Genomic DNA, 57,671 nt, shown 5'->3' with positions numbered 1-57,671 from the left:
GTCCAACCGCTGTTGTGCATCCTCCCGGTTCTTATCAATCTGCTCCTTGGCGTCATCATAGGCTTTGACGAAGGCTTCCTTCTTGCCTGTAATCTTACCCAACATGAATTTCAGGCCCGGATAGCTATGATCGGAAATCGCCTTTTGCATGCGCAGGAGTGGCAGATTTGCGATGCGGTGAGCCTTGTCGAAGTCAGCCGTATCAACGCCCCATTGCGTTAGCTCATCGCGGTACTTGTAAGTGTCTTCAACGGTGTTTTGGTAGGCCTCAACAGCAGGCATCTCCTTGGCAATCATCGCATCCGCGTGTTTGCATCCCTGCTGCAGAACCTTCTTTCCTTCACCGATATGATACTGAACTTTATCCAGCAATGTTTTGAGTAGGCTGATGGTTCCGGCATCTGGGCGCTGCTGGCCGGAAAAGTTCTTATTGAACTGCTTGAAAGTGTTGCTGATCTTCTCAACTTGCACCTTGAAGGCTTCAATATGCTCTTTTGTCACGAGCTGTTTACGAGCCTGCGCATCCAACTTCTGGGCGTTCGTGGCCAGTGTTTGATACCTGTTGGAGAGCTGAGTGATCTCGGCCTTTAACTGTTCTGCCGCTTGCGCTGCCTGCTGCTGATGTGCAGCCGGGCTGTCTTTGGAAACCAGCACGCGCGATCGCCGGGCTGCTGGCCGTCCTGGATTCACTTCATTGGGACGATTGCTGTGTTCGGTAGTATCCGACTGCATCTCGTCCAGTTGCACCTCATCCACATTCTTTAAATTCAAGTGCTTAAGGACCTTCTCAGTCCATTTTTCCTGCTCGGGGGTGAGGTCTGACTTCGGCATCGAGATGCTCCAATCGAATGCACATATTTTTGGTTCTTGCTTACCTATAAGACCAAAATACTGAGCAATCTTAAGGGAGATGACCTGAAATGCGTCGTTGAGTTAATCGAAGATTGAAAGAGGCAAAATATTTTATAGCAATTTGCAGGGAAGAGAGGTGAGGGGCGCGCTGAGCTTCGGAGTGCCTGAAAATGTGATGGTCGTCACAGAACTGTGGCTCGCGCACATAATTTACAGCTTGCGTCTGGTATGTACACTCACTGGTTCCTAGTTTAAGCAGCGAGAAATGGGCAAGGCGAGCAGGCTAGGTTCTTCAAACTCGCAACTAAGAGATTGCAAAAAAGAATGATTAAGAAGATCGCGGGTGGCGTGCTGGGTGTTGTGGTGATCGGAGTTGGTGCGATTTACGCCAGCGCCTATACGAACATGGGGCAAAAGCCAAATGATGAGCACAAAGCGCAACTGACGCAATCCAACCAATGGGGCGAGGATAGTTTTGTAAACGAGCTGCCGATGGTGCGCGGCCCGCTAAGTGAGATTTTCCGTCAGTTTGTTCTGGAGCCGACCGACCACAACAGGCCGCAGCAAGACATTCCTGTCGAGACGATTGGTGACCGCCTCAACAAACTACCGGAATCTGGAGCTCGCGTCACATGGTTCGGACATTCCACGCTTTTGGTTGAGATGGATGAAACGCGCATCCTGATTGATCCGGTCTGGAGTAAACGCGCTTCGCCTTTGCCATGGGCAGGCGTTGAGCGCTTCTATGATCCCGTAATTGCATTGGAAGAACTCCCTGAGCTTGATGCCGTTGTGATCTCTCATGACCATTATGACCACCTGGATATGGAAACGGTTCAACGACTGGCTCAACAGCAGGTTCAATGGATCGTTCCACTCGGAATTGGGTCTCATCTGGAATATTGGGGTGTTTCCAAGTCCAGCATTACTGAACTCGATTGGTGGCAATCAACGCAAGTTGAGGAAACGACGGTTACGGCCACCCCATCACGGCATAGGTCAGGCCGCTCCGTCACCTTTAGTGATGTGAATGCAACTCTTTGGGCTGGTTGGGCCTTTAACGGCCCAGAGCATTCAGTATACTACTCCGGTGACACTGGAATGCATGATCGTTTTGAGGAGATTGGCGACCGCCTTGGTCCGTTTGATCTGACAGTGATTGAAACGGGGGCTTACAATCCGCTTTGGAAAGACACTCATCTGGGACCAGAGCAGGCCGTTTTGGTGCACAAACTGGTGAAGGGCAAAACAATGCTTCCGGTCCATTGGGGTCTGTTTGATCTATCCTCTCACAACTGGACCGAGCCTGTGGAACGCGTCAAGGTTGCTGCAGAAAAGTACGGCGTCGATGTCGCCATACCGCTGCCGGGTGGTTCTGTTGAACCGGGACAGGTTATCTCTACAAAAGCCTGGTGGCCCAAAGTGCCTTGGAAAAACGCCGAGGAACGCCCGATCTGGGCAACGCAGGTGGAAGATGCGGTAAAGCGCGCGAAGGAGATGAAGGGTAATCCCCCTCATGGCGTTGCAACACCTTCCAGCTAACGAGTGGACGACAGGGAAAGCCGTTGAACTCAGCTCTCCTTCCCATCTTTAATAAACTGCAAGGACACGCCCTGGTCCCCCGGTCCCGCCTTTGAACTTTGGGGCTCCTGCGATGATTGTTGCCCCTGCCAATGGCACCTGATCCAGATTGGTCAGGTTCTCGATGCCATAGCGCCCAGACCCCAGCCACAGATAGTGCACGGGAAAGTCTTTTGTTGGCCCGTAATCGATGGAGAGCGTGTCCACACCAAGTCCGTAAACACTGCGCTCGTTGATTAAGAACTTCGCCGTATCCTCATGGAAACCGGGGAAGTGGAGAACGCCCTTGCTGTCTTCCCCGCGGTATTTATCGGTGCCCACATATTGCGGCCAGCCAGAAAGCATCGCGATGCAGGCTCTGTCCGGAATACGCCCATGCTGGTGTTCGTACTTCAGAATATCTTCTGGCATGACACGGTAATCGAGATTATCCGCCGCTTGATCACGCACATCAATCACAGCTAATGGACAGACGAACTTCTCGACTGGAATTTCATCAATTGACTGCCCGTCTTTGCTGAAATGGATCGGTGCATCGAAATGAGTTCCCACATGTTCGTGATAGTGGAGAGTCTTCAGGTTCAACCCATCCTTGGCAAAGGTATATTCGTAGCTCTCTTCAAATGCAGGACCACCCTCAAACGTCGGGAAATCCGGTGTCAGTGTCTGGGTGAGGTCAATCACGTTTGAAAACGAAACAGTCTCCGGTAGAACATTTGCCGTCGCCGCCAAAGCAGATGCACTCAGCACAGCACCACCCGCAACCGAGGCAACTGCCCCACACATAAACCCTCTCCGGGACAACCGCTCCCTCACCATCCGCACAACACACGCATCACACATATCCGTTCCTCTGTGGTTCAACTCTAAAGCGTATGTGAGAAGGGTTAAGGAGAGCAATACGCTAGGGGATGTACCCGGAAGGACGTGGAGCGAAAGGGCCAAATGTTGCTGTTCATTAGTTTATGAATGAAGAAAGTGAAACTTGCAGAAACCGCAAATTCTATGGCGAAAAAATGGTGTGAAATGTAACAATAAGAGTAGCTGGTGCTGATGAAGGAAGTTGAGTTACGTGGAGAGCAGCAAGTGCAATCCGTTGCTATCATTGAACAAAGTGCAAGATTTCTGAACCGAGTTATGGAAGGTTTGACTTACATTTTTACTCAGGCCACACCAAGACGTTTTCGGATTCTGGCTTCGAGTTGGGTCAGGGCGTCGTAGATCAGGACGGCGAACAGGCCGACTATGAGGCCGCCTTGTAAGACGTAGGAGGTGTTGTTGGTCAGCAGGCCTGCGATGATGACTTCGCCAAGCGTGTGGGCGGCGACGGTGGAGCCGATTGTTGCTGTGCCGATGGCAATGACGACAGAGAGCCGAACACCTGTCAAGATCAAAGGAAGCGCCAGTGGAAGCTCGACTTGAAGCAAACGTTGCCGGCGGCTGAGCCCTATTCCCCGGGCTGCTTCCATGGTTGCCGGTGGCAAGGTTGAAAGACCGGTCATCGTGTTTTCGAAGATTGGCAAGATGCCGTACAAAAACAGCGCAACAAGCGTTGGTCCGGCTCCAAAACCCAGCATCGGAACTGCCAAAGCCAGAACGGCCACAGGTGGAAACGTCTGTCCCATATTCGCAATGGTGCGAGACAGCGGCAAAAATGCCTTCCCTTGTGGGCGAGTGACGAGGATCGCCAGTAACACCGCAACAACGATTGCGGCGACTGAGGCTAAGGCAACGATACCCAGATGGCTCAGAGAAAGCGACAACAACGAGGTACGATCGTAGATCACGGCGGCACCGGGCGGTGTGAAGGGCGCAAATAGGGGTGCAAACCACTCAGGCCGAAGGACAAGAGCGAGCAGCAGCGAAACAACGATAACCCTCAGGAAATTAGCCCGGCTCATGTGTCCCCTCGGCTCTGGAGCGGATCGCTTCCAGTGTTACACGGCCAATAGGGTTACCGTCGCGTTCTACAGGCACAGCATTTCGCCCGCTCCAAAGGCAAACAGAAAGAGCCTCTCGCAGGCTGGCTTCCTCGTCGATTGACTCCCCTTCTGCAGCTCCCTCTTCAAGTATCTGGGAGACGGAAAGCAGCGATAACAGGCGAAGCGGCCGATCGACACCGCCAACCATTTCTGCAACAAACTCTGTGGCAGGGTTGGTGATGATCTCTGCTGGCGTGCCGTGCTGAACCAACTGTCCCTGATCCATCACCGCTACTTGATCACCAAGCTGTATGGCTTCCTCCATATCATGCGTGACGAGAAGAATTGTGGAGCCGAGTGTTCGTTGAATCCGGTGCAAGTCTGTCTGCGCGCGCGTTCGAATGATGGGGTCCAGTGCCCCGAAGGGCTCATCCATGAGCAACAGGTCGGGCCGTGATGCCAAAGCTCGTGCCACGCCTACCCGTTGTTGCTGACCGCCTGAGAGCTCAGCAGGATAGCGATCGCGAAACTCATCTGGCGGCATGGAGAATAAGTCCAACAGCTCATTCACGCGCGTATGGATCTTGTCCTTGTCCCAACCGAGTAGCCGCGGCACAGCGCCGATGTTTCTGGCAACTGTGTGATGCGGGAAAAGGCCATGGCCCTGAATTGCATATCCAATGCGGCGGCGCAGGGCGTTCTTCGGCAATCCTGCAGTTGGTTCACCATTGATCCGAACTTGACCAGACGTGGGCTCGACAAGCCGGTTGACCATACGCAGTAATGTACTTTTTCCAGAGCCGGATGTGCCGACAATTGCGGTGATTGTTGCGCTCTCAATCGTCATAGATACGGACTCGACAGCAGGCCGCCCGTCGTAAACCTTGGTTATGTTGTCGATCTCAATCATCCGTGCCTCGTCTGATTGGGGCGGGCCAGTTCGACCAGAATATCCATTGCAATTGCCGAGATAAGAGCAAGAATGACTGTTGGCAGGGCTCCAAGCAGGATCAAATCTGTTGCAGTCTGATTGAGCCCCTGAAAGACAAAGGTTCCAAAACCACCACCGCCAATCAATCCGGCGATTACCGCAAGGCCAATATTCTGCACCAGAACAATCCGCAGCCCAGCCAGCATAACCGGAAGCCCCAGTGGCAATTGAATCTGTATGAGGCGTTGATGGCGGGTCATTCCCATACCGCGTGCTGCATCCAGTGTCACGATTGGAGTGGCTTCCAGACCGGCCACAGTGTTTGCCACCACCGGCAACAGGGAATAGATAACCAGTGCCAGAAATGCGGGCAAAAAGCCGATACCGACGACGCCCAGTTCCTTGGCACCGGGGATAGTGCTGCTGACCCAGGCAAGAAGTGGGATCATGATGCCGAACATGGCAAGTGAGGGGATTGTTTGCAGAAAGCTGAGCACAGGCAGGACAGCGCTACGCAACCCTTCGTTCCGGTGGCAATACACGCCAAGAGGGAAACCTATAGCTGCGGCCACAACAAGCGAGCCAAAAGCAAGGCCGAGGTGCCGCCACGCTGCGTTGAAGAAGGCATCCTGTCTGCTGGCGTATTCTCTGAAGATTGACAGATCGGTCAAGGCTCCTGACCACAAGACCAACGCCGACACCACAATCGCTAGTACCAACAAGGCGCCGCGCATTTTGGGGCCAGGAGAAAGAGAGGACAGAGCATCCGCCGCCAGCAGTAACAGGATTGCGAGCAAACACCAGAAACCACTGCCCAGGGATACTCTGGCATAAGTTCCAGCTCCTTCAAGAAGTGAGGTGCTGCCTTCCATCAGCAGCCAAATCAACGCTGCTATTCCAATCATTGCACCCGTCAAACGCAAAACTTGCCAAGCCGCTGGCAAACCAAGGACAAGTCCAGCCAGCAAGCCAGCAAAGCCGGGAATGACGGCTTCTGGTCCGGCCACGTCCCACACAGGGATACCCTCACCCGCGACAATACGATTGGCGGCAAGCGTCATAAAAGGGGCGTATAAGGCAACCAGACCCAGGCTTACAAACAAAAGACCGGGTCCGGAGACGACTGATTTAATCCTGCCAGGCATAACGCGCGCAGTTAGTCCAAAACACCGATCTTGGTCAGATAGTCTTTTGCAACCGCAGCTGCTGGTTCGCCGCCAACCTGAATGCGACCGTTGAGCTCCTGTAGTGTCGCCAAATCCAGACCTGCAAAGATCGGGTTCAAGACTGATGCAACTTCTGGATACTGTTTTAACACAGCAGCTCGGATAACCGGAGCTGGCTCGTAGACTGGCTGTACGCCCTTATCATCCGTCATAACAACAAGGCCTGTTGCAGCTACTCCGCCATCTGTGCCGTATGCCATAGCTGCGTTGACGCCAGATGTGCCACGAGCTGCGGCCTGAATTGTCGCGGCTGTGTCTCCGCCAGAAAGCACGACGGTCTGATCTGGAGACAGCTTAAAGCCATAGGTTTCCTGCATTGCAGGAAGAACGGCGGGAGAAGAAACAAACTCCGTAGAGGCCGCCAGCTTGACATCGCCTCCGTTTGCAACCCAGGCGCCGAAGTCAGACATAGTGGCAAGTTTGTTCTGGGAGGCCAATGCGCCTGTTACAGCGATGGCCCAGGTGTTGTTGGCTGGCGCAGGCTGAAGCCATACCAGCCCGTTCTTCTCACCATCCAGCTCAGCTGCGCGGGCGTATCCGGCTTTGGCGTCTTTCCAGACTTCGCTGTCCGCCTCATTGTGGAAGTAGGCTGCATTTCCCGTATATTCAGGATAGATGTCGATTTGCTCTGCAAGCTGTGCTTCGCGAACCACCTGAGTGCCGCCAAGCTGCAGACGGCGTTCTACTGGCAAACCAGCATCTTCCAACGCAAGTGCAATAACGTTTCCGAGGAGACCACCTTCAGTATCAATTTTGGAAGAAACAACAATTTCAGCATGAGCTGCAACTGTTAAGGCTCCGGTCATGCCGATCGCAGCAAGAATTCGATTAAATGTCATGCGAAGTATGCTCCTCAAAGCTCTCTATTTTTCAGCACTGCATTGTGAAATTTCTATTATGGGAAGAATGTGGCATCCCTAAAAGGGCTATTGTCCTAAACTTGGGCGTTTAGCACGGAATCGATTTCGCCAAATCTGTCGAATATCATCTGAGATTTTCCCTCACTCGACTTCCCCTTCAGCCTCGAACACTCTTGTAAAAACCATAAGTAATCCAGAGTTGTACCAAAGGCACCGCTCATATAGGTCGCCGCCTGTTTCTTCGCAACCCGCCTCTGGTCTCCAAACGGAACTTTATCCAGCGTTCATTCCGTCCCCTAATTCCCAAGAATATGCTCAGAGAAGTTCTGGCTGCAAGGTTTTGTTGAAATACGGTGTCTCGAGACGATGTGGGATTGGCATATGCTTCAAAAAGAAAGTTAATGTCCTAGCAAAAGATAATTTGATTGAATAAAAGCCCGCGACTAAGTCTTTTTGATGAGTATTGATAAAATTAATAATAAGTTTAGTTGTTTGAGTGTAAGTGTTTTATGTTATATATATCGTGTGAAGTTAGTGTGTTTATAGTCATAAATTTTAAATTTGCATTTAGTGTAGCGTTGTTGGGTGGAGAGTTACTTAACTGTGAGCTAAGATATGCTTTTGGATGTTTGTGTTAACGAGAGTGAGGCCAGAGATTCACGATTGGATCAACGTTTGAACGCCATTATGGTGTTCTCAACTCGTTACATAACAGGAAAAGCATCAGTGAGTTCGTGTTTGCATGTTCATGAGTTAATTGCAGCGATATTAGACAATACTAAGTTGTACGCTCAGTATTGTCCATATGCACGCAAGCTAAACTAGGTGTTGTAAGGTCTACGAAAGCGAAAACCTTACTTGCTAGTGGCTGAGAGATTGCGCCACGACAGGAAGTCCAATTGAGGTTATTTTCTAATGGTATGCCAATGCAACGACATTCAGTTCTTAGAGCGAGTCGAGTGCAGCTTGCGTGATTGAGAGCAACAACTCAAACCATTTATCCAAATGCGGTCACTTCTGCTTCCTGGGCTTGAGACCAATCCATTTTTTGTGTGACCCTAGTCAGTATGTGCTGACAGAAGCAAAAGTTGCGTCATTTTCTGCGCCATTCCCTAAATGACGCAGAGAATGAAATTACTGTATTTTACATCATTGGTGGTGAGAAACGTAGTGATAGGCATGACATGCCGCCGTCTAGTTTTGCTGCTTCGGAGTTGCCAATCTTGCGGATGTTGTAGCCTTCTTTTACCAGAAGTTCTTCGGTTTTCGGGAAGCCATCCGGCATCAGCACAAGATCGTTAAATCTGATGGAGTTAGCGCAGGCTTCTTCACCTTCTGCGGTGTGCAGGACACGATAACCTTCAAAACAACCAGATGCATCCAAACGCTTCGTGGAAAGGATGGTTTCTTCATCAAGTAAGGAACAATCGGTTTTGAAGTGGAGAACACCATCTGGAGTTTGTAACTCACGAACCTTGTAGTTCCACGGGGCAACCATTTTGCGCAGTTCTTCGATCCCTGCCGTGTCGGTTCGTGCAGATGTGCCGATGAGAATTTCACGTTCGGTAGTGAGGATGTCCCCGCCATCGATAAACCCTTCGCCTTGAATAGTGAGCACTGTATCATACAGTTTTTCAAGGCTTGGGATCATAGCTGCAGCTTCTCCTAGACGGCTTGAAGCACCGGGGCGCATTGCGATAGCAACCTCTGGCAGGCAAAGCGCAGCATCTTCAACGAAGACAGAATCAGGAAATTCTTCCATTGCATCAAGCGTGATGATTGTCGCTCCGGTGGTTTTTAATGCGGCCACATAATCATCGTGATGCTTGAGGAAAACTTCGTGATCGGGTGCGCCAACATCCACCGCACGAAGGCCCCGTGTGATGGACTGACCCGGTGTGCGAGTGATCGCGTGGGTGAATGTATAAGAACGCTTAGTCAAGATTTTCTCCCTGTTTTGCGCCAATTTTAGACTGAATCAATATTAGTATTGACACCTAGTTTATGCGGATGCATAAATTTATTCAATCGTATAAATTGGGAGAGGCGCATTGCCGGGCCGCGATAAACAACCATCACCAGTCATTGAATTGAATGATCTGCATAAATCCTTTGGGCAGCTCGAAGTCCTGCGGGGAATTGATCTCATCGCCCGGCCAGGTGAAGTGATTTCGCTGATTGGGGGGAGTGGCTCAGGTAAATCGACTACTCTTCGTTGCCTCAACCTGCTTGAGACACCAAGCAGTGCTGGTTTACTCAAGTTGCTTGGCGAAGAAGTCCACTTAAAATTTGACAAGCAAGGAAACCCAGAAGTTTCCGATAGACGCCAGCTGCGCCGGTTACGCAGTCGCTTAGGGATGGTGTTTCAGAGCTTTAATCTGTGGCCGCATATGACACTTGAGCAAAATGTAATGGAAGCTCAGGTGCAGGTGCTGGGACGGCCCAAAAATGAAGCACGCGAAATTGCACATCACTTACTTGAGCGTGTTGGCCTCACTGAACGCCGTGAGATGTATCCCGCGTATCTGTCAGGTGGCCAGCAACAACGCGGCGCTATTGCACGTGCGTTGGCCGTCGATCCGGAGGTCATGCTCTTTGATGAACCAACATCCGCCCTTGATCCTGAGCTGGTGGGTGAAGTTTTGACTGTAATGCAAGGCCTCGCTGAGGAAGGCCGAACCATGATCATCGTCACGCACGAAATGAAGTTTGCTGCAGAAGTTGCCGATAAAGTGATTTTCCTCAATCAGGGGCAAATTGAAGAACAGGGAACACCTGAAGAGATCTTTCAGGCCCCAAAGTCCGAGCGTTTAAAGCAGTTTATTCAATCTATCAATTAATACTGGGAGGAAAAATGAAGATCAAATCTACTCTATTCGCGCTTGCTGTTGCTGGGTATGCAACAGCGGCAGCTGCAGAGCCTGTTCGCGTTGGCATCGCAACAGAGGCTTACCCGCCATTCTCCACGCCGGATGCAACCGGGAACTACACCGGTTGGGAGATTGATATCATCAATGCAGTTTGTGAAGAGGCCAAACTGGATTGTAAAATCGTTGCATCCGCGTGGGATAGTATCATTCCATCTTTAACTGCTGAATCTATTGATATTATTGGCGCATCTTTGAGCATCAATGAAGAACGCCTTAAGGTCATTGATTTCTCCAATAAGTATTATCAGACCGGCGCATCTATCGCGATTGGTAAAGGCAGTGGTGTTACCCCAACTCCTGAGGGGGTTTCAGGCAAAATCATCGGTGTACAGTCTGGGTCTATCCACCAAGCATACGCTTTAAAACATTTCCCAGATGCCAAGATCCGTGAATATCAAACTCAAGACGAAGCTAATCAAGACCTTTTTGCAGGTCGGATTGATGGCACCTTGGCCGATGTTTTAGTTCTCGACGAATTCCTGAAATCTTCTGAAGGTGAGATCTGCTGTAACGACGCTGGCTTGGTTGCAGCAGACGTTTCCATTCATGGCCAGGGAGTTGGTTTTGGTCTTCGCAAAGGCAATGACGAGCTGAGATCGCAGCTCAATGATGCCATTGATGCAATCCGCGCAAATGGCACCTACGATAAAATCACTGCCAACTACTTCAACTTCAATATCTTCGGCGAATAAGTATCGGATTGCCAGTAGAGGGGCCTCCCTCTGCTGGCTTGGGAGAACTGTATGGCAACTAACTATCGGGAAATGAGTGCTGCCGAACTGCTCTCTTTGGAACCTCCGGGTTGGGGGGGAGCTTTGTTGGATGGACTCGTCGTATCTTTGCAAGTTGCCTTGCTTGGGTATGCGATTGGTATCGTGATCGGTCTTGGGGGTGCAACACTGAAGCGGTCCGGTGGTCCAGTCGCTCGGGATCTCATGTCGGTTTACACTACCTTTGTTCGTGCCATCCCTGAGCTGGTCTTAATCTTGTTGGCCTACTTCGCACTACCTGAGTTGCTCAACAATGTGCTCTCAGTCGCTGGGTTTGGCAGGATCGAAATCAACGGTTTTGCTGCAGGTGTGCTTGTTATAGGGTTTGTTCAAGGCGCTTATGCAACCGAGGTTTTTCGTGGTGCCATAGCCTCTGTACCGGTTGGGCACATCGAAGCTGCGCACAGCTTTGGTATGCATCCGCTACGCATATTCCACCGAATTACAATTCCTGAAATGCTCCCTGCTGCTATTCCGGGCCTCTCAAATTTATGGCTGATCGCAACCAAAGATACTGCATTGCTAGCGGTTGTTGGTTTTACAGAATTGACCTTGGCAGCGCGTCAGGCATCCGGTGCAACAAAGCATTACTTCCTGTTCCTGCTCGCTGCTGGAGGGTTGTACCTGATGGTGACATTGGTCTCCACACAGCTTTTTAAATGGTTGGAAAATCGAGTGAGCCGGGGAACGCGTTATGCCTGAGCAAACTCTTATGAAGCCCCATCGCTTGATTATGGTTCTCCTCGCTGCAGTGCTTGTGTTGACCTTCGCATTTATGATGGATTGGGCTTGGCTGCCTAAATACAGTTCTGAGATTCTAGATGCACTTTGGATCACCATTGCGTTGCTGGTGAGCTCGATCTTTGCTGGCTTTTTGCTTGCTGTGCCGATTGGGCTTGTGCAAGTCACTGGACCTCGCCCGCTGGCTTGGCTCGCGATGAGCTTTTGCACGCTGATCCGCGGAACGCCAATCTTGTTGCAGATGTGGGTTCTCTATTACGGTCTGGGATCTTTATTCCCCTACTTGCCCGGATTACGACAAAGCTGGCTTTGGCCTTACTTGATTGAGGCGTGGCCTTATGCGTTTGTCGCTCTTACATTGTCGTTTGCAGGCTACGAAGGTGAAGTAATGCGAGGTGCTTTTAAGGGCGTTCCTCGCGGAGAGCTAGAAGCAGCGCATGCCATCGGAATGCATCCGTTTACAATTCTACGTCGCATCTGGTTGCCAAGGGCAGTTCAACGTGTACTACCAACCTTGGGTGGGGAACTTATCTTGCAACTCAAAGCGACGCCGTTGGTTGCAACCATTGCTGTTGTTGACGTTTATGCGATCTTTGGGCGTATTCGCCAAGAGACGTTCATCATCTATGAACCGCTGCTGATGCTCGCGCTGATCTACCTCATACTTGCCGGCGGTATTGCATTCGCATTCCGGCTTCTAGAAAACAAGCTTCCTGCAAGAGGGTGATAATGGAAAATGTGCTCAAACATGGATGACCACAACTAAATTCACCAAAGAAAAGTTGAAATCTAAGGATTTGGTGCCACGCCTCTTTACTAGGATAAGTTGAAAACAAGAGATCATTTTGATATCTTTGAACTTATTGCGGTTTCATATGAGCCAAGTTTTCATCAAGGCTTAGTCAGTCATGATAGATGCGTCTGATGGGTGCACGGCCTGGTAATAAATTTAACTTCACGGCCACTTGTCTGTTTCGCATGAATACAAGTTGCTGGTTTTTGCTCTTGGGTATGCTTACAGAAATGCAGGATAAATCTGGAAAAATCCGCCAGGAAAATACAGATACGAGGCGAGCTGATCTTATCGCCGCGACTTTGCGCGTTATTGCCCGTGGAGGTGTTCAGTCGGCCACCGTGCGAGAAATAGCAGCAGAGGCAAACGTCACTCAAGGGCTTATCAGGTACTACTTTGCAAAGAAAGACGAGCTCATTGCAGCTGCCTATGAAGCCTACATGGGCAATCTGGTCCACATTGCAGATGAAGCATCTCGTGGTGAAGAGACTGCCGCCGAGCGCATGTCCAACTTTATCAAGGTCTCTCTGGAAGCGCCAGTTACAAGCCATGACTCCATTGCTATATGGGCTGGCTTCTTCGAAACCTTACTTCACAACGAGGATATGACAGAAAGCCACGAACGAAGCTACAACCTGCTTCGCTTACACCTGAAAAAATTGATTTCTGATGTTTTGCTTGAAGCCGGCAGGATAGTGAGTGAACAAGAACTCAGACGCCTTAGCATAGCTGGAAATGCGATCCTGGACGGTTTATGGTTGGAAGGCGGTGCCTTACCTCACGTTTTTGAACAGGGCGAACTGGTGCAAGTCGGCCTGAAGTGCTTCAGTTCTTTGTTGCGGATCGATCTTCTGATGTCCTGAGATTGGATGCTTTTAGGATAATGCGTGTCTTAAAAGAAAATATATCGTTTGCTGTGGATGTGAAAAATCACATAAGTAATCGGCCAGTATTGCATTGGTTAGACCTTAAAATGCTATTGAGTTAGCCTCATAAGGAGCTGACAGGAGCGTGTTGTGATGTTCGCACTCAATCCTTCTTCGACCTTTAAACGATTAACAAAGCAGGGCGCCTGGCTGGTGACGGAAACAAGGAATATTACTTATTAAGGTTCCAGTCATTAAAATTTTCTCACGCTTTGTGCCATGACGTAAATATTCAGGCGCTATCCTACGTTACTCTAACGCTGAAGACGCCTTGTAGAGGGTATTTTTAGTACTTTCTATGTGGTTCCACATGGCGTTGTAGGCGCGTTTGGGGGCATGGGCTTCTATCGCATCTAGGATGAGTTGGTGCTCTTGATGCCAGCTGTTTAGGTCTTTAATGTCAATATGTGTGTGGAGATTCTGCCAGAGAGGGTTGGCAGTGCGATCATGCCACAGGATTTCTTCCAGCATCGCTAAAACAGAATTGGATGCGGATCTTGCCAAGGCAAGGTGGAACTCCTTGTCCCATTTAGAATCGCGGTATCGATCTTCGGCCAACGCATGTTGTTGGATTTTCTTGAGCTCTTCCATGTCTTGCTCTGTTGCATTGATGGCGGCAAGTTCGGCAATCATACACTCGTAGTTTTGGCGTGCTTCAAGGAGTTCAAAAGGACCGGTACTTTTAAGGTCGGATGAGATGCGTGAGAGAATACTGTCGAGCGGTTCCGGCTCACGCTCCATTGCCTTAGGCTGATCGCTTAGAATATGAATTCCTGAACCTTTTCGGACAGAGACAATTCCCTCAATTTCCAACATGATGATTGCTTCGCGGACAACAGTTCGACTGACACCCAACTCTTGGCAAATTGTTCGCTCAGGTGGCAGTTTGCCCCCGATTGCATATTCTTTATTGCTGATTCTATCTTTGAGTTGCTCGCCTATCATACGATACAGACGGTTATTTGCTTCAGTCATCAAAACTCCAGATCTGCAGCCATGTTAAGACATAATGCGATGGCTTTTGCATGTCTGACGTGGCGCAGAGATCTATCTCCATATACTCAATAGTCTGTGCTGTCTTATCAAAAGATAGCCTTCATCAACTTCAGCTTTCAATGTTTGGCGTGCTTTTCGGATCGAGCTTGCCGCAGTCAAATCGGCTGTGGGAGTTTAAGGCAGAACGCTCAAATGTTCAATTGGTATAATAAAAATCATTTTTATTCTGATTTCAAAGAAAGTCACTGAATTGGAAATTGAGCGGGAATGATGAACCTCTGCGACAAAACTCACTATATAATTATTTAACTATTTGATTTATATACATATTATATATCATACCAAAATGCAAAAATGATTATTTTAACTCATTATCGTAGATTTTTATTTGTTGATATCGACTTATTGGTATAACAAATTAATCGGCGTCAAGCTCTATTGATGGAGTAGACGTATCGGGAGTTCAAATCAGTTAACTCGCATTGGAGGTTTTGGTAGGACCAATTATCACCGCAGATTTACTTTGCCTCGACCTATTACAGATCAATATTGCTAAGTATTTTTGGGAGAAAGTGGCTCTACTGAAGATTGGGATCATATGATTAATAAATATTCAAAACTCGCACTTGGCTTTGTTGTTGCGCTGCCTGCGGCACTTTCTTCTGTCTCAGCGCATGCCCTGGAGGCGGTGACACTGCGTCTGGCACATAACTTGGATCCGAGCCACGTTGTCGCCCAGACACTAGAAAAAATGGGCGAAGATATGAAAGAGCTGTCCGGTGGCAAGATGAAACTTCGCATTTATCCAGGAGGACAGATGGGGGGGCCACGTGAGACGCTTGAAATGCTTCAGCAAGGTGCGCTGGACATGACTAAGGGCTCTGCGAGTGAGATGGAATCTTTCGAGAGCGCCTTTTCTGTATTCAGCATGCCTTATCTCTTCCGTTCCAAAGAACATTTCAACCAAGTCCTTTTTGGAGATGTTGGACGTGAAATGATGCGGTTGCCAAAGGAAAAAGGTTTTCTTCCGATTGCCGGTTATGTGGCAGGTGAACGTAGTTTTTACGCAGGAAAGCCTATCCAGTCTCCTGAAGATATGAAGGGTATGAAAATCCGCGTAGTTTCAACTCCAACCACCAACAAAATGATTGAACTTCTGGGAGGCTCTCCTGCACCGATCTCTTTTGGTGAAGTGTACACTGCACTACAGCAGGGTGTGATCGATGGGGCAGAAAACAACGAACCGTCTTATTATCAAACCCGCCATGTGGAAGTTGCAAAACATTATTCTGAAGACCGGCACACCTCCGTTCCCGATTATCTTGTAATCGCGACGCAAACTTGGGATGCTCTTTCTGAAGAGCAGCGTGAAATCCTAATGAAGGTCGCTGAGATCTCTGAAAAATACGAGCAAGTCCTTTGGGACAAGGAAGTTCAGAACTCTCGTCAAAAAGCCGCAGAAGCAGGGGCAACCTTCTACAAAGTCGATAAAGCACCATTCCGAGCAGCTTTGCAGCCGCTTTACGACGACGCGAAGAAAGATCCTAAGAAGTATTCTTGGATCGAGCGTATTGAAGCAGTAGGCAAATAATTCCAAGCCTGATCGGAGGGATGCGGGGCACCCCTCCTTTCTCGGTAGCAGCACTTAAGTTGCTCTCTCTTTGTATCCGTTTTGGAGAGGCGTCATGCTTCCAAACAAACTCAAAAAGCTCATTGACCTGTTAATTGCCGCTTTTAGCGTATCGGTTATGGCGCTGTTAGTCGTTTGCGTCACCTGGCAAGTCGTGAGCCGCTATATACTTGGCCAACCAAGTACATTCACCGACGAAATAGCTCGGTTTGCTATGATTTGGGTTGGTTTGCTAGGTGGGGCATATTGTGTCGGTGCTCAACGCCATCTTGCAATTGATCTGTTCACTGGACATTTAACTGGTCGTAAGAAACTGCTTTTCACAGCCTACTCTAACTTTCTGGTAGGTGGTTTTGCCGCAGCCACTATGATTTTTGGCGGTTTGCGCCTCCTCTTAAAAGTGCAGGCAACTGGACAGCTTTCTCCAGCAATGTTGCTGCCGATGGAATACATCTATCTCGTACTACCACTCAGCGGAGGTGTGATAGTGATCTACTCTTTGCACTTTACGATTGAGGCTCTCCGGGGTCTGCTTGGTCTGGATAAGGTTAAGTCCTCTGTCAAACCGTCCTTTAAACTTGAACAGGATGGAGCTGCGTGATGGAGTGGTATGTCGCATTCGCCCTTTTGGGGTCTTTTTTCTTCCTAGTCTTCACTGGCGTTCCAATTGCTTTTTCTCTCGGCATATCAGCAATCATCGCAGGTGCAATGATGATGCCGATCGAGGTTATTCTGGCTGTCATCAGTCAGCGGATGGTCGCTGGTTTGGACAGCTTTGCGCTGCTTGCAATTCCGTTCTTCATCCTTGCTGGTGTTTTGATGAACAGCGGTGGTATCGCCATTCGCCTGATTAACTTCTCACAGATCCTTGTTGGTCGCATGCCAGGTTCTCTTGCCCATGTAAATGTGATGGCAAACATGCTTTTTGGATCGATTTCAGGCTCAGCAACGGCAGCCGCCGCCGCAGTGGGCGGCACTATGGCACCTTTGCAGAAGGAAGTTGGATATCATCCAGCTTACTCTGCAGCAGTGAATGTCACCTCCTGTATTACTGGTCTGCTCATCCCACCGTCGAACGTTCTCATCATCTACGCGCTCACAGCTGGTGGTGTATCTGTTGCAACCTTGTTCATGGCCGGTTATCTGCCTGGAGTTCTCATGGGCTTGAGCCTCATGATTGTTGGTAGCTTCATTGCAAAACGTCGGGGCTACCCAATAGCTGAGCGCCCGTCTCTTAAGCAGGTTCTCAAAGTCACATGGGACGCCATTCCAAGCTTGTTACTTGTCATCATTGTGATGGGCGGTATTCTGGGTGGAGTGTTTACAGCAACGGAAGCCTCCGCAATTGCGGTTGTCTATGCGTTTTTTCTCTCTGTGATCGTATATCGAGAAATCAAGCTACATCAGCTACCAAAACTGATGTTGGATGCCGTGGTCACCACCTCCATCGTAATGGTACTTATTGCAATCTCCATCGGCATGTCCTGGGTGATGACGCGTGCTGACATTCCTTACATGATCACCGACGCACTGCTCACAATCTCTGACAACCCTGTTGTTATCCTGCTCATTATCAACGTGGTTTTGCTAGTTGTCGGGGTGTTCATGGACATGACACCAGCGGTTTTGATCTTTACACCAATCTTCCTACCTATCGCGAAGAGCCTTGGAATGGATCCTGTGCATTTCGGAATCATGTTGGTAGCAAACCTTTGTATCGGTTTATGCACTCCCCCAGTTGGTGCAGCGCTGTTCGTTGGCTGCTCTGTTTCAGACGTCAAGTTGCATGACATGATCCGGCCAATGCTGCCTTTCTTTGGAGCACTGCTGATAGCATTACTGGCAATCATCTACATCCCAGAGCTCTCGCTCTTCTTACCGAGCTTGTTTGGAATGCACTAATCAGCATGAAGGGTGGGCCATCACCCTTCACCTTCAATCCTCTAAGCAACAATAATACCCGTGCACACAGCACGGATAGACATGGTCTGGAGTCGCCGTGAGATCCCACATGCAAATTCATCGTGATGATACTGTTCTCGTTGCTTTAAAACCATTCAAGAAAAATGAAATTGTCGAGGGAATTAGTCTCCTTCAAGACATACCAGCCGGGCACAAAATTGCGCGTATCGATATCGCTGAAGGCGAACATGTTATCAAATATGGCGCTTCTATTGGGCGAGCTCGATCAGCGATTAAATGCGGAGAGCACATCCATTCTCACAATCTGAAGACCGGGCTTAGAACTGACGAGATCTACACCTATTCAGGTGCGCCGGAGCAATCGGTCGAAGAGCTCGAAATTCCACAAATTATGGCTTTTGAGCGTGTCAACGGAAATATTGGCATACGGAATGATCTCTGGATTGTACCTCTTGTTGGCTGCGTAAATGGTGTGGCTCAAGCTGTTGCACGTCAGTTCGAAGGTAGCAAAGATCTACCAGATGGCACACAGGTTACTGTATTAGCGCATCCGTTTGGATGTTCGCAACTTGGCAACGACCACATCAACACCCGAACTATCCTGCAAAATCTGGTAATGCACCCAAATGCAGGTGGTGTGTTGGTGATGGGTCTTGGCTGTGAAAACAACACGCTTGCAGAGTTTCTCGAAGGCTTGGAGATACCAGATCCATCGCGCCTGCGGTGCATGGTTGCTCAAGATACAGAAAATGAGATTGAGACGGCTTATTGCCACCTTCAGGATCTCGCAGGGAATCTACTATCGGATCGGCGAGTGCCTGTCGGAGCAGATCGCTTGCGGATTGGTCTAAAGTGTGGGGGCTCCGATGGTTTTTCCGGTATAACGGCCAATCCATTGCTGGGTGCTTTATCTGATTGGTTGTGTAGTAGAGGCGGGACCACGGTTCTCACAGAAGTTCCAGAAATGTTTGGCGCTGAGCGCATCTTGATGAGGCGGGCAGAGAACCAGTCTGTGTTTGCAGGCATCGTCTCATTGATCAATGATTTCAAGCAATACTACATTGATCATGACCAGCCTATCTATGAGAACCCCTCACCAGGCAACAAAGATGGTGGCATCACTACGTTGGAAGAGAAGTCCTTGGGCTGTACCCAGAAGGCGGGCACTTCAATCGTAACGGATGTATTGCGTTATCAGAACCGACTGAGTAAAGCCGGGTTAAACCTTCTAGAAGCACCAGGAAATGATGGAACGGCAATCACATCCCTTGCCGCAGCCGGTTGCCATATGGTGCTGTTCACGACAGGTCGTGGGAACCCCCTCGGGACTGTAATTCCTACCGTTAAAGTTGCCTCCAACTCTGAGATAGCTGATCGGAAAAGGCACTGGATCGACTTCTCAGCAGGTACACTGGTTCACGACGATACGGATATGGACGATGTGTGCTCCGGCTTTGCAGACTACTTAATGCAAGTCGCCGGCGGCAAACAGACACTCAATGAAATCAACCGCATGCAAGAGATCGTCATCTTCAAGACGGGCGTCACTCTATAATTGGAAACACCACAAGGAGATAGATTTATGAAACGTATCTCAGAGAAAAATCTGGCAGGACGTCCTCGCCCAACACCACGGGTGATCCAGTTCGGAGAAGGGAACTTCCTGCGCGCTTTCATGGATTGGAAAATCGATCGTATGAACGAAAATGCAGGCACTGACTTTGGTGTCGTTGTGGTACGGCCAATTGATGGAGGCATTCCATTTTCGCTTAACGATTCAGATGGTGTTTACTCAGCAATTACCCGTGGCGTTGACCAAAATGGGGAGCCTGTCTGCGATGTTCATCAGGTCGCATGTATTAGGCAGGAGTTATCTGCAGTCCGAGATTGGCAAGATGTTCTGGCTCTTGCACGTAATACTGACTTTCAAACCGTCATCTCTAACACCACTGAAGCAGGCATTACTTATGTACCAAACTGCAGGCTTCAAGATGAACCTCCAGCATCCTTTCCTGCCAAAATAACAAGACTACTGCTGGAACGCTTTAACAGCAATGGTCGCACAAACGCACCTGGCTTTCAGTTCCTGCCATGCGAATTGATTGATAAGAACGGCGACAATCTTGAAGAAATTGTCATGATGCATGCTCGCGATTGGGGCCTTCTAAAGGAGTTTACCGATTGGATCAACTCACAGTCTGCTTTCTACAATACTCTCGTTGATCGCATTGTTCCGGGCTATCCGCGTGATGAAGCAAAGGTGTTGGAAGCAAAGCTTGGCTATGAAGATCCATTGATGGTCGCTGCAGAACTCTTCCATTTTCTTGTTATCGAGAAACGTGAAGATCAACCAGAATTGCTCTTGCCACTCGAAAAATATGATGACGGAACTCTGATTACCTCCAACGCAGATGGCTATAAAGAGCGCAAGGTTGCAATCCTCAACGGTGCGCATACTGGTTTTTGTCCCCTCGCATTACTTTCTCAAACGGAGACTGTGCAATCAGCCATAGACCATCCTGTTGGTAGGGCGTTCCTTAAAGACATGCTGCAAGAGGAAATCATCCCATTCCTTTCATTGCCGACAGAGGAGCTTAGTGCGTTTAGTGATGAAGTTCTGCGTCGCTTTGCAAATCCATACATCAAGCATCGTTGGTACGACATATCAATGAATGGCATTGCGAAGTTTCAGACCCGCAATCTCCCACGCTTTGAAAGTTACACGACCACTAAAGGCAAGCCTCCCCGACATATGGCGCTCTCGCTTGCGGCTTGGCTCATTTTCTACAGTGGTGCATTCAATCATGCTGTTAACCTTCCAGCCCGCGATGCGAGTGATGTTCTTGAGCGGTTCGAAGCTCTTAAGTCCATCCAAGAGGCAAAAGGCACTGATACGATGATCCGTGCCTTTTTGAGTGAAGAAGCATTCTGGCATAAATCTATCGCGAGTGATGCCCTTGTTGCTCTGGTTCTTGAGGCCCTTGCCTTCTTGCAAGCTAAGCCTTTCACACTCGACCGTCTGAGCGAATGGACCGGTACTGCTACAGCCTAGCAATCTCAACAGACAAGAATTATCAAAGTGAAAGCAACACCATGACTACGTTTTTAACTGAAGACTTTCTTCTCCAGTCTGATATCGCACGCGAACTTTATCATGACTTCGCCAAGGATATGCCGATCATCGATTATCACTGCCATTTACCGCCTGAACAGGTTGCTGAAGACTATCAGTTTGCAAACATTGGGGCGATCTGGCTAAAAGGAGACCATTACAAATGGCGTGCTATGCGTGCCAATGGAGTGGAAGAAAAGTATTGTACGGGCAAGAACGTTTCTGATCGCGAGAAGTTCCAGAAATGGGCTGAAACAGTGCCGGCAACCATAGGCAACCCGCTCTATCATTGGACACACTTGGAACTCCGGCGTCCATTCGGAATTAATGACACTACGCTCAATGGAGATACCGCAGAGAGCATCTGGAACAGAGCCAATGAGATGCTGGCCTCTCCGGAGTTTTCAGCACGTTCCATCATGAGAAAGATGAACGTGCGTATGGTAGGCACAACGGATGATCCAATTGATGATTTAGGCGCCCATAAAAAGGCTTTTGAAGATGATGATTTCTCCATCATGATGAAACCGTCCTGGCGCCCCGATAAGTCGTTTCTGATCAATGCACCTGGCTATGTCGATTACGTCACTAAACTTTCAGAGATTACAGGTATCGAAATCCAAAGCTTTGGAGATCTATGTGCCGCGCTATCTAAGCGGCTCGACTATTTTGCAGCACACGGCTGCACAATCTCAGACCATGCATTGGATAGAGTTGTTTACGAAGAGGCCTCAGAAGCTGAGCTCAATGACATCCTTACGCGGCGCCTTTCAGGTTCCTACGCGAGCGAGCAAGAAGCTGCGGCTGTGAAGACTGCTATATTGATCTTTCTTGGCAAGGAATATGCTCAGCGCAACTGGGCAATGCAGTATCATATTGGCGCACTCCGCAATAACAGCTCCCGCATGTTGAACTTGCTCGGCTCTGATACAGGCTTTGATAGCATAAATGATGGAGCGATTGCTCAGCCACTCAGCAAGTTGCTCAACAAGCTGGACGAAGACGATGCATTGCCGAAAACAATCCTTTATGCACTAAATCCTAGGGACAACGAAGTACTGGCAACCATGTGCGGTAACTTCCAGGGAGGGGGCATTGCTGGCAAGATCCAATTTGGTTCTGGCTGGTGGTTCAACGACCAAAAAGACGGCATGTTGCGGCAGATGGAACAGCTATCACAGCTTGGCTTGCTATCACGTTTCATCGGAATGCTGACAGATAGTCGATCCTTCCTCTCATACACTCGCCATGAATACTTTCGCCGGATCTTGTGCAACATGATCGGAACTTGGGTGGTTGATGGTGAAGCTCCTAAAGACCTAAAACTTCTTGGTAAGATGGTTCAGGACATCAGCTTCAACAACGCAAATCGTTATTTTGAGCTGAACATAACGCTCTAACCGGGAAACGGCCAACGAGGTCTCGAACTTCGTTGGCTGTTCAATAATAACCTATCTTTTTTTGAAGTTACTTAAAGGCCTGCCAATGACACATTCAAACACAAAATCAATCGCTTGTATTGGTGAATGTATGCTGGAACTCGCCCCAGCAGGTAACGATTTATTCAGGCAATCATTTGCTGGAGATACCTTTAACACAGCAGTTTATCTGAAACGGCAGTTTGGCGAGGAGCTGGATGTCTCTTACATCACAGGTGTAGGGTACGACGTATATAGCCAAAAGATGATCGCCTCATTTGAGACGGAGAACATTCGCACAGATGCTATCCAATACATTGAGGAGTCCACACTCGGGCTTTACATGATCGAAAATGACGTTTCCGGCGAACGTTTCTTCCAGTACTGGCGCTCTACATCTGCAGCTCGCCATATGTTTGAAGGTTGGGCTTCTGCTGAGATTGCGAAACTTCTGAGCACATATGATTGTCTTTACCTTTCAGGCATTTCACTAGAAAAAACAACGGCAAAACCTGATCGAAGCACTACACATCGTAAAACCGCATTGCCTTATCACTTACGACCCGAACTACCGTGCAAACCTGTGGCCTGACAGTGACATTTGCCGTCAAACCAACAAGCAACTCGCCCAACTAGTAGATATCGCACTTGTCTCAAAAGAGGATCACATCACTCTCTGGGGCCACACACCCACCAACTCAATTGCATCCACTTGGTCCTCCTGGGGTACACCCGAAATCATCGTCAAAGACGGTGGTAATGAATGCGTGATTTTGAAGGGAGATCAAGAAACTTGTGTATCTGCTCACAGTAACATCACTCCTGTCGATACTACAGGAGCTGGGGACTCCTTCGCTGCAGGGTGTATCGGATCGCGATTACTCTCGCTATCCGCACATGAGGCTGCAACAAAAGCTCATTCCATCGCAGCTCAAGTAGTGCAGCGTCAAGGTGCAATTTCAAATTAAGCTAATCTTGGAAAAAGCAGTTGGAAAGGCCTTGTAGCAAGAGGCTCTGCGATAGAACTGTGTGGGATTTGATTTTAACTAGTCTTAACTATTGCGTCTGTAGGTAACAAAACTTGCGCGAAGTCAGGCACCTGTCCGTCATCAAAAGAAATTGGACAAGATTGGCTTTCAAATAGTGGAATGCTTGGCCCCTCTGTGTGTGGAAGCTACGCGGCTTGTGCATGGTAGCGGAAGTGGTGGTTTGCAGTGCTTGAGGTTTAATCAACTGCCAATTCCGTCGGCAAAAAGCATCGGCTAACGTCACGCTTCCCAAGCTCATGTGATAGAGATGGCTGTTATAGTAGTCCACGAACAGGTCGATTTGCGCCTCCAAGTCCTCTGACATGAAATAAGTCTCCAGAAGGATGCAGTTCCGCATCGTTTGACATCAGCGTTCAATCTTACCTCGCGTTTGCGAATGATGTTGAGCCCTGAGTATGCTTCATGTCTTCTTACTTCAGCCAATATTCTAAATCTGAGGAAAAGTAGAATGAGCTATTATCGAAAAGCTAGCGCGTTCAGTGCAGTACCTTTGGCTGCTCACAGACGGAGGTATCCAGTGCTCGCTTAAGGTGAGCGCAACATCTTTCGCTTTCATATTGGTACATAATTTCTAGGCGATGATGTCGCAGGGATATCTGTCCAGCATAGTGGACAGATAGAAGCATCCTTAGCTGATACTTTTGAAGTATATGAAAACAATCTGCCCTTGCTGGTTAGACTCTGTCATCGTGATCATGAGCCAAAGCACTCCCTTACTCAAATAGCCGTTCTGTGTGTTGACAAACAGACCTCAATCTTCTTGGAAGGGGAGATTAGATTTTTATGATCGTTATCCAAGGATCTGATGGTGTTACTCTCCTTCCGTCTGAAAGTTCAAGTTGAATGGATTTATTGATCTTACTCGTGACAAACGAGGTGCGTTTTCATTTGGCCTCAAGTGCTTATATTGCACCTTTAACGGACGCTTAATGCCTTAGGCTGCGAGTAGGCATAGGTGCTGCGACGATTGTTACAAAAATCATCAATATCACAAAAGCGTTGGAAATATGATGCCAACTGAAACCAACTTTCAGATGAAGATGGTAGCTTTCGAAACTTTAGAGGACAATTAAGCGTAAGGCATTCCAAAAATGCTGCTGGTGCTATCTCGTATAAGCCGCCGAACATTAGTGTATAGCGGGGCTAAACATTCCGCTGCTCAAGGGTGTATTTGTCACGTTTACTTGATGAGTAACAAGTGACTATCGTGGATATTCTTATGCTCTTCATGCATCCTCCCTACTTGTCCTCAACGTTTTGGTAAGAGATTCTCATGCGGGTGAAGCTCATGGAGATGTGGGCTTTTTGGATGAGGGAGACGGCTTTCAGGTCTCCCAGCTTTAACGCAGTCAGGATGTCATCCATTTCCCGGTTGAAGATGATAACTTCGTCTGTCAAATCGATGACGGATGCAAATAGAGACTTGAGCCAGATGCGGGTTGTCTGCATGTAGAGCCTCTCCGAAACCTCGCGCAAAGGACCGTTATCTGTGAGCTTGAGGATGGTGAGGAAGAAGTCCATGATCAGGATCGAGAACTCGCGGGCATTTGGGTTTGTCTGCAGTTCTTTGGCGCGGGCAGTCAAAGCTTCAAACTCAGACAGTATCTCCTCTGTGGGAGGTGCTGGCGACAATTTTCCGCTGAGTTCCGCCAGTTCCATGCGCAGCAGATAGGTTTGTTCCAGCTCCTTGATGTCCACGTCCGTTACAAAGGTACCGACACCATGAACTGAGCGCAGTAGGCCTTCGCTTTCCAGGCGAACCAGCACCCGGCGCAATGGTGTCCGGCTCACACCGAATTCTTCCGCCAGTTCTGTTTCAGAAAGTCGTTTTCCGGGCGCGTAATCCAACAGGCAGATACGATCCCTAATTTCATCATACATCCGGTCAAACCGGTCGCGTGCGCTATAGTCGATATTCGCCAGATCCAAGATGTTCACCGATCACTCTTTTCTCGTGTTCTCGTTGTATATACTCATAGTGCCAAGGGCAAAGCTATTGATCCCTTGGCACACTAGTTGTTTGGCCTGACGTGTTTATAAATCAGTCTTTTATGAAGAGTTTGCGCTCAACATTGCAAAGAGCTTGGGCCGGGCCTGCCTCAGTGATGAGGATTGTCTCTGTGGTCTCCAGCCCCCAGTCATCCAGCCAAAGGCCTGGCATGAAATGAAAGGTAGTTCCGGGTAATAAAACTGTTTCATCCGTAGGTCGAAGCGAGAGAGTGCGCTCGCCCCAATCAGGTGGATAGCTCAGACCAATCGGGTAACCGCAACGTCCTCCACGATCAATGCCGACTTTGGCGAGTGCATTGTTGAGTGCATTGGCTATATCACAGGCACGGTTTCCTGCTCTGGCCGCCTCCAGGCCAGCTTCCAATCCTTCTGTCAGGGCCATCGAGGCGTCGACCATCGATTGTGGAGGTTTGCCAAGAAAGACTGAGCGGCACAATGGGGCGTGATAACGCCGGTAGCAACCGGAGAGTTCAAAGAAAGTAATCTCTCCAGTTCGCATTTGGTTACCGTTCCAGGTCAGATGAGGTGCTGTCGCGTCCCTTCCTGATGGTGTCAGAGGCACAATGGCAGGATAGTCTCCCCAGTCATCTCCAACACCAGTAATCCCGGCGTGGCTTATATCCGCAACCAGCTCATTCTTCCTCATCCCAGGTTCAGCTTTATCAAGTGCAATCCTGATAATTTTGTCCGAGATGACTGCTGCTTTTCGAATGAAAACAAGTTCTTCTTCTGATTTAACACCGCGCTGCCAGTTAACCAGCGCCGTTGCATCAACAGGCACTGCATTGGGGAGCTCTGAAAACAAAACCGCATGTGCTTTGGCGGAGTAATAATAGTTTTCCATTTCCACGCCGATACGGGATGTGGAGTAGCCTCTTGCTTCAAGGTGTGATGCCAGATCCTCCATAGGATGGCAGGTTGTTGACTGGATGTAGCGATCTGCATAGCCAAGCACATGGTCGTCATCCATCCAAACAGTTCGCAGCGCCCCATTTGCATCCTGAATCCGGCCCCACCACAACGGATCTCCCTCCAGTGGCAGGATTACGCCTTGATGCACGTAAAATGACCAGCCGTCATAGCCCGTCAACCAAGCCTGGTTCGATGGATCAGTCACAAACAAGACCTCAATCCCGGCCTGCATCATGGCACTGCGGGTCTGAGCAATGCGCCGATCGTATTCTGTTTTGCTGAATGGAGCATTTTCTAGGCCCATGTCGCCCTCCCTTGTCAAAAATATAATTGTACACAACAGCAACTAACGCCAATAAGATCAATCAAAAAAAACAAATTTACCAGCATTAAAATTAGCAAAATATAGCTATTTGGGTAATTTAATTATTGACTATGCCGAAATATCGATCATGTTGTGTACATCAAGTATTTGCACGTAGGTTTGCGGTTGCATAGCAAACCTGCCGACGTGGCAGTTCCTATGAGCAGTCACAGGCATTCACTGGAAACGGCGCGCAAGATGCCGAGTAAAACAGATATTCATCATGATGATTTTGGGGGAGGAATTAATGACAGGTATCTTTAAACGGGCGTTACAATCTTGCGCAGCGGTGGGATTGGTTCTCGCTGCAACCGGAGCGGTGCAGGCTGATACATGGCGATATGCTTTTGAAGAAGCCATGACCGATGTTCAGGGCGTGTATGCTCAAAAGTTCAAAGCAGAAATTGAAGCAAACTCTGATCATGAAATGCAGCTGTTCCCTTATGGAACGCTTGGCGAGTCTGCTGATATCATGGAACAGACGCAAGATGGCATCTTGCAGTTTGTTGATCAGTCTCCAGGCTTCACCGGCGCTTTGATACCGGAAGCACAAGTGTTCTTTGTGCCTTATCTCCTTCCTACAGATCAAAAGCATCTCGCTCGCTTCTACCGGGAAAGCAAGGCGATCAATGACATGTTCAAGCCGCTCTATGCTGAAAAAGGCCTTGAACTGCTGAACATGTTCCCTGAGGGCGAGGTGGCGATGACCACCAAGAAGCCAGTGAAAACATGTGCTGATCTGAATGAAGTCAAGTTTCGCGTAATGACCAACCCACTGCTGGTTGAGAGCTATCGTGCGTTTGGTGCGAGCCCGACACCACTGCCATGGGGCGAGGTTTATGGTGGGTTGCAAACCAACCTTATTCAGGGGCAGGAGAACCCGACTTTCTTCCTCTATTCGACCAAGATCTATGAGGTCACCGATTACATCACGTATGCGGGGCACAACAATTTCACCACCGCGGTGATGGCAAACAAAGATTTCTTTGATGGCTTAAGCGCAGAAGATAAGGACCTGGTGGAAAAGGCAGCAGCTGCTGCGTACGACCATACTGTCGTCTATCAGCAACAAGCCGCTGAAACTGAGCTTGCTAAGATCATGGAAGCCAAGCCTGAGATGAAAGTCACTGTTCTGACCGAAGATGAGCGTGGATGTTTCAAGGCAGCCGCGGCTGAGGTTGAAAAGACCTTCATTGAGATGACAGGTGATAGCGGTGCTGCAATCATTGCACAAATGAAAGCCGATCTGGCCGCGACTGCAGACTAACAGTCAGTTGTTATCGCGCAAGATATGTAGGGCGAGCACTCCTCGCCTTACATGCCTCATGTAATGCAGGACGGTGGAATGAGTGATCAGACACAATCAAACTTGCCAGGCTTTTTGGGTGTTATCGACCAAGCGATCAGTCGGATTGAATCCGCCTTGCTTGCAGTCGGCGTTCTTTTGATGGCAGCAAACACGATCGCCAATGTAATCGGGCGTTTTGTGCTTGGAAATTCCATCTTCTTTTCCGAGGAACTGAATCGTATCTTGATTATTCTGATCACGTTCGCTGGTATCAGTTATGCAGCACGGCATGGGCGCCACATCCGCATGAGCGCTATTTATGACGGCTTGTCTCCTGGCTACCGTAAAATTCTGATGGTCCTGATCTCGCTGGTGACCGCAATTTTTCTGTTCCTGCTTTGTTATTACTCAATCAACTACATTGAGACACAGGCCTCTCGTGGCCGGGTGTTACCTGCACTGCAAATTCCTGTTTGGGTGATATTGGTTTGGGTGCCCGTCGGTTTTTTCATGACGGGAACACAGTACCTGCTCACTGCCATCAAGAACTTGACTGCTCCCGATATCTATCTCTCGACCCACATGCTTGAGGGTTATGAAGAAGATGAAATCGAGGTCTGAAAGATAGTATTATGGCAGCAACAATATTCCTTTCGATGATTACTCTTCTTCTTCTTGGGTTTCCTATGATGATCCCTTTGATCGTCGGGAGCTTCATTGGTTTTTTGATGATGTTCGGTGATTTCGGGCAAATGGAAACCATGATCCAGCAAATGGTTGCAGGTATTCGGCCTGCATCTCTCATTGCTGTGCCTATGTTCATTTTTGCAGCAGATATCATGACACGGGGACAGTCCGCTGGCCGCCTGATTGATTTGGTCATGGCCTTCACGGGCCACGTGCGCGGCGGTCTTGCCATCTCGACAGCAATGGCCTGCACAATGTTTGGCGCAGTCTCAGGGTCCACACAGGCAACCGTTGTGGCTATTGGATCGCCCTTGCGTCCACGTATGCTTAAGGCCGGTTACAAAGACAGCTTCATTCTGGCGCTCATCGTCAATGCCAGTGACATTGCTTTTCTGATCCCACCATCAATTGGAATGATCATTTACGGCGTTGTTTCAAATACATCTATTGCAGAATTGTTTATCGCAGGCATCGGGCCGGGACTGCTCATCCTCGTTCTGTTTTCAATCTACAGCTACATTTACGCCGTCCGAAACCAAGTCCCAACTGAACCAAAAGCCAGCTGGCGCGAACGGTTGACCGCAGTCCGGCAGGCGCTGTGGCCGCTAGGTTTTCCGGTAATCATTATTGGTGGCATTTATGGCGGCATCTTCAGCCCTACAGAAGCCGCCGCAGTGTGTGTGCTTTACGCTTTGGTTCTGGAAGTCTTTGTGTTCCGCTCCATGACTTTGACTGATGTTTACAAGACAGCTCAATCAACCGGTTTAATCACCGCAGTGGTGTTCATTCTGGTCGGCGCAGGCGCAGCATTTTCCTGGATCATTTCTTTCGCTCAGGTCCCGCAGGAAATCCTGACTGCGATTGGCATTTCTGACATGGGCGCAATGGGTATCCTGTTTGTCATCTCAGCGGCATTTTTTGTTGGCTGTATGTTTGTCGACCCAATCGTCGTTATTCTGGTGCTGGTACCCATTTTTGCGCCAGTTGTTAAGGCTGTTGGTTTGGATCCGGTGTTGGTTGGCACGATCATCACATTGCAGGTCGCCATAGGCTCAGCAACGCCGCCATTTGGATGTGACATTTTCACGGCCATCGCAGTGTTCAAGCGACCGTATGCTGAGGTTATCCGCGGGACGCCACCGTTTATCCTGATGTTGGTTGGAGTCGCCATTGCTCTGATCTTTTTCCCACAAATTGCGCTCTTTCTGCGCGACTTAGCTTTTGCCAAGTAACAAGGAGTACCCGATGTTCAAATCTATCCTTGTTCCATTTGATGGGTCTAAAGGGGCGGAGCGAGCACTGCTCAAGGCCGTTGAATTGGCGACTGTTTGCGGCAACATCCCGCTCTCTCTTCTGACCGTTTACAAACATCATTCAATGTTGGAAGCATCCTTCGCAATCGTGCGCCCGGATGAAAATGAGAGCGTGGATGATGTGATGCGCAATCACGCTTGTGAAGTGGCAGAGCAGGGGAAGCAACTTGCCCTGAATGCCGGGTGTGCAAACATCCGCGCTTTTGCCAAATCCGGCCCAACAGCCCGCACGATTGTGGGCTTTGCAAGAGAACACCAAAACGATGTGATTGTTTTGGGGAGCAGAGGGTTGGGTTCAATCGAAGGATATTTGCTTGGCAGTGTCTCTCACAAGGTAACAGGCCTGGCGGAATGCCCGGTCCTTGTTGTTTAGGAGGGCACATGGTTTTTGATTGTCGTCCTAAGGCCTCTCTGGTTGAAGCCAACTTTGACGCCCGTTCAGTCAATAAACGGATAGGTCTGATTGTTTTGGCAACAGATCACACCAGCGAAGGGGATTTCGCACGCATGTGCGATCCTGATCAGATCGGCATTTACGCAAACCGGATCACCTATCAAAACCCAGGTACACGAGCGAATTTGCTGGCAACAGGTCCACGCCTGACAGAAGCTGCTTCGCAGATATTACCTGGAGATGCGTTGGACGTAATCGCTTACAGCTGTACGGCTGCTTCAGTTGTTTTGGGAAACGCAGTTGTTGGGGATTACTTGAAAGCTGGCAAACCTGATACCCCATTTGTGACGCCCAGCTCTGCAGCATTTGATGCGCTCGAAGCTTTAGATGCAAAGCGGATCAGCGTGTTAACTCCATACTCTGCCAGTATTTCGCAGGAAGTGTTTCAGTACTTCGCCGATAATGGCCTTCAAATCGCCAGTGCAAACTATCTCGGTGTCGATGATGACCGTGAGATTGCGCGGCTTTCCGAGTCTACGATTATTGAGGCTGCCTGTGCAGCTATGGAGCCGAGTGCAGATGCATTGTTCATCTCGTGTACCGGGTTGAGGGCCGCAGTGTGCATTCAGAGGATTGAAGATCGGATTGGCAAGCCAGTGGTGACTTCAAATCAGGCAATGATCTGGCGTTGCCTCCAGCATCTGGGCTCCGAGCAAGTCATACATGGTTTTGGCCATCTGTTCCAACACCCAATCAAAGATCGGATGAGCGCATAATGATGCAAAAAATAACCGTTCATGACAGTTTTTCTGCACGCCAAAAGATAATGGGGCACGTTAGAACGACTCCCTTGGTCAGCTCACCCGGCTTGAGCCAGATCTGCTCTGCAGAAGTGTTGTTGAAGCTTGAGCAAACGCAGATCACGGGAAGCTTTAAACTGCGCGGTGCGACAAATGCAATTTTGTCACTCAACGCAGCTCAAAAAGAAGCTGGTGTCGTCGGTGTCTCAACTGGAAACCATGGTCGCGGTCTGGCTTATGCTGCCTCAAAAGCAGGGGTGCGTTGCATCATCTGTATGTCAAAACTTGTTCCGCAGAACAAGGTAGAGGCAATTCAATCGCTGGGTGCTGAAGTTCGAATAACCGGAAGTTCTCAGGACGATGCTCAAGCTGAAGTAGATCGGTTGGTAGAAGACGGAATGACGATGATCCCGCCATTCGACCACCGGGATATCATTGCAGGGCAAAGCACTGTTGCACTGGAAATTCTGGAGCAAACGCCTGATCTGGATACGGTACTCGTACCAGTCTCGGGCGGTGGCTTAATTTCTGGAGTGGCTTTGGTGATGAAAACCATCAGTCCCTCAATTCGTGTTGTTGGCGTTTCAATGGAGCGCGGTGCTGCCATGTATAGCTGCCAGCGTGCAGGCAAACCGATCCTTGTTGAAGAAGTGCCAACACTCGCAGATTCATTGGGTGGTGGGATTGGGCTGAACAATGCCTATACCTTCGAGATGACACGGGATCTGGTAGATGACTTGATCTTGGTCAGCGAAGAAGAAATCGCAGAAGCCATTCGACACGCTTACTGGCAGGAACGTCTGGTGATTGAAGGCTCAGGCAGTGTCGGTATTGCTGCCTTACTCGCTGGAAAGATCAAAACACCCGGAAAGTGTGCGAGCCTCATCAGCGGACAAAATATTGATATGGCGCTGCATAAACGATTGATCGACGGCGAGAACGTCGATGTTGCTGCGCCGACCTCTGTGAATGGAAGCCTTTATGCCTGAGATTAATATCCTGACGGAGGCAGATCTGCGCTCTGCTGTTTCTTTGGATCTGGATGCTGTTGCATGTGTAGAAAATGCATTTCGATTGCTTGCAACAAAAGACGTTGAAATGCCGCCTATACTGAGCTTCCATGTACCTGAGCACAATGGGGAAGTGGATGTGAAGACTGCCTATGTTCCCGGCATAGACAGTTTTGCGATCAAGATGAGCCCGGGTTTCTTCGACAATCCCAAACTGGGTCTGCCAAGCCTGAACGGATTGATGGTGTTGTTTGATGCAAAGACCGGCATCGTCAAGGCGTTACTGCTCGATAACGGGTATCTGACCGATGTGCGCACAGCTGCCGCTGGAGCCGTCGCAGCCAAGCATCTGTCACGAGAGAGCAGCAAGATTGCCGGTATTCTTGGAAGTGGCATTCAGGCCCGCCTCCAACTGCAAGCATTGACGCTTGTTCGTAATATTGAACGAGCTGTTATCTGGGGGCGCAACAGAGAAAAAGCTGCTGCTTGTGCTCGGGAGTGTTCAACTCAATTGGGAATTGAAGTCGTTGCTGGCAGCATCGCTGAGGTTATGGCTCAATCCGATATCGTCGTAACAACAACCCCCTCCAAAGAGCCCTTGATCAAGGCGGATATGATGCGACCTGGGCAGCATATCACCGCCATGGGATCAGATGCCGACTATAAATCGGAACTCGCGCCCTGCGTTATTCCAGGCGCCTCTGTTTTCGTTTGTGACCGCTTATCTCAATCCATCAAACAAGGCGAACTCCGTGCAGCGATAGCAGCTGGCACGATCAACAGTACTGAGATGTACGCGGAACTTGGACAAGTAATTTCTGGCCAAAAGCCCGGGCGGCAGTCGGACAAAGACATTACGGTTTGCGATCTGACAGGAACTGGGGTGCAAGACACCGCCATTGCCACCTTGGCCGGAGCCCGAGCTGAAGCCGTAAAAGCAGGCACAGCTATCAATAGTTGATCCGTGTGTATTAGGACGAAAATTATGCAGGCAAATCCCATCACGCCCACAATCCCATTGGATCAGGACGGCATTCATCATGGGTTTTTACGGTTACCCTATAGCCGTGATGACAGTGCGTGGGGCTCTGTTATGATCCCTATTACGGTCATTAAAAACGGGGAAGGGCCGACAGCGCTTTTAACAGGCGCAAATCACGGCGATGAATACGAAGGGCCAGTTGTCCTCCAGGAACTGACAGTTGCGTTGAAACCAGAGGACGTAACGGGTCGAATTATCATAGTTCCGGCCTTCAACTTCCCGGCATTTATGGCGGGAACGCGGACGTCACCCATTGATAGGGGAAACCTGAACCGTTCATTTCCCGGTCGTGCTGACGGAACTCCAACCGAGAAAATTGCCGACTACTTTCAACGTTACCTGCTTCCTCTGACAGATGTCGCTGTCGACTTCCACAGCGGAGGAAAGACCCTTGATTTTGTGCCGTTCGCAGCAGCTCATATTCTGGAAGATAAGAGCAATGAGAAGGCCTGCTTTGAAGCAATGGCTGCGTTTAACGCACCTTACTCCGTTCAGCTCCTCGAAATCGATAATATAGGTATGTACGACACAGCAGTTGAAAGCATGGGCAAGGTTCTTGTGACAACAGAACTGGGCGGTGGTGGAACTGCGACGGCAAAAACCATCGGAATTGCACGCAAAGGATTGCGTAACGTCTTGATCCAGTTCGGTATCCTGCAAGGAGAAAAACAACTGGAGACCTCCGTAAATTTGGGGATGCCAGGCGCAGATTGCTTTACATTTTGCGAGCAGGGCGGGCTATACGAACCTATGGTCGATCTGGGAGATCCCGTTGGAGAAGGTGACATTATTGCCCGTGTTTGGCCAATGGACAGAACCGGTGTTGAACCAACCAGATACCACGCAAAGCGCAGCGGCATCCTCATCAGTCGCCATTTTCCCGGACTGATCAAATCCGGTGATTGTGCGGCTGTGATTGGCGTTCCTGAAGTGTGAGAGATATCAAAAGATGAGCATGCAACTTGATCAGCGTGATCTAGATATCCTGCGAATACTCTCAAATGAGGGCCGCATCACCAAAGCCGCTTTGGCGGACCGAATCGGATTGTCTCCAACACCTTGTTGGGACCGGCTGAAGAAGCTGGAGAAATCTGGTCTGATCGAAAGTTATGGTGCAAGGATTAATCTCAAAAAACTGGGGCCTCACGTCACTGTTTTCGTCGCTGCTGAACTGGTGGACCACACGGCTGCGAGCTTTTACGCCTTTGAAACAGCCATGCAGAACTACGAGGAAGTCGTGGCTTGCTGGGCATTAGGGGGCGGATTTGACTATCTGATACAGATCGTGACCAGAGACGTAGACGCTTATCAGAGGCTGATCGACACCATGCTGGATGCACGCATCGGGTTATCCCGCTACTTCACGTACATTGTGACAAAGCCTGTAAAGGGAAATGCGGCACCTCCGTTGAATCTTCTTTTCGCGGCCGATTAGCAGACGATTATTCTGTAACGAACACTTCATTCGGTCACATCCTCCGCCAAAAACAGGCAAATTCTGTTGTAGAGCAAGGAGGATGCGCCATGTCAGAAACAGCCTTGTCTGCACGGACGGACATTCAAGACAAAGCCCTAGTGCGTTCCTTTTCCTACATAAATGGGAAGTGGTGTGCTGCAAAAACAGATGAGACATTTGCGGTTATTGATCCAGCAAACGGGGATTACCTAGGAGATGTTGCAGGTCTTTCAGCAGATGAATCGTCTGCTGCGGTGACTGCAGCTTCAGATGCCTTTCCCAAATGGTCGGGATTACTACCGCAAGAACGAGCGTCTATTTTGCGACGCTGGTTTGAGCTTCAGCTTACGCATAAAGAAGACCTCGCACGGATCATGGTTCTGGAACAGGGCAAACCCTTGTCAGAAGCCCGTGGTGAAATAGAGTATGGTGCAGCGTTTGTTGAGTTCTATGCCGAGGAAGCCAAGCGTCCCAACATTGAAGGCGTCACCAGTCATCTAGCAGATGCAGAAGTGGAGCTTTGGCGGGAACCCGTTGGGGTTGCTGCCCTTATCACACCCTGGAACTTCCCAAGTGCGATGTTGACACGGAAAGCTGCCGCTGCCTTGGCAGCAGGTTGTACGATCGTTGCCCACCCATCAGCAGAAACCCCGTACAGCGCACTCGCCCTAGCGGAACTGGCTGAGCGAGCTGGAGTTCCCGCAGGTGTGTTTAATGTGGTGACTGGCTCAGCTCCAGAAATTGTCGAGCCCTGGACTAGCGATAGCCGCGTACGGGCGCTGTCCTTCACGGGGTCTACCCCTGTCGGCAAACTGCTTTATAGCCAATCCGCCTCCACCATAAAACGCCTTATCCTGGAACTTGGCGGACATGCTCCGGTTATTGTCTTTAAAGGGGCAGATCTGAAGAACGCGGTTGCTGAGGCCATAAAATCCAAGTTCGCAACATCCGGTCAGGATTGTCTGGGGGCGAACCGAATATTTGTTGAGCGTCCGATCTACGAAGAGTTTTGTAGGAATTTTACCAAAGCCGCTCAATCTCTTTCCATAGGTGCTGGATTGGATGATCCGGACATTGGTCCGTTGATGAACGAAAAAGCTGTTCTGAAACAAGAAGAACATGTCGCCGATGCGGTTGCCAAAGGCGCAAAGATTGCCTGTGGTGGCACCCGACATTCATTGGGACCACTGTTTTTTGAGCCGACGGTGCTTATTGATGTGCCCGCTGAGGCCCTCATTATGCGTGAAGAGACCTTTGGGCCAGTTGCTGCGATAGCTCCTTTTGACAGTGAAGAGGAAGTCATCGCCCGCGCCAATGACAGTGAATATGGGCTGGTTGCTTATCTGCACAGCGATGATCCGCGCAGGATTTATAGGGTTAGCCGTGCTCTTCAATTCGGAATGGTTGCAGTCAATCGCACAAAGGTAACTGGCGCACCGATTCCATTTGGAGGCACCAAACAATCTGGTCTGGGCCGGGAAGGCGCACGACTGGGCATGGAAGAGTTTACTGAAGTTAAATACGTTTGCCGCGACTGGGCATAAGGGAGGAAAGTTATGTTACGAAACGATCAGCTGGCACAATGGGATCGGGAGAATTTCTTCCACCCTTCAACTCATCTGGCTCAGCACGCCCGAGGTGAAACGTCAACTCGAGTGATCAAGACTGCCTCAGGTTCTTACATAGAGGACCGTGAAGGGCGCCGAATGCTGGACGCGTTCGCCGGATTGTACTGTGTGAATGTAGGATATGGCCGTCAGGAAATTGCTGAGGCAATCGCCGAACAGGCCAAAGAGTTGGCCTATTATCACTCCTATGTCGGACATGGCACAGAAGCCTCGATCACACTTTCCAAGATGATTTTGGATCGTGCGCCGAGTAATATGTCTAAGGTTTACTTCGGGTTGAGCGGCTCAGATGCCAATGAAACCAACATCAAACTGATCTGGTATTACAACAATATTTTAGGTCGGCCGGAGAAAAAGCGAATTATCTCCCGCTGGCGTGGCTACCACGGTTCGGGTCTGGTTACTGGTTCGCTGACAGGCCTTGAGCTGTTTCATAAGAAGTTTGATCTGCCCGTCGAACAGGTCATTCATACAGAGGCTCCCTATTATTTCCGCCGTGACAATTTGGAGCAAAGTGAAGAGCAATTTGTCGCCCATTGTGTTGCTGAGTTGGAGGCTCTGATTGAGCAAGAAGGGGCCGACACGATTGCGGCGTTTATTGGCGAGCCGGTACTGGGAACCGGCGGGATTGTTCCACCACCAGCGGGTTATTGGGCGGCTATTCAAGCCGTTTTGAAAAAATACGATATTCTGCTGATTGCTGATGAAGTGGTGACAGGTTTTGGGCGCCTCGGATCCATGTTTGGTTCTGATCATTATGGATTGGAAGCAGACATCATCACCATTGCCAAAGGCCTGACATCCGCCTACGCACCGCTCTCCGGTTCTATTGTCTCAGACAAGGTCTGGAAGGTTCTTGAACAGGGCACAGATGAAAATGGACCAATCGGCCATGGTTGGACGTATTCAGCTCATCCCATTGGCGCCGCAGCCGGTGTCGCAAACCTCAAATTGCTTGACGACCTGAACCTTGTTGAGAAGGCCGGAACCACTGGTGCATATCTCAACAAATCCATGAAGGAAGCTTTGGGTGATCATGCCAATGTAGGAGATGTACGCGGCGAGGGATTACTCTGCGCCGTAGAGTTTGTCAAAGACCGCGACGACCATAGTTTCTTCGAGGCATCCGACAAAATTGGGGCTCAAATCTCCGCAGCCTTGCTGTCTCAGGACGCAGTCATCGCACGCGCAATGCCCCAAGGCGACATCCTCGGCTTCGCCCCCCCATTCTGCTTAACACACGAAGAAGCAGACACAGTCGTTGCCGCAACAGTAAGAGCAGTGAAGGCTGTATTAAGTTGATACTGATTTAGTGTAGGCTGGTGTCTCAATCAGCCTACATGACCGTTCTTATCTCAAAAGATATAGAGATCTTTATACGAGCAGATTATCTGGTCTCTTAAGGGACACGAGGCAGAGTTCAGGTTACTGAGGTCTGAGATGACAGCTATGATTGAAGTGCGTCTCCTGCTTGTTTTCGGGTAAGCGTTGAGGTCATGATGCCATCATTTCTCTCGAAGGGCTTTGCTCGGGTCTTCCACCCAAGGAACTTCTGGGTGTGTTGATAAGACGATCGGAGATCTTCTTGAGGTCCGGCTCAAGGACCCACCGCATGTCGAGCTTGCGCGGAAACCATCGTCTTGACCACGGGTCAGGTTTTCTTGCTACTGCTCCTCTATAGCACCATGAATCGACTAACCCGCTCGATGAGGGAGGTGTCGTTACTCTGAACAAACTGTTGCTTGACAGCATTAAGTCTGCCTCCCGGTGCCCGAGTTCAATGCGATTAGCTACATTCTCAGACCGGAATTACGTACTCACGTCAAGGTGAAACTTAGAGGTTCTGCGCTTTCAAACGGATAAGGGACGGCGGAATTTGCGGAGAGTGGCAAATGCCACCACAGCTCTTGACGCATGCGGTGGGTAATTTGTTCCGGGGTCCACCCATCTACAATGCGCTCAACCATAGTTGTTACAAAGCCTGCTGCAACAGATGAGTTTACGCTACCTTGAACGGCAACTTTGTGTCTCCTTGTAAGCGGCTACACCGAAATGCTCAATCACGTCTGGCAGTTCTTTGTCTTCAAAGTAGTCTTTGGAGCTCACGAAATACAGTTGACCGATGGCGACTACGAGTACGCGCTCTTGTAGTGACTGGCATATTCGCAAGCTGGCAAGTTTCAATTTTGACCCGTTCAGCCGGTGTAAGATGCTGGTATTCTGCTCCCATGATTAAATCCGTCTTATTGATAACCTATTGGTTTAATAAGGAAGTGCATTTCAAAGTAGCGCGTATATGTTGATAGTTTCATCTCGCAGAATCGACATTATGGAACCTTAGTTCTGCGCCTTAAATCTCACTTGCCCCTCTTACCCAAAGCAGTGAGTTTATTGTTAGGAGGGCGATGAAGGTGGTGAAGAGGAGGGTGGGGTTGTTTTGTTCCAGGAGGATTCCGGTGAGGAAGAGGCCTAGGGGGACGCCTGTGTAGCGTAGGGAGGAGAAGGCGGAGAAGACTGTGCCGCGTTTGTCCTCGGGAACGAGTTTTTGAAGTACGGTCGCATCCACGACGCTACCAACGCCCAAGTTCACACCATACACAAACATTCCCAGTGAAATGACGATTGCCGCGGTCTCGACATTGCCGCTTGTCCAATCCGTACTTAACATCCAGAGCAGCAAGGCTAGGCCAAGTGCTTGTCCGATGGGTGTGAGTTGCAGGAGCCTGAGTGAGGACACTCTGTGGCCCAGAAACGTGTAGGCCAGTGTTGTGAGTGTGGTTCCGCAGGCAAAGCATGTGAGCCAGATTCCAAGCAAGACTGCTTGCTTGTCATTTGAATTTGCCAGAACTGGCAAGGTCAATGAAAGCAAGGAGACCGCCACTGTATTGATGATCAAGTCATAAAGGCCGAGCTTTAAGATGCCCGGAGTTGAGAGTATCCATTTCCAGACTTCTTTCACTGGCTGTTTATTTGTATTAGCTGCGTCTTGCTGACGAGTGGCTTTGATGCCTATGGATACAATCATAAGCGCCATCAGGAAACTCAGTGAGTCTAAGATCAGGACTGTGGTCGCGCCAAAGGCGGCGATCAGGATGCCAGCCATCGATGGGGTTAGAAGGTCAGCCACAGTCTCAAGAAGCGAGTTCATTCCGTTCACCCGTTCGCGAGGCAAGCCTTCTCGATCAATCAACGCCGGGATCATAACGTTTTTTGCGGTTTGTCCGGGAACATCGATGACCTGCGAGAGGAAGACGAGAAATCCAAGGAGGGCAAGATCCAGCAGATCAACGGAGTATAGCAGCGGTATCAAAAGTACGGCGAAGGCGTTTACTGTATCGCAGAAAATACTGGTGGTTCTGGCAGAGAACTTGTCGATCAACGGCCCGCTGAAGAGACCGACAACGATGTTTGGAAGCTGTCCGGCAATGGCGATTGTTGCAGTGATGACAGCGTTGCCCGTCAGGTCATAGACAAACCACGGTATTGCGATTGCAGACAGGCCATTTCCCAATAAAGACAAAAAGTTGGCTGAAAACAGGAGGCTGATCTGTCCCCATTTAGCCTTTAAGGTAACATCAGACAAAACAACCTCACTCTGCGAAATACAGCATAAATTCAATGGCTTGAGTGCGCGCAATCATGAGTATCGGAAAAAATTCAAATATCATTCTTATCTTATACTGATAAAAGCGAGTGCTTGGGAGTGCAACTCAAAGCCGGTCAGTTATTCGATTTGAGCCTGCTGCAGACATGACACCACGTGAATATCGCAGGAACTCTGGTGGGTATTGTTAGGCTTTACGCGGCCAAGGTCTTTGTCATGAGAAAGTTTGTGAGCGCTACTCCTCGAACAACGGGTGCTTGCTCGCGCTCAACTTGCCAGCCTTGGTGAAGGAAGAAAGCTTTTGCAGCCACGCTAATGTCTGCTGAAAGGGTGGAGATGTTGCGCTGTTCCGCCCAGTTTTGCAACTGGTCATAGATGGCGGTGCCGACACCTTGGCGGGTGTGGTAGGGGCTGGTGAATGCGAATTCCACATAACCTTTTGCATCGATGGTCATGAAACCGATTACTGACTTATCTTTGACAGCAACAAAGCCAGTCATATCGTGGAGTTTGGCAGACCAACGCTCTGGTGCGGGTGCAGGCCCAGCCCATGCGGCGAGCTGCTCCTCGGAGTAATGCTCCTTTGCTCCGATCGTGACGGCCTCATAAAACACGCGTGCGCAGTCTGGGGCATCTGAATTCTTCAGTGGGCGGATCTCTACAGGCATTGGTGGCTTTCACTCAGCTGGGTTTAGAGGCAGCCTCTTGCCACAAACTCTGACAAGGTGAAAGAGGATTGAGCGACCAAATCCTCCATCTTCTGATTTGGTTTATCTCACTGCTGAATGATCGCGTTTTGCCATTCCTGAAGGAAGTGTTGCCGTTTCAGGTTGTCTTGATAAACCAACAGACCTGGTCCAAGGCGGATGGCCCGTAGGGATAGGTTTGGGGCAATCTCGTTGCGGTTGAGTTTTGGATAGGGGTAGTAGTCAGCCCCCTCCTCGCTCCAGGATGCAGTGATCAAATGATCTATGAAGGCGCCCGCGATTTCGGGTTGTTCTGCCCCCGCTGGAATGATGGCAGAGCGCAGCATGAGTGTGGTGAAATCTTCCAGTTCGAGAATGCCGATATCAGGATCACTGGCGGCCCGTGCAGAGGCGTAGGAGCCGAGCACGTTGTAGGCAACGGCCAGATCGCCCTTTGTGATGTCAGAAATCATATCAGCGGAGCAGCAGTAGAGACGGGCATTCAAGGAGCCCATTACCTCGTTCAGACGCCAGAAAGTGTCTGATGTGCGGGCATCTTGCGTGGCAAACAGAAAACCAAGGCCGCTCTGGCGGATGTCATAGGTGCCGACTTTGTTGAGGAAGCGTTCCGGATGGTTGCGCAGAGTTGAAATCAAATTTTGCCGTGATGTTGGAACTTCCAATCCTGCAAAGGCGGATTTGGAATAGACCACCGAAGCTGGTTCCTGCGTGAAGGCGAATACATGATTGCGCCAGCGGGCCCAGTCCGGCATCAAACCGGCGACTGAGGAGTTGTGCGGCAGGGTGAAACCGTCGTTCGCCAACTTCACCTGCAGGTCCATAGCGGATGATATGGCAACGTCAAAAACCTGTTTTTCATCATAAAGAGCTGTCATCAACTCGGTGCTGCTGACAACAGTGTAGTCTATAGAAACGCTAGGGTATTTGCGTTGAAACGCTACCACCATGGGCGAGAAAATGTCGATGTCTGAGTTGGAGATAATACGCAGATTCGCGCCCTCTTGCGGAGCGGGAAACACTTTGTGCTGTTCAATCTCGTAGGCACCTGCGGAAAGCAATGAGGCCAGCAACACGATCAGGACTGAGGGAAATAGAAGGATACGCATGCGCCTCTGACATTTTTTCTGTTCGAAAGTTTCAGGTGTCCGCCATGAGCTTGTGTCACCTCTTCGGCAATTGTAAGCCCAAGCCCGGAACCGACCGTGTCTTCGGCGTTTTTGCCGCGAGAGAACCGTTCCGTCAACTGGTCTATGTCTTCCGGAGCAAAGCCCGGGCCTTGGTCATAAACCGATAACACAACCCAATTGTCTTCGGAGGTAACGACAACCTGTACGTCCTCGCCCTGCGGGGCGTACTTGATCGCATTGTCTAAAATGTTGCTCAGCGCGTTTTGGATAAGGATCGCATCTCCGGAGATCAGCGTCGTTTCCTCACCATGCGAGCTCAGGGTTTTATCTTGCATCTCTGCCAGTGGGCGCAGCCGTTCAAGGGTTTCCTCGGCCAGGTCCAGCAGGTTGATGTCCTTGACCTCCAGATGGTCCGTGCGGAAGGAAACCATGGCGTGATCCAGCAACTGGCCTGCTGCGCGTGAACTCTCGTCAATGGCCCGGATCATCTCTTTCAAAGCCGCTCTGTTTTCTGGTCGCTCCACGCGGCGTAAGGCAATTTCCGCTTGCGTTCGCAGCACTGCAAGCGGCGTGCGGATGCGGTGAGCAGCTTCTGCGATGAACTCTTCGGAGCGTGTGAGTGACTTCTTAAGCCGTGCCATGAACCGGTTGAGCGCCACCACAAGCGGTGCCATCTCACCCGGCACTGGGGCTTGTACTGCCCTCAGATCCTGCGGCCCTCTTTTAGAGACAGAGTTTGCCAATGTCTGGACAGGGCGCACAGCTGATTGAGCTGTCAAAACACCTAGCACGGCAGCTGCAATAAAGAACCCGAAACCGAGATAGGCAGCATTCGCAGAGATGCGCTCCAGTGTCTCTCGCTGACGCTTCAGTGTTTGAGCCACAGATACAGTGACTTCAACAGGGCCGGATGCGTTAGAAAGACGGCGTGTGGCGGAGACCATACGAATGCTCTCACCTAGGTAATGAGAGGTGATGAACCTGTGACTGTCCTGCCCTTTTGATGCCTTGGCAATGGGTAAGCTTTCATATCCGGTGAGGTACTTTCCATTGACGACAACGCGGTAGAACACGCGGTCATCACTCACATTGCCAAGCATGGAGAGTGCGGAGTAAGGAATATCGACCGTCACCTCCCCGCTCTGAATTGCTGCACTGTCCAAAATAGACGTGGCGGAGGCCGACAGGATGTTGTCCTGAGATTCTTCTGCGACCTGCTTGGCATAGGTCATCACCATCACAAACAGCAGGGCTGCAAGCACGGCAGCAATGCCGAGGAGCTGTAGGGTCAGGCGGCGGCGGATTGAGCCGGATATGTTGGCACCAGAGTTCATGTCAGGCTTAACCGATACCCCAGTCCACGCACGGTGATAATCTGGACTGAGGAAGATGAAATATGCCTGCGTAAACGAGCAACATAGACCTCAATGGCATTTTCCGAGACGTCTTCGTCATAAGAAAATAATCTGTCTACAAGCTTTGTTTTTGAGAAAATAACGTCCGGTGCACCGAAAAATATCTCCAAAAGACGCAGTTCTTTGTTGCGCAGGCTTACTGTTTTGCTGCCAATTTTGAGTGTGCCAGCCAGTGAATCAAACACCAGATCGCCGAATCGCTTGGCATTTGTCACTCCGCCGGATCTCCGCCGTATGACAGCACGGCATCTTGCCTCTAACTCCGAGAAATCAAAGGGTTTTGTGATGTAATCATCAGCCCCGAGATCGAGCACCCCTACTCTGTCTGAGACCTCTGAACGTGCTGTCAAAACGATCACCGGAGTGTCATCCTGACGGCCTCGATGTTCATTTAGAAAATCTCGCCCATCGCCATCCGGAAGCATGATATCGAGCAAAATCATGTCGTAATCTGCTGTCGAGATGTAGTCCTCGGCAGTAGATATTTCAGCAGCGTGATCAACAACATGACCATCCAATGTCAATCGTTCGACAATGGATGTCGCCAGCTTGGCGTTATCTTCAACGAGAAGAAATCTCATCTTTTGCTTCCCCAAAAAATCAAGGAGGTGACAGGTTTGTGTCAGGTTTCCGTGTTTTCACGTAAGTCATGGGTGACAAATGCTGCCCTTGTCAAATGGGAGGACACAATGAGTTTTATTCGGGCGCGCCGCGTGGTTGCGGCAGCGGCTTTGGCTGCGATGACATTTTCCATGCCAACGGCTTCAATTGCGGAGCCTGTGGTTGATAGCATTCACTTCCTCATTCCAGGCGGTGCTGGTGGTGGCTGGGACGGCACTGCACGCGGTACAGGCGAAGCACTGACCAAGTCCGGGCTTGCAGGCACGGCCTCTTTCGAAAACATGTCCGGCGGTGGCGGTGGTAAGGCCATCGGTTATCTGATCGAGAACGCTGCAAGCCAGCACGGCACTTTGATGGTGAATTCTACGCCAATCGTGATCCGCTCACTGACTGGCGTATTCCCACACAACTTCCGTGATCTGACACTGGTTGCAGGCACCATTGGCGATTATGCAGCCATCGTGGTTGGCAAGGACAGCCCAATCAACTCCATGAGTGATCTGCTGGCAACCTATAAAGCTGACAAGCGTGGTACTGCAATTGGTGGTGGTTCTGTCCCAGGCGGTATGGATCACCTTGTTGCGGCCATGGTGATGGAAGCAGCTGGCGAAGATGCGACTATGGTGAAGTACATTCCGTATGATGCGGGCGGTAAGGCCATGGCGGCGCTGCTTTCTGGCGAAATCTCCGCACTTTCTACTGGCTTTTCCGAGGCGATTGATCTTGCCAACGCGGGCGAAGTGAAAATCATTGGCGTCACTGCTGATGAGCGCGTTGCAGCCTACAAAGATGCGCCAACCATGAAGGAACAGGGCATCGACACCACCTTCGTCAACTGGCGTGGTTTCTTCGGCGCACCGGGCCTGCCAGAGGCACAGGTGGCTGCCTATCAGGAAGCCCTTGCGAAGATGTACGATACCCCTGAGTGGGAAGAAGTGCGCGCACGTAATGGCTGGGTCAACATCCACAACTCTGGTGAAGACTTCCACGCGTTCCTTGAAGGTCAGGAAAAGACCATCGGTGATCTCATGAAGAAGCTGGGCTTCCTCTAAATCAATAAGAATAAATGGATGCGCTCTTGGCAGCGCATCCACTTGTCACGCCAACGGGAGGGGATGATGGCACTGGACCGATGGATTGCACTTGTCATTCTGGCAGTGAGTTTAAGCTATGGATACACCGCGTTTTTTCTGATGGACGCTGGTTTGCCACCGTTTATGCGGTTTAACCCAATCTGGCCGAGCACGTTTCCAAAAGTCATTGCGGTGCTGGCTGCAATCACAAGCCTCGCCATTTTGCTCGGGTTTGAGAAAAAGCCTGCAGATTCAGATGCAGACGAGATCGATTTCAGCAGATTGTGGGATTACAACATCGGTCAGGCCGTGTTCCTGCTGGTTCTGATGGCGGGATACGCTTTGTTGCTGCGCCCCGCTGGCTTCCTGCTCTCCACCCTGCTCTTTTTAGTGATCTCGGCTGCTCTGCTCGGAGAACGGCGTTTTGTGATCCTGGTGCCCGTTGCAGCTGTTGCCGCTGGTGGTGTCTGGTATCTGGTTCAGCAAACACTGGGTATTTACCTCAGCCCTCTTCCAACATTTTTCAACTAGGAGGCCACGATGTTAGACGGTATTTGGGTTGGCCTCTCGACGGCTTTCTCGTTTTCTAATCTTTTAATGGTGATCGGCGGCTGTCTGATCGGCACGTTCATCGGCATGTTGCCGGGTCTTGGACCCATGTCTATCATCGCCATCATGATCCCTGTAGCGATCTCTATCGGTGACCCTTCCGCAGCCTTGATCCTGCTCGCAGGTGTTTATTACGGCGCGATCTTTGGGGGCTCCACGTCCTCCATCCTCATCAACGCACCGGGCGTGGCATCCACTGTTGCAACAAGCTTCGATGGATACCCTTTAGCTCGCCAAGGCAAGGCAGGCAAAGCGCTGACAGTTGCGGCGATTGCTTCTTTCGCGGGTGGCAGCATCGGCGCAATCTTGCTGATGATTTTTGCACCTGCGCTCGCATCCGTCGCGCTGCTCTTCCATTCTGCTGAATACTTCGCATTGATGGTCGTCGGTCTTTCCGCAATCGCTGCTTTTGCTGGTAGCGGACAGGTGGGCAAAGCCTTGCTCATGACGTTGGTGGGCCTGATGATGGCAACCGTTGGTGAAGGGGCGTTGTTCAACCAACCGCGCTTCACCATGGGTATACTAGATCTGCAATCCGGCTTCGGGTTCATCACACTTGCTATGGCCATGTTCGCCTTACCAGAAGCATTGTTCCTTGTATTGGACCCGTCCCGTTCAAACTCTGGTGGAAGTAGTGGTGACATCAAGGATCTGCGCATCACAAAAGCAGAGGCCAAGAAGATTGCGCCAGTGATTGGTCGCCAGTCTATTCAAGGCTTCCTTATTGGGGTTCTTCCGGGAGCTGGCGCAACAATCGCGTCTTTCCTCGGCTATGCAGTGGAACGCAACATCGCACCAAAGGAAGAACAGGCTGAGTTCGGTAAAGGCTCTATCAAAGGCCTTGCTGCTCCAGAATCTGCGAACAACGCAGCATGTACTGGTTCCTTCGTTCCTCTGTTGACCCTTGGCATTCCGGGTTCCGGGACAACGGCGATCCTGCTCGGCGCCCTGATCGCTTTGAATGTCTCGCCGGGACCGCGCCTGATGATCGATCAGCCGGAGATTTTCTGGTCCGTGATCATCTCCATGTATGTGGGCAATGTGATCTTGTTGATCCTGAACCTGCCGCTCATCCCTTACATCGCCAAAGTGCTGGCTGTGCCGCGCAACTACCTCATTCCGTTCATTCTGTTCTTCACCCTCATGGGTGCCTATATTGGACAAAACAATGCAACGGAACTGCTGATGCTCGTGGGCTTTGGTGTATGTGCAACGCTCCTGCGCTTTGCCAACTATCCGCTCGCGCCACTGCTGATTGGGTTCATTCTGGGCAGCATGCTGGAAGATAATTTCTCCCGGTCTATGCAGCTATATGATGGGATTAGCTTTATCATGGAACGCCCGATGACCATGGGCTTGCTGGCTCTGGCTGTTATTCTGGTCGTTTTACCAACCATCCGTGCCCGCCGTGTGCGCAAGCAGGAATTGGAAGTCGCCGAAAGCGACTGATCAAACCGCAGCTGGGAAACTGAGTTTTGGCAATTGAGAAGAAAGACTGGTCCAATCTGTCCATAACGCTTGCCATTGCAGGCGCAGGGGCTGGTCTTTTTTCTCTCCTCGGGTTCCCGGCAGCTCCCCTCACCGGTTCCGCTCTTGCCGTTTCGCTCGGTGGCTTGCTGGGCGCGCCCGTCATCGTTCCGCTCTGGTTGCGCACGCTCTGCTTCATTGTTCTGGGTACGAGCATTGGTTCTGGTGTGTCGCCTGCCGTTATCGATGCCGCGATTACATGGCCTGCGAGCTTCTTGGCACTGGGGATCAGTCTTATCCTGAGCATGCTGATCAGCCGTGCGATCCTGGTACGGTTTTTCGGGTTTGATGCCTATAACGCCTCACTTGCATCTTCACCGGGGCACTTGAGCTACATCCTCAGCATGGCGGCAGATAGCAAGGCGGACGTCACCCGCATCGGGCTTGCACAAAGCACGCGGGTCTTGTTTCTCACCATCTGTGTTCCGCTCTTTGTCTCGCTGCTTTTTGAGGAAACAGGCGCTTCCTTCCTGCCCGTGCAAAACATCAGTCTACTCTCAGCTGTCTATCTGTTGCTCGGAGCGGCTGTCGTTGGAACCATCTTCCTGAAGATGAAACTCCCCGCCGCCTATCTGCTCGGTGGGATGCTTGTGTCTTCTCTGGGGCACGTGAGTGCACTCACACCCGGCAAAATGCCGGATTGGGCGACGCTCAGCTCATTTCTGGTGATGGGGGCTTTGATTGGAACCCGCTTCAAAGGTGCCAGTCTTGACCTTTTCGCCAAAGCCATAGGCGCGGGCATTGTGGTTACGCTCATCACAGTTGGTATGGCAATCCTCGGGGTCGTGCTGGTGATGCCACTGGTTGGACTGGACCCAAGCCTGTTGTTCGTTGCGTTCGCTCCAGGCGGTGTTGAGGCTATGGCTGCCATCGCCGTGCAAAGCGGTCTCGACCCCACCTTCGTCGCCGCCCACCACGTCTTCCGCCTGCTGCTGCTGACCTTCGTTGTGCCTTTGTTGTTGAGGCGCTCAAAGACCGCACTCCCCGCAAAAGGTCAGCCGTGAATCTACGTAGCATATGAGCTGAAAAGTGCATTACGAATAGGTTAGGTGGAAGTATTTTCCTTAAATTCGATCAAAGCTCAAAAATTTCCCTTATTCATGAAGGTATATCAGTTGGCTCAAGAGATTAATTCTCAAGGCAATCTGATAGCCTCGCGGAATAAAAATATTCCAATGAAACCGACGGGGAGTTTAATGAGCGCAGCTTCACTGGATACTTTGGGTACGCTGGAAAGCCGAGTGCGATGGCTTGCCTCCTGGACCATTCACAATGCCAACCATCTCCGCGGTTCTGACGTTGGTGATGTGAAAGTTGGCGGCCATCAGGCGTCTTGTGCATCTATCAGCACCATCATGACTGCGCTCTATTTCCATAGTTTGAGCCCACAAGACCGGGTGGCGGTGAAGCCGCATGCCGGGCCAATCTTCCATGCCATTCAGTATCTGGCCGGGAACCAGACTCTAGAGAAACTGCAGAATTTTCGTGGGTTTCATGGCGCTCAATCTTACCCCTCTCGCACCAAGGATATTGATGACGTTGATTTTTCAACTGGCTCTGTTGGCCTTGGGGTCGCGCAGACGCTGTTTTCATCACTGGTGCAAGACTATGTGAAGGCGCATGGCGGGCTTAACAAAGCGCCGGAAGGTCGTATGATCTCGCTGGTTGGCGATGCGGAAATGGATGAAGGCAACATCTACGAGGCACTGCTAGAAGGCTGGAAACATGGCCTGTGCAATTGCTGGTGGATCGTGGATTATAACCGTCAGTCATTGGATGCAGTGATCCGCGAAGGCCTTTGGGAGAAGTTTGAGAGCATCTTCCGCAATTTCGGCTGGGAAGTCGTTACGCTCAAATACGGGAGCCTACAGGAAGAAGCCTTCAAAGAACCAGGTGGCAGCAAACTGCGCGATTGGATCGATCTGTGCCCCAATCAGCTTTACTGCGCCCTGGCCTATCAAGGCGGGGCAGCATGGCGTAAGCGACTGCTGGATGATTTGGGAGATCAGGGCGAGGTCAACGAGCTGATCAATCGGCGCAGTGATGCTGAGCTGTCCAAGCTCATGTGCAATCTGGGAGGTCATGATTTGCCGTCTCTGATTGAGGCGTTTGAGAGTGCCAAGACCCATGATCGCCCTGTCTTGTTCCTGTGCTACACCGTGAAAGGCTTTGGCTTGCCGCTGGCAGGGCACAAAGATAATCATGCAGGCCTGATGACCTCCAGGCAGATGGAAGAATACCGCAAGCTGGAAGGCATTCGCGAAGGGCATGAGTGGGACAAGTGGGAAAGCACATCTGACCCGCACAACCTTCAGACTTTCGTGACTGAAGCTCCCTTCTTCTCAAAAGGCAGCCGTCGCTATTCTGCGAAAACGGTGCCTGTACCGGCAAAATTGCCGGCACCCAATGCAGCAGAGAAGATGCTTTCCACGCAGATGGGGTTCGGTCAGATTCTGCATGAAATTTCCAAGCAGGATGAAGAGCTTGCCAAGCATATTGTAACGACCGCGCCAGACGTGACGGTCTCCACCAATCTTGGCCCATGGGTCAACCAACGGGGGTTGTTTGCCAAGGAAGAACTGGCGGATACGTTTAAGGCTGAACGGATCCCCTCCACTTTCAAATGGGCATTTTCTCCGCAAGGCCAGCATATCGAGCTGGGTATTGCAGAATCCAACCTGTTCCTCCTCCTTTCAGCACTTGGGTTGTCTCACAGCATCAACGGTCAGCGCTTGCTGCCCATTGGCACAGTTTATGATCCGTTCATACTTCGTGCGGCTGACCAGCTTAACTATGCTTGTTATCAGGATGCCCGCTTCATGTTGGTGGCAACACCATCCGGTGTGACGTTGGCACCGGAAGGTGGGGCACACCAGTCCATCAGCACGCCGTTGATTGGCATGGCTCAGGACGGGCTTGCCGCGTTTGAACCTGCCTTCGTCGATGAGCTGGCAACCATCATGCGCTTTGGATTTGATTACATGCAGCGCGATGGTGAAGGCGATCCTGATGAGCGCACATGGTTGCGGGATCAGACAGGAGGTTCCATCTACCTGCGCCTGTCCACCCGCCCGCTGGAGCAGCCCCAACGGACGATCTCACCTGAAGACGAACAGGACATTGTCGATGGAGCCTATTGGCTGCGCAAGCCGGGACCGAATGCGGAAGTTGTGATCGCTTACACGGGTGCCGTCGCACCGGAGGCAATCAACGCTGTTGGGATGATGGCGGAAGACCGCCGTGATGTTGGTCTGCTGGCAATCACGTCTGCCGACCGCCTCAATGCTGGTTGGACAGCTGCGCAGCGCGCTCGGGACCGTGGGGCAATGCATGCACGCAGCCACATTGAGCGCTTGTTTGATGATGTGCCGAACAATTGCTCGCTCATTACAGTGCTGGATGGGCACCCTGCTACCCTTGCATGGCTTGGTGCGGTGAAAGGCAACACAATCCGCACTCTTGGCGTAGAGCACTTTGGTCAGACTGGCACCATTGCCGATCTTTATGCTCATTACGGCATCGACACCCAATCCATATTGCGGGCGGCTGAAACGATTTCGACAGGTGGCAAGATTCGCTACATCAAGGCGAGCTAGACTTGCAGGCGGAAGCGGTGTGTGGTGCATTGCTTCTGCCGTTCTAACTGTTCAGTTTCGTTCTTACTGAACTCATGCCTGCTGCAAGGACTTCGCTGTGACCTCTGATCTTTCCCAGTACACGCTTGGCTATGACATCCCTGCCCTACCGGGAATGAAGCTGGACGACGTGCAAACGCCTGCTTTGATTGTTGATCTTGATGCTTTTGATCATAACCTGCTGAAAATGCGTGATGAGATTGCCAAGTATGGTGTTCGCCATCGGGCGCACTGCAAAATGCATAAGTCTGCTGAAGTTGCAAAACTACAGATAGAGCGAGGCAATGCTTGCGGCGTGTGCTGCCAAAAGGTGAGCGAAGCAGAGGCTCTGGCGAAAGCGGGTCTCACAGACATTATGGTGTCCAACGAAGTGTGCGATCCTTACAAGATTGATCGTTTGGCACAGCTTCCCAAGCTTGGTGCACGTATCCTAGTCTGCACCGACAATCTGGCAAATATTGAATATCTTTCACAAGCTGCAGTCAAACACGCAACACAGCTGGAAGTTCTGGTGGAACTGGATTGCGGAGGTGCCCGGTGCGGCGTGGCAGATAGTGCTGCTGTGTTGGAGCTGGCAACTGCAATCATTGCAGCCTCCAACTTACGGTTTGCGGGCATTCAGTCTTATCAGGGCGCTGCGCAACATGCCTTTGATTACGCTGATCGAAAAGCGCTGCTGGATACGGCAATCACGATCACCAAGGATGCTGTAGACCTGCTGGAAAGCAAAGAGATCCACTGTGATATCGTTGGCGGCGCAGGGACTGGCTCATACCCGTTTGAAGCAGCCTCCGGTGTGTTCAACGAGTTGCAATGCGGGTCCTATCTCTTCATGGATGCGGACTACCGCAAAGTGAAAGACAAAGATGGCAAGCACTTACCTGCTTTTGAGCATGCCCTGTTCCTGCTGGCTTCGATCATGTCCACTGACATCGATGGGCAAGCCGTTTGCGATGCAGGGCTGAAGGCACACAGCATCGATTCCGGGCTGCCGACTGTGTTTGAGAGACCTGACCTGCAAAGTCTTGATTATTCAGATGAGCATGGCGTCCTGAAGGATCCGCAAAACTCGTTGAAGATCAACGATAAGATCAAGCTCGTTCCTGGGCATTGCGACCCGACCTGTAACCTGCATGACTGGTATGTGGGTGTACGTGACGGTGTCGTGGAAACGCTTTGGCAGGTGACAGCCCGTGGTAAGTTTTACTAGGCGTACAGAACCTTGGTTTGACAGCAACACCCATCCTCTGTAGGTTGCGCGGCGAGGGATCAGGCCCCTGCCGCTCGCAGAGCTATGCTCATGGTGAAGCCTGAAACAAAAGATGCGACTTCAGCCCAGACAAGCGGGTTGGTGGCAATGCGAGCTCCATCAAGTTGATCCCGCATAGTTTGAGGCTATGAAATGAACGGATCTCTTCCTTCCCTTTCCGCGTTAAAAACGCAAGCGAAGCAATTGCGTGCTGCGCTGGAAAAACGCGGCGAAGCAATTTCGCACTCCCAGACACTGGAGCTTATTGCTCGCCAACAAGGCTATAAGGACTGGAACACCCTTTATGCTGCCGTTGGCAACCGTCCACCTGTGTCGTTTCTGCGGCCCGGTGACAGGGTTGCCGGTAAGTATCTTGGACGGCGGTTTGCTGCCGAAGTTCTAGGCGTTCAAAGCTCCGTCGCCGCCCATCGGGTACGGTTGACACTGCACTTTGATGAGCCGGTTGATGTGGTGAGTTTCAAGAGCTTTTCCGCTTATCGGCAACGAGTGACTTGCACCGTAAATGCGGATGGCATGACGAGTGAAAAGACCTCTGATGGCGAACCGCACATGGTTCTAACAGGGCTCTGATCTTACCTCACAAAAGAACCGGGAGACGTGACGCCTCCCGGTTTGCCAGTGGACACAACCTTCCTGTGCATCAAAGCGATCTCAACCGCAAAATGCTTGGTGAGGTGAAACTGTTGCTTGAACATCCATGCTCAATTAAACTATACTATGATACTCATGTTTAAATTGCTGGCGATGTGATGCAATCGCCAGATGCACGAAAGAGGCGCTGGCCATGGATGTTGGGGCAAATGATGTTTACCTGGAACGTCAACCGGAACGACTGGTTCTGGAAGGGTATCGCCGCTGGTCATCCGGTTTCGAGACAGGTTCCATCACACCCTGGGAAATGGCATGGGACCTTTATAGCGAAGTTCTCGGTCATCAAAATGCAGGAGTAGCGCTCGCCAGTCTGTCTCAATACGTACGTACACTAAAACGCTGCGCAGCCTGCCCGCTACGCTCCTACCCTTATGATTCTCAGCACCTTTGTGTCGAAGAATGCCTGACCATGGGACTGATTGCAGGCTTGCAACATGATGTCGACACCGTTGAACTGTGCCTGCAGCACATTACCTGTCCGCAAAGATGCGAAGAAGTAGAACAGGCCGCTGCGAACTTCGCCGAGACCCTCAAATCCCTCGGTCAGGTCATGCTGCCTGTACCGTCTCATGTGCTGACTGATATTCTGAAAAAGAGCTCAGGCGGAAGCATGCATTAGGCTTGAACTAGAAAGCGTTTCTTAAAATATTGTGCGGCTCGTGTTTGTGAGCTGAAGCCTTCAGATTGATTTTATTACCAATTGCAATGGACGAGTCTTCGTCCGTGCAGGCCAATCTTTTCTAAAACGCCCTCCAAACCATCCGCCTTCTACCACATTAATATATCCGCTGCAGCTATCTGATATCTCACAGGTTTCCCTCTGGGTGCGCTGCGGTAAATCAGTGGTTGTGCACAGTAGGTATTTACAAGCGCAGATTCCTGTTTCTAAAATTGGTCTGACGTCTGATGGCAGACGAAATCAAATAGACATCTGTGCGGAGCCTAATGTGCCAAGCCCATCCAATAATAAAATTCGGCCAATCAAGACCGAGGACAGAAGCGACGCAATTCTGCAGTCGCTGACAGATTTCATCGTGGAGGAAGGCTTGCAACCCGGTGACAGATTGCCCACGGAACGAGAGTTGATGAACGGCCTGAAGGTTGGCCGCTCGTCCATTCGTGAGGTGATCCGCCATTTGCAAGCGTTGGGGATCGTGGAGATCCGCCGTGGGTCAGGGACATACTTGAAGCGCCCGCTCTCCGAGAAAACCGTTTATCTGCCACTGTCTATTGCAACCAAGCGCGATGGCCTGTTGCAAACGCTGGAAGTGCGCCGGGCGCTTGAAGTTGAAGCCTCTATTCTGGCAGCCAAGCGGGCGACGTCGGAAGAGATTGACGAGATGCGCACCAAGTTAGAGCACATGGAGTCGGTCCATCACCTTAATGGGACAGCCGGCCCGGAAGACCTTGAGTTTCACCTGTCTATTTACCGCGCTGCAGGCAATCCGCTGTTTGAGCAGTTGTTGCAGCAGATGCGGGAATCTTTTGAGAGCTTTTTTGATATGCCGTTCGACCGCAAAGATTTTGCCGGACGGTCTTTTCCATTTCACCGGCAATTATTTGACGCCATTGCCGCTGGAGACACGGAGATGGCCCGCAAACATACCTTGGAAATTTTGAGCGTGGTTGAAGAAGATATTGTGCAAATGGCACAGGAAACGGACGCAGTATGATCGACCTGTGGGGGGAGGACACAGCAACAATCGTGGCGCATGATGAAACATCCTTTGCGGATGCAGTTGTGCCACCGATCTTTCAAAACTCGCTTTTCACGTTCTCCTCCTATCAGGAGATGTGTGACACCTTCTCGGGTAAGATCAATCGCCCGGTTTACACGCGCGGTATCAATCCAACCGTTCGCGCCTTTGAGGAGAAGATCGCCAAGTTGGAAGGTGCTGAAGATGCGCTGGCGCTTTCCAGTGGTATGGCCGCTATTTCATCAGCCATCCTGTCTGTGGTGAAACCCGGTGACCGGATTCTGTCCGTCAAACATGTTTATCCAGATACTTTCCGTTTCTTTGAAATCTTCCTGCGCAAATTTGGTGTGAGCGTTGATTACATCGATGGCAGCAATCTGGCGACGGTTGAAGCTGCCTTGCCCGGGCATGCTCTGTTTTATCTGGAAAGCCCGACCAGCTGGATCATGGAGGCCCATGATGTGAAAGCGTTGTGCGCACGGGCCAGGGAAGCCGGTGTCACAACGATCATTGACAACAGCTGGGCTTCACCCATCTTCCAGAATCCGATCAAACTGGGCTGCGATATTGTGGTCCATTCTGCATCCAAGTACATCAGCGGCCACAGTGATGTGGTTGCGGGGGTGATCGCTACGTCTGCTGCGCGTGTGGCGCAAATCCGCGGGGAAGTGACCCAGTATCTGGGCAGCAAGATCGCACCGTTTGAGGCGTGGTTGTTGTTGCGCGGCCTGCGGACACTGCCAATCCGTATGAAAGCCCATGAGCAAGCTGGGATGGAGATTGCCAAGCGACTGGCCGAACATCCTCGCGTGAAAACTGTTTTTCATCCGGCGTTCCAGAATAAGGCCCATCCTGGCCTGCGTGGAACTTCCGGTCTCTTTTCAATTGAACTGGCAGACAATGTCAGCGTCGAAGCACTGTGTAACCACCTGAAAATTTTCAAAATGGGTGTGAGTTGGGGCGGGCATGAAAGCCTGATTTGCCCTGCGCAGGCCTCTCTCATTCAATCGGGAGGACCAAACTCAACCGCATTCTTTGGCGTGTCACCGCACGTCGTTCGCCTGAATGTTGGCCTTGAAGACCCTGAGGATCTCTGGGGGGACCTCGAAGAAGCGTTAGGGGCAGCATCAGAATAACATTGCTAGAGGAGAGGCAATTATGAGTTTGAAGAAATTATTGGCCGCAAGTCTTGTGGCAACAGCTATTGCAGGTCCGGCAGCTGCTGAAACCAATCTTCGACTGGTGGAAGTGATCACAAGCCCGGAACGTACCAAGGTTTTGCAGAGTATTGTTTCGCAGTTTGAAGCGGAAAACCCGGGCACCAATGTCGAAATCATCTCGTTACCTTGGGGACAGGCTTTCGAGAAATTCGCGACCATGGTTTCTGCTGGTCAAACACCGGATGTGGTTGAAATGCCAGACACATGGGCTGCGCTTTATGCCAATAACGGCGCTTTGGAAAGCCTTGAGCCCTACCTGAAGAGCTGGGATGGCACCGACAAGCTGAATGCCCGCACCATTGAGATGGCACGCAGTGGTTCCGGTACAGCTTACATGCTGCCCTACGGTTTCTATCTGCGCGCCATGTTCTACAACAAGAAGCTCTTCAAGGAAGCGGGTGTTGAAAAACCACCTGTGACATTGGATGACTTCCGTGATGCAGCTGAAAAAGTATCAGCTCTTCCAGGCAAGTACGGCTTCTGTTTGCGCGGTGGCTCTGGCGGTTTGAATGGCTGGGCCGTGTTTGGGGCAACGGCAGCTGGCACAGATCAGTTCTTTGATGAGGAAGGCAACAGCATCATGTCCACGGATGCGTGGATCAAGGGTGCACAGTTCATGGTGGACCTCTATCAGGATGGTCTTGCACCAAAAGACAGCCTGAACTGGGGCTTCAACGAGATCGTGGCAGGCTTTTACTCCGGCACATGTGCCATGCTTGATCAGGACCCGGATGCACTGATTGGCATTTCGCAGCGCATGGACCCGAATGATTTCGGTGTGACCACCATGCCAAAAGGTCCAAATGGCAAGGCCTACCCAACCATCGGGTATGCGGGCTGGTCCATGTTTGCTGACAGCGAAGACAAAGACGCCTCCTGGAAGCTGATTGCGAAGCTTCAAAGCCGTGATGCGAACCTTGAGTGGTCAAAGCGTGTGGGAACTCTGCCGATCTACAAAGATGCAGAAAGTGATCCGCACTACAACACGCCGCAGTTTGCTGGCTGGTTTGAAGAGCTGTCCGATCCGGACGTCCACCCGCTGACAATGCCAACACATCTTGAAGAATTTGCGTTCTTCAAAGATTCCATCTCCATCCGCACCAGTCAGGAGGCTCTGCTGGGTCGCAAGTCTGCGGAAGAGCTTGGCAAGGAGTGGGGGGATTACCTCACAACAGCACAGAAAAAGTGGCTGGCTAAACAGTGATGACAGCTGCCACAGACCTTGGAACACACCCTGCCAGTCGGCAGGGTGTGACTTCCCGCAGATTCCTATCCCGATTTGAGCCCTACTTTTACGCAGCCCCTGCCATTGTGTTGTTGGTGACTGTGATGATGGTGCCGCTGGTGGTTGGCCTGACCTACACAGTCAGAGACATCCGCATCCTCAATCCGTTCAGTGGCGGTTATGTGGGCTTTGCGCATTTTGAGGCGGTCTGGCACGACCAGAACTTCCATAACGCCCTTTACAATACCTTCTGGTGGACAGTCAGCTCACTGTTCTTTCAGTTCTTTCTGGGGTTAACGCTCGCTCTGCTGCTCAATCGCACTTTTCCGGGACGGCGTATCATCCAGTCGCTTGTTTTTCTGCCATGGGCGGTGCCTGCATTCCTGTCTGGCCTCAACTGGGCGTGGATGTTCAATCCGGTCATCAGCCCCCTGCCCCAATGGCTGTTTGCGCTCGGCATCCTGAGCGAACCAACCAATATTCTGTCAGATCCTGACCTCGCCATGTGGGGACCCATCGTTGCCAACATTTGGTTCGGTATCCCATTTTTTGCGATCACTTTGCTGGCTGCGCTTCAATCCATTCCAGGTGAGATTTACGAGGCCGCATCCATCGATGGCGCGAGCCGCAAGCAGCAATTTGTCAGCATCACGCTGCCGTTTCTGGCGCCGACCATCGCAATAACGTTGATGCTGCGCACCATCTGGATCGCCAACTTTGCGGATC

Annotated in this window: 52 protein-coding genes (2 of these 52 running past the window's edge); 37 read left to right on the top strand and 15 right to left on the bottom strand. The window is 50.6% G+C overall.

Annotated features, from left to right (window positions below; all coding sequences use genetic code 11):
* A protein-coding gene (locus PsAD46_RS12450) for a hypothetical protein (protein WP_063307013.1) crosses the window boundary here: on the bottom strand, nucleotides 1–831 show its 5' portion. It extends 801 nt beyond the left edge of the window; 831 of the gene's 1,632 nt are visible here — the first part of the coding sequence; it begins with the start codon at nucleotides 829–831; its stop codon lies beyond the left edge, outside the window.
* Between the two features lie 345 nt (nucleotides 832–1,176).
* Between PsAD46_RS12450 and PsAD46_RS12445 the strand changes: the two genes are divergently transcribed.
* Nucleotides 1,177–2,394 (top strand): MBL fold metallo-hydrolase, encoded by a 1,218-nt coding sequence (locus PsAD46_RS12445; protein ID WP_063307012.1) that lies wholly within the window; start codon nucleotides 1,177–1,179, stop codon nucleotides 2,392–2,394.
* Nucleotides 2,395–2,442: 48 nt separating this feature from the next.
* On the opposite strand, the gene PsAD46_RS12440 is transcribed toward PsAD46_RS12445, so the two are convergent.
* From PsAD46_RS12440 to PsAD46_RS12415, 6 genes are all read right to left on the bottom strand, one after another.
* Entirely contained in the window at nucleotides 2,443–3,219 is a 777-nt protein-coding gene (locus PsAD46_RS12440; RefSeq protein ID WP_244273205.1) for a cyclase family protein, read from the bottom strand.
* Between the two features lie 377 nt (nucleotides 3,220–3,596).
* Nucleotides 3,597–4,334, bottom strand: a complete 738-nt coding sequence (locus tag PsAD46_RS12435; protein WP_063307011.1) for an ABC transporter permease — start codon at nucleotides 4,332–4,334, stop codon at nucleotides 3,597–3,599.
* A complete protein-coding gene (locus PsAD46_RS12430; RefSeq protein ID WP_063307010.1) occupies nucleotides 4,321–5,265 on the bottom strand; it encodes an ABC transporter ATP-binding protein in 945 nt (314 codons plus the stop codon). The genes PsAD46_RS12435 and PsAD46_RS12430 overlap by 14 nt, the downstream gene beginning before the upstream one ends.
* The gene (locus PsAD46_RS12425; RefSeq protein WP_063307009.1) at nucleotides 5,262–6,431 is read right to left on the bottom strand and encodes an ABC transporter permease; all 1,170 of its coding nucleotides are present in this window, start codon (nucleotides 6,429–6,431) and stop codon (nucleotides 5,262–5,264) included. Before PsAD46_RS12425 ends, PsAD46_RS12430 begins: the two co-directional genes overlap by 4 nt.
* 11 nt (nucleotides 6,432–6,442) lie before the next feature.
* The gene (locus PsAD46_RS12420) at nucleotides 6,443–7,351 is read right to left on the bottom strand and encodes an ABC transporter substrate-binding protein (protein ID WP_063293569.1); all 909 of its coding nucleotides are present in this window, start codon (nucleotides 7,349–7,351) and stop codon (nucleotides 6,443–6,445) included.
* A 1,165-nt stretch (nucleotides 7,352–8,516) separates the two neighbouring features.
* Nucleotides 8,517–9,314 (bottom strand): dimethylarginine dimethylaminohydrolase, encoded by a 798-nt coding sequence (locus tag PsAD46_RS12415; RefSeq protein ID WP_063307008.1) that lies wholly within the window; start codon nucleotides 9,312–9,314, stop codon nucleotides 8,517–8,519.
* A 109-nt stretch (nucleotides 9,315–9,423) separates the two neighbouring features.
* Between PsAD46_RS12415 and PsAD46_RS12410 the strand changes: the two genes are divergently transcribed.
* From PsAD46_RS12410 to PsAD46_RS12390, 5 genes are all read left to right on the top strand, one after another.
* Nucleotides 9,424–10,212, top strand: a complete 789-nt coding sequence (locus PsAD46_RS12410) for an ATP-binding cassette domain-containing protein (protein ID WP_063293571.1) — start codon at nucleotides 9,424–9,426, stop codon at nucleotides 10,210–10,212.
* Between the two features lie 2 nt (nucleotides 10,213–10,214).
* A complete protein-coding gene (locus PsAD46_RS12405) occupies nucleotides 10,215–10,994 on the top strand; it encodes a transporter substrate-binding domain-containing protein (RefSeq protein WP_193776944.1) in 780 nt (259 codons plus the stop codon).
* Between the two features lie 51 nt (nucleotides 10,995–11,045).
* On the top strand, nucleotides 11,046–11,774 hold the full coding sequence (locus PsAD46_RS12400; RefSeq protein ID WP_063289804.1) for an ABC transporter permease: 729 nt from the start codon (nucleotides 11,046–11,048) through the stop codon (nucleotides 11,772–11,774).
* Nucleotides 11,767–12,540, top strand: coding sequence for an ABC transporter permease subunit (locus PsAD46_RS12395; RefSeq protein ID WP_063293573.1), 774 nt, complete (start codon nucleotides 11,767–11,769; stop codon nucleotides 12,538–12,540). The genes PsAD46_RS12400 and PsAD46_RS12395 overlap by 8 nt, the downstream gene beginning before the upstream one ends.
* A 188-nt stretch (nucleotides 12,541–12,728) precedes the next feature.
* Entirely contained in the window at nucleotides 12,729–13,469 is a 741-nt protein-coding gene (locus PsAD46_RS12390) for a TetR family transcriptional regulator C-terminal domain-containing protein (protein WP_063293574.1), read from the top strand.
* Nucleotides 13,470–13,781: 312 nt separating this feature from the next.
* Here PsAD46_RS12390 and PsAD46_RS12385 read toward each other — a convergent pair whose 3' ends face one another.
* Nucleotides 13,782–14,507: a GntR family transcriptional regulator gene (locus PsAD46_RS12385; RefSeq protein WP_063293575.1), complete on the bottom strand. Its 726-nt coding sequence runs from the start codon at nucleotides 14,505–14,507 to the stop codon at nucleotides 13,782–13,784.
* 619 nt (nucleotides 14,508–15,126) lie between these two features.
* Here PsAD46_RS12385 and PsAD46_RS12380 point away from each other — a divergent pair.
* The 8 genes from PsAD46_RS12380 to PsAD46_RS28735 all read left to right on the top strand — a co-directional run bounded on the left by PsAD46_RS12380 (nucleotide 15,127) and on the right by PsAD46_RS28735 (nucleotide 23,579).
* Complete coding sequence (locus tag PsAD46_RS12380) at nucleotides 15,127–16,119, top strand: TRAP transporter substrate-binding protein (RefSeq protein ID WP_063293576.1); 993 nt, start codon at nucleotides 15,127–15,129, stop codon at nucleotides 16,117–16,119.
* 94 nt (nucleotides 16,120–16,213) lie between these two features.
* Nucleotides 16,214–16,759, top strand: a complete 546-nt coding sequence (locus tag PsAD46_RS12375) for a TRAP transporter small permease (protein WP_063293577.1) — start codon at nucleotides 16,214–16,216, stop codon at nucleotides 16,757–16,759.
* Entirely contained in the window at nucleotides 16,759–18,060 is a 1,302-nt protein-coding gene (locus PsAD46_RS12370) for a TRAP transporter large permease (protein ID WP_063307007.1), read from the top strand. Before PsAD46_RS12375 ends, PsAD46_RS12370 begins: the two co-directional genes overlap by 1 nt.
* Nucleotides 18,061–18,169: 109 nt before the next feature.
* On the top strand, nucleotides 18,170–19,636 hold the full coding sequence (locus PsAD46_RS12365) for an altronate dehydratase family protein (protein WP_063293579.1): 1,467 nt from the start codon (nucleotides 18,170–18,172) through the stop codon (nucleotides 19,634–19,636).
* A gap of 27 nt (nucleotides 19,637–19,663) precedes the next feature.
* Nucleotides 19,664–21,133, top strand: coding sequence for a tagaturonate reductase (locus tag PsAD46_RS12360; RefSeq protein ID WP_063293580.1), 1,470 nt, complete (start codon nucleotides 19,664–19,666; stop codon nucleotides 21,131–21,133).
* A 41-nt stretch (nucleotides 21,134–21,174) separates the two neighbouring features.
* The gene (gene uxaC / locus PsAD46_RS12355) at nucleotides 21,175–22,593 is read left to right on the top strand and encodes a glucuronate isomerase (protein WP_063307006.1); all 1,419 of its coding nucleotides are present in this window, start codon (nucleotides 21,175–21,177) and stop codon (nucleotides 22,591–22,593) included.
* 85 nt (nucleotides 22,594–22,678) lie between these two features.
* Nucleotides 22,679–23,203: a PfkB family carbohydrate kinase gene (locus PsAD46_RS28360; protein ID WP_208981812.1), complete on the top strand. Its 525-nt coding sequence runs from the start codon at nucleotides 22,679–22,681 to the stop codon at nucleotides 23,201–23,203.
* Nucleotides 23,124–23,579 (top strand): PfkB family carbohydrate kinase, encoded by a 456-nt coding sequence (locus tag PsAD46_RS28735; protein WP_208981828.1) that lies wholly within the window; start codon nucleotides 23,124–23,126, stop codon nucleotides 23,577–23,579. The genes PsAD46_RS28360 and PsAD46_RS28735 overlap by 80 nt, the downstream gene beginning before the upstream one ends.
* A 1,320-nt stretch (nucleotides 23,580–24,899) precedes the next feature.
* Here PsAD46_RS28735 and PsAD46_RS12340 read toward each other — a convergent pair.
* The gene (locus PsAD46_RS12340; RefSeq protein ID WP_244273203.1) at nucleotides 24,900–25,598 is read right to left on the bottom strand and encodes a GntR family transcriptional regulator; all 699 of its coding nucleotides are present in this window, start codon (nucleotides 25,596–25,598) and stop codon (nucleotides 24,900–24,902) included.
* A 103-nt stretch (nucleotides 25,599–25,701) separates the two neighbouring features.
* Nucleotides 25,702–26,886: a M24 family metallopeptidase gene (locus PsAD46_RS12335; protein WP_063304920.1), complete on the bottom strand. Its 1,185-nt coding sequence runs from the start codon at nucleotides 26,884–26,886 to the stop codon at nucleotides 25,702–25,704.
* A gap of 307 nt (nucleotides 26,887–27,193) precedes the next feature.
* Between PsAD46_RS12335 and dctP the strand changes: the two genes are divergently transcribed.
* The 11 genes from dctP (at nucleotide 27,194) to PsAD46_RS12280 (ending at nucleotide 37,866) form a co-directional block, all read left to right on the top strand.
* Complete coding sequence (dctP, locus tag PsAD46_RS12330) at nucleotides 27,194–28,213, top strand: TRAP transporter substrate-binding protein DctP (protein WP_063304921.1); 1,020 nt, start codon at nucleotides 27,194–27,196, stop codon at nucleotides 28,211–28,213.
* 78 nt (nucleotides 28,214–28,291) lie between these two features.
* On the top strand, nucleotides 28,292–28,855 hold the full coding sequence (locus PsAD46_RS12325) for a TRAP transporter small permease (protein ID WP_057464135.1): 564 nt from the start codon (nucleotides 28,292–28,294) through the stop codon (nucleotides 28,853–28,855).
* 11 nt (nucleotides 28,856–28,866) lie between these two features.
* The gene (locus PsAD46_RS12320; RefSeq protein WP_063289781.1) at nucleotides 28,867–30,153 is read left to right on the top strand and encodes a TRAP transporter large permease; all 1,287 of its coding nucleotides are present in this window, start codon (nucleotides 28,867–28,869) and stop codon (nucleotides 30,151–30,153) included.
* A 13-nt stretch (nucleotides 30,154–30,166) separates the two neighbouring features.
* The gene (locus tag PsAD46_RS12315; protein ID WP_057464133.1) at nucleotides 30,167–30,607 is read left to right on the top strand and encodes a universal stress protein; all 441 of its coding nucleotides are present in this window, start codon (nucleotides 30,167–30,169) and stop codon (nucleotides 30,605–30,607) included.
* Nucleotides 30,608–30,615: 8 nt separating this feature from the next.
* A complete protein-coding gene (gene eutA / locus PsAD46_RS12310) occupies nucleotides 30,616–31,404 on the top strand; it encodes an ectoine utilization protein EutA (RefSeq protein ID WP_063304922.1) in 789 nt (262 codons plus the stop codon).
* Nucleotides 31,404–32,417 carry a hydroxyectoine utilization dehydratase EutB gene (gene eutB, locus PsAD46_RS12305; RefSeq protein ID WP_063304923.1) on the top strand — a complete coding sequence of 338 codons (1,014 nt, stop codon included), beginning with the start codon at nucleotides 31,404–31,406 and terminating at the stop codon, nucleotides 32,415–32,417. The genes eutA and eutB overlap by 1 nt, the downstream gene beginning before the upstream one ends.
* Nucleotides 32,410–33,399 (top strand): cyclodeaminase, encoded by a 990-nt coding sequence (locus tag PsAD46_RS12300; protein ID WP_063307005.1) that lies wholly within the window; start codon nucleotides 32,410–32,412, stop codon nucleotides 33,397–33,399. Before eutB ends, PsAD46_RS12300 begins: the two co-directional genes overlap by 8 nt.
* A gap of 9 nt (nucleotides 33,400–33,408) precedes the next feature.
* A complete protein-coding gene (doeB, locus tag PsAD46_RS12295; RefSeq protein ID WP_208981827.1) occupies nucleotides 33,409–34,416 on the top strand; it encodes a N(2)-acetyl-L-2,4-diaminobutanoate deacetylase DoeB in 1,008 nt (335 codons plus the stop codon).
* A 13-nt stretch (nucleotides 34,417–34,429) separates the two neighbouring features.
* Nucleotides 34,430–34,915, top strand: coding sequence for an Lrp/AsnC family transcriptional regulator (locus tag PsAD46_RS12290; protein ID WP_244271778.1), 486 nt, complete (start codon nucleotides 34,430–34,432; stop codon nucleotides 34,913–34,915).
* An 89-nt stretch (nucleotides 34,916–35,004) separates the two neighbouring features.
* Complete coding sequence (locus PsAD46_RS12285) at nucleotides 35,005–36,480, top strand: NAD-dependent succinate-semialdehyde dehydrogenase (RefSeq protein WP_057464128.1); 1,476 nt, start codon at nucleotides 35,005–35,007, stop codon at nucleotides 36,478–36,480.
* A gap of 12 nt (nucleotides 36,481–36,492) precedes the next feature.
* Complete coding sequence (locus tag PsAD46_RS12280) at nucleotides 36,493–37,866, top strand: aspartate aminotransferase family protein (RefSeq protein WP_063307003.1); 1,374 nt, start codon at nucleotides 36,493–36,495, stop codon at nucleotides 37,864–37,866.
* Between the two features lie 1,048 nt (nucleotides 37,867–38,914).
* Here PsAD46_RS12280 and PsAD46_RS12275 read toward each other — a convergent pair.
* From PsAD46_RS12275 to PsAD46_RS12255, 5 genes are all read right to left on the bottom strand, one after another.
* Nucleotides 38,915–40,147: an MFS transporter gene (locus tag PsAD46_RS12275; protein ID WP_063307002.1), complete on the bottom strand. Its 1,233-nt coding sequence runs from the start codon at nucleotides 40,145–40,147 to the stop codon at nucleotides 38,915–38,917.
* Nucleotides 40,148–40,362: 215 nt separating this feature from the next.
* The gene (locus PsAD46_RS12270; protein ID WP_063293344.1) at nucleotides 40,363–40,836 is read right to left on the bottom strand and encodes a GNAT family N-acetyltransferase; all 474 of its coding nucleotides are present in this window, start codon (nucleotides 40,834–40,836) and stop codon (nucleotides 40,363–40,365) included.
* A 107-nt stretch (nucleotides 40,837–40,943) separates the two neighbouring features.
* Nucleotides 40,944–41,981, bottom strand: a complete 1,038-nt coding sequence (locus tag PsAD46_RS12265; RefSeq protein ID WP_063307001.1) for an ABC transporter substrate-binding protein — start codon at nucleotides 41,979–41,981, stop codon at nucleotides 40,944–40,946.
* Complete coding sequence (locus PsAD46_RS12260; RefSeq protein ID WP_063307000.1) at nucleotides 41,951–43,336, bottom strand: sensor histidine kinase; 1,386 nt, start codon at nucleotides 43,334–43,336, stop codon at nucleotides 41,951–41,953. Before PsAD46_RS12260 ends, PsAD46_RS12265 begins: the two co-directional genes overlap by 31 nt.
* Nucleotides 43,333–43,998: a response regulator transcription factor gene (locus PsAD46_RS12255; protein WP_057461447.1), complete on the bottom strand. Its 666-nt coding sequence runs from the start codon at nucleotides 43,996–43,998 to the stop codon at nucleotides 43,333–43,335. Before PsAD46_RS12255 ends, PsAD46_RS12260 begins: the two co-directional genes overlap by 4 nt.
* A gap of 108 nt (nucleotides 43,999–44,106) precedes the next feature.
* Here PsAD46_RS12255 and PsAD46_RS12250 point away from each other — a divergent pair, with 108 nt between their 5' ends.
* The 12 genes from PsAD46_RS12250 to PsAD46_RS12195 form a co-directional block, all read left to right on the top strand.
* Entirely contained in the window at nucleotides 44,107–45,090 is a 984-nt protein-coding gene (locus PsAD46_RS12250) for a tripartite tricarboxylate transporter substrate-binding protein (RefSeq protein ID WP_063306999.1), read from the top strand.
* A 66-nt stretch (nucleotides 45,091–45,156) separates the two neighbouring features.
* Nucleotides 45,157–45,642 (top strand): tripartite tricarboxylate transporter TctB family protein, encoded by a 486-nt coding sequence (locus PsAD46_RS12245; protein ID WP_063306998.1) that lies wholly within the window; start codon nucleotides 45,157–45,159, stop codon nucleotides 45,640–45,642.
* A gap of 9 nt (nucleotides 45,643–45,651) precedes the next feature.
* Nucleotides 45,652–47,169 (top strand): tripartite tricarboxylate transporter permease, encoded by a 1,518-nt coding sequence (locus tag PsAD46_RS12240; protein WP_063306997.1) that lies wholly within the window; start codon nucleotides 45,652–45,654, stop codon nucleotides 47,167–47,169.
* Between the two features lie 26 nt (nucleotides 47,170–47,195).
* A complete protein-coding gene (locus PsAD46_RS12235) occupies nucleotides 47,196–48,251 on the top strand; it encodes an AbrB family transcriptional regulator (protein WP_063306996.1) in 1,056 nt (351 codons plus the stop codon).
* A gap of 192 nt (nucleotides 48,252–48,443) precedes the next feature.
* The gene (locus tag PsAD46_RS12230) at nucleotides 48,444–50,843 is read left to right on the top strand and encodes a transketolase (protein WP_063306995.1); all 2,400 of its coding nucleotides are present in this window, start codon (nucleotides 48,444–48,446) and stop codon (nucleotides 50,841–50,843) included.
* Between the two features lie 97 nt (nucleotides 50,844–50,940).
* A complete protein-coding gene (locus PsAD46_RS12225; RefSeq protein WP_063293352.1) occupies nucleotides 50,941–52,092 on the top strand; it encodes a DSD1 family PLP-dependent enzyme in 1,152 nt (383 codons plus the stop codon).
* Nucleotides 52,093–52,284: 192 nt separating this feature from the next.
* Nucleotides 52,285–52,722: a glyoxalase superfamily protein gene (locus PsAD46_RS12220; protein ID WP_063293353.1), complete on the top strand. Its 438-nt coding sequence runs from the start codon at nucleotides 52,285–52,287 to the stop codon at nucleotides 52,720–52,722.
* A gap of 214 nt (nucleotides 52,723–52,936) precedes the next feature.
* Entirely contained in the window at nucleotides 52,937–53,422 is a 486-nt protein-coding gene (locus tag PsAD46_RS12215; RefSeq protein ID WP_063293354.1) for a hypothetical protein, read from the top strand.
* A gap of 328 nt (nucleotides 53,423–53,750) precedes the next feature.
* Nucleotides 53,751–54,476 carry a FadR/GntR family transcriptional regulator gene (locus tag PsAD46_RS12210; RefSeq protein WP_063306994.1) on the top strand — a complete coding sequence of 242 codons (726 nt, stop codon included), beginning with the start codon at nucleotides 53,751–53,753 and terminating at the stop codon, nucleotides 54,474–54,476.
* Complete coding sequence (locus tag PsAD46_RS12205) at nucleotides 54,473–55,636, top strand: PLP-dependent transferase (RefSeq protein WP_063306993.1); 1,164 nt, start codon at nucleotides 54,473–54,475, stop codon at nucleotides 55,634–55,636. Before PsAD46_RS12210 ends, PsAD46_RS12205 begins: the two co-directional genes overlap by 4 nt.
* A gap of 28 nt (nucleotides 55,637–55,664) precedes the next feature.
* A complete protein-coding gene (locus PsAD46_RS12200; RefSeq protein WP_063307061.1) occupies nucleotides 55,665–56,924 on the top strand; it encodes a sugar ABC transporter substrate-binding protein in 1,260 nt (419 codons plus the stop codon).
* Nucleotides 56,924–57,671, top strand: the 5' portion of a protein-coding gene (locus tag PsAD46_RS12195) for a sugar ABC transporter permease (protein ID WP_063306992.1). Its footprint extends 191 nt past the window's final position; the window shows 748 of its 939 coding nt (coding positions 1–748); it begins with the start codon at nucleotides 56,924–56,926; its stop codon lies off the right edge, out of view. Before PsAD46_RS12200 ends, PsAD46_RS12195 begins: the two co-directional genes overlap by 1 nt.

This window comes from Pseudovibrio sp. Ad46 (genome assembly GCF_001623065.1).
In the GTDB taxonomy this organism is placed as follows: Bacteria; Pseudomonadota; Alphaproteobacteria; order Rhizobiales; family Stappiaceae; genus Pseudovibrio.
The sequence above is the reverse complement of the archived record's forward strand: the minus strand, read 5'-3'. Positions and strand labels throughout refer to the sequence as shown.

Excerpts from the sequence above, each read along its gene's own strand:
- PsAD46_RS12260 (WP_063307000.1), bottom strand. The coding sequence starts at position 43,336 with ATGAACTCTGGTGCCAACATATCCGGCTCAATCCGCCGCCGCCTGACC.
- PsAD46_RS12230 (WP_063306995.1), top strand. The coding sequence starts at position 48,444 with ATGAGCGCAGCTTCACTGGATACTTTGGGTACGCTGGAAAGCCGAGTG.
- PsAD46_RS12435 (WP_063307011.1), bottom strand. The coding sequence starts at position 4,334 with ATGAGCCGGGCTAATTTCCTGAGGGTTATCGTTGTTTCGCTGCTGCTC.
- PsAD46_RS12380 (WP_063293576.1), top strand. The coding sequence starts at position 15,127 with ATGATTAATAAATATTCAAAACTCGCACTTGGCTTTGTTGTTGCGCTG.
- PsAD46_RS12445 (WP_063307012.1), top strand. The coding sequence starts at position 1,177 with ATGATTAAGAAGATCGCGGGTGGCGTGCTGGGTGTTGTGGTGATCGGA.
- PsAD46_RS12370 (WP_063307007.1), top strand. The coding sequence starts at position 16,759 with ATGGAGTGGTATGTCGCATTCGCCCTTTTGGGGTCTTTTTTCTTCCTA.
- PsAD46_RS12440 (WP_244273205.1), bottom strand. The coding sequence starts at position 3,219 with ATGTGTGGGGCAGTTGCCTCGGTTGCGGGTGGTGCTGTGCTGAGTGCA.
- dctP (WP_063304921.1), top strand. The coding sequence starts at position 27,194 with ATGACAGGTATCTTTAAACGGGCGTTACAATCTTGCGCAGCGGTGGGA.
- PsAD46_RS28360 (WP_208981812.1), top strand. The coding sequence starts at position 22,679 with ATGACACATTCAAACACAAAATCAATCGCTTGTATTGGTGAATGTATG.
- PsAD46_RS12250 (WP_063306999.1), top strand. The coding sequence starts at position 44,107 with ATGAGTTTTATTCGGGCGCGCCGCGTGGTTGCGGCAGCGGCTTTGGCT.
- PsAD46_RS12205 (WP_063306993.1), top strand. The coding sequence starts at position 54,473 with ATGATCGACCTGTGGGGGGAGGACACAGCAACAATCGTGGCGCATGAT.
- PsAD46_RS12285 (WP_057464128.1), top strand. The coding sequence starts at position 35,005 with ATGTCAGAAACAGCCTTGTCTGCACGGACGGACATTCAAGACAAAGCC.
- eutA (WP_063304922.1), top strand. The coding sequence starts at position 30,616 with ATGGTTTTTGATTGTCGTCCTAAGGCCTCTCTGGTTGAAGCCAACTTT.
- PsAD46_RS12240 (WP_063306997.1), top strand. The coding sequence starts at position 45,652 with ATGTTAGACGGTATTTGGGTTGGCCTCTCGACGGCTTTCTCGTTTTCT.
- uxaC (WP_063307006.1), top strand. The coding sequence starts at position 21,175 with ATGACTACGTTTTTAACTGAAGACTTTCTTCTCCAGTCTGATATCGCA.
- PsAD46_RS12245 (WP_063306998.1), top strand. The coding sequence starts at position 45,157 with ATGGCACTGGACCGATGGATTGCACTTGTCATTCTGGCAGTGAGTTTA.
- PsAD46_RS12320 (WP_063289781.1), top strand. The coding sequence starts at position 28,867 with ATGGCAGCAACAATATTCCTTTCGATGATTACTCTTCTTCTTCTTGGG.
- PsAD46_RS12430 (WP_063307010.1), bottom strand. The coding sequence starts at position 5,265 with ATGATTGAGATCGACAACATAACCAAGGTTTACGACGGGCGGCCTGCT.
- eutB (WP_063304923.1), top strand. The coding sequence starts at position 31,404 with ATGATGCAAAAAATAACCGTTCATGACAGTTTTTCTGCACGCCAAAAG.
- PsAD46_RS12400 (WP_063289804.1), top strand. The coding sequence starts at position 11,046 with ATGGCAACTAACTATCGGGAAATGAGTGCTGCCGAACTGCTCTCTTTG.
- PsAD46_RS12315 (WP_057464133.1), top strand. The coding sequence starts at position 30,167 with ATGTTCAAATCTATCCTTGTTCCATTTGATGGGTCTAAAGGGGCGGAG.
- PsAD46_RS12335 (WP_063304920.1), bottom strand. The coding sequence starts at position 26,886 with ATGGGCCTAGAAAATGCTCCATTCAGCAAAACAGAATACGATCGGCGC.
- PsAD46_RS12215 (WP_063293354.1), top strand. The coding sequence starts at position 52,937 with ATGGATGTTGGGGCAAATGATGTTTACCTGGAACGTCAACCGGAACGA.
- PsAD46_RS12300 (WP_063307005.1), top strand. The coding sequence starts at position 32,410 with ATGCCTGAGATTAATATCCTGACGGAGGCAGATCTGCGCTCTGCTGTT.
- PsAD46_RS12425 (WP_063307009.1), bottom strand. The coding sequence starts at position 6,431 with ATGCCTGGCAGGATTAAATCAGTCGTCTCCGGACCCGGTCTTTTGTTT.
- PsAD46_RS12390 (WP_063293574.1), top strand. The coding sequence starts at position 12,729 with ATGCGTCTGATGGGTGCACGGCCTGGTAATAAATTTAACTTCACGGCC.
- PsAD46_RS12280 (WP_063307003.1), top strand. The coding sequence starts at position 36,493 with ATGTTACGAAACGATCAGCTGGCACAATGGGATCGGGAGAATTTCTTC.
- PsAD46_RS12270 (WP_063293344.1), bottom strand. The coding sequence starts at position 40,836 with ATGCCTGTAGAGATCCGCCCACTGAAGAATTCAGATGCCCCAGACTGC.
- PsAD46_RS12360 (WP_063293580.1), top strand. The coding sequence starts at position 19,664 with ATGAAACGTATCTCAGAGAAAAATCTGGCAGGACGTCCTCGCCCAACA.
- PsAD46_RS12420 (WP_063293569.1), bottom strand. The coding sequence starts at position 7,351 with ATGACATTTAATCGAATTCTTGCTGCGATCGGCATGACCGGAGCCTTA.
- PsAD46_RS12325 (WP_057464135.1), top strand. The coding sequence starts at position 28,292 with ATGAGTGATCAGACACAATCAAACTTGCCAGGCTTTTTGGGTGTTATC.
- PsAD46_RS12220 (WP_063293353.1), top strand. The coding sequence starts at position 52,285 with ATGAACGGATCTCTTCCTTCCCTTTCCGCGTTAAAAACGCAAGCGAAG.
- PsAD46_RS12290 (WP_244271778.1), top strand. The coding sequence starts at position 34,430 with ATGAGCATGCAACTTGATCAGCGTGATCTAGATATCCTGCGAATACTC.
- PsAD46_RS12365 (WP_063293579.1), top strand. The coding sequence starts at position 18,170 with ATGCAAATTCATCGTGATGATACTGTTCTCGTTGCTTTAAAACCATTC.
- PsAD46_RS12255 (WP_057461447.1), bottom strand. The coding sequence starts at position 43,998 with ATGAGATTTCTTCTCGTTGAAGATAACGCCAAGCTGGCGACATCCATT.
- PsAD46_RS12375 (WP_063293577.1), top strand. The coding sequence starts at position 16,214 with ATGCTTCCAAACAAACTCAAAAAGCTCATTGACCTGTTAATTGCCGCT.
- PsAD46_RS12385 (WP_063293575.1), bottom strand. The coding sequence starts at position 14,507 with ATGACTGAAGCAAATAACCGTCTGTATCGTATGATAGGCGAGCAACTC.
- PsAD46_RS12265 (WP_063307001.1), bottom strand. The coding sequence starts at position 41,981 with ATGCGTATCCTTCTATTTCCCTCAGTCCTGATCGTGTTGCTGGCCTCA.
- PsAD46_RS12395 (WP_063293573.1), top strand. The coding sequence starts at position 11,767 with ATGCCTGAGCAAACTCTTATGAAGCCCCATCGCTTGATTATGGTTCTC.